A 57,671-nucleotide genomic window follows, 5' to 3' on the forward strand; every position below is an offset into this window, starting at 1 on the left:
CATGGCCGATCTCCTTTTGTGAGCCTCGAGCTCGTTTAAAGTCTGGGAGCTACTCTATAGCATCCCGCAAAGGAGATCGGCCTTCTCATACTATCTCGTAATCGTAATCGTAATCGTTTTCTCTCGTTACGAGGTTTCCACTTCGTAACGCACTCTTGAAAAGCTCCGCTTTGCCTCCCCCCCTTTCCCGGCGCCAAAAAAACATGAAAGCCGTCCGTGATCCATCGCGCATAACCGAATACCTTCGCTCTACGTCCCTTACGTCCCTTGCGTCCCTTCGGTCCTTTCTACCCAGCGCAACAGCAATCTCCAAGAGACTTCTGATTCCATTCGTTGTTGCCGCCCGCAATCGCACCCAGCCAACGCCTCGGCAGAATCTACCGTCAAATGGGTACAACTATGCTAACGGCCACGTCGCCCGCGCCGTCGAACGCAAATCTCCCGTCCGCCCGTTCTGAAAAAGCGAATGCGCGGCGGCGGCGATCATCGCGCCGTTATCGACACAAAGCGAAAACGGCGGCACAAACACCGGCACAGGAATGTCCACGGCAAGACGTTCGCGCAAGTGCTTGTTCGCGGCAACGCCGCCCGCAACCACGAGAGCAGGCAACCCCGTCCGCTCGAGGGCGGCGCGAGTCTTGCGAATCAGAATGTCGATAGCCGCGTATTGGAACGATGCCGCGACGTCTTCCATTTTGTGCCCATTCTCGCGCAACTTGTAGAGCACTGCCGTCTTGAGCCCGCTGTAACTGAATTCCAGCGAATCGCCCGACGCCATCGCGCGCGGAAATGCGATCGCCCGCGGGTCGCCGGTCTCCGCCGCGCGTTGAATCGACGGCCCGCCGGGATACGGCAGGTTCAGCAGACGCGCCACCTTGTCGAAACATTCGCCGACCGCGTCGTCGCGCGTCGTGCCGAGCATCGCATACTCATGGGGCCTATCGCAGCGAATGAGACACGTGTGCCCGCCGCTGACAATAAGCGTGAGAAACGGAAACACCGGCGCGGATTCCGCGAGAAACACGGAGAAGATGTGCCCCTCGATATGGTGCACCGGCACGTACGGCGCGCGCCACGAATACGCGAGGGCCTTCGCAAAATTCACGCCGACCAAGAGCGATCCCATCAGCCCGGGGCCGTGCGTCGCCGCGACGACGTCGGGCCTGCCCCCCGCCTTCTCGAGCACACGCTCCGTGAGTTGATAAATACACTCGGTGTGTTGGCGCGATGCAATCTCCGGCACGACACCGCCGAACGCAGCGTGCACATCGATCTGAGAGGCGACCTCGCTCGCAATGATGTGCCGCCCATCCTCGATAACGGCGACGCCGGTTTCGTCGCAGGACGTCTCGATTCCCATCACGCGCATCAGCGGACCAGCGTCGAGGCGTGGACGATCTCGATGCCTTCCTTCTCGAATTGCGGCATCATCGCTTTGAGGATCGGCACGGTATTCTTGCGGAAATGGCAAATCGCAATCGCCTGCCCGTGGCGTTTGACCATTTCGATCACTTGTTTGAATCGCGCGCGGATGTAGTCGGGGCCCGCGTGATGATCGAGAAACAAATCGTTCTCGGCTGACGGTATTTCCATCTCGTCGGCAACCTCGAAGGCGCATGCGTAGCGCGACGTGCGGCTGTCGATAAAAAAGTAGCCGCGCTCTTTGATGAGGTCCAGCCACGTACGCATCGCCTCCGCGTTCGACGTGAACTTCGATCCGGTATGGTTGTTGATCCCCACCGCGCCGGGCACGTCTGAAAGCGCCTGGTTCGTGAGGTCGAGCATCTCGTTCTCGTCCATGGTCACCGTAATCTCGCCCGGATACGTCGTCTTCCCCGAGACATTCTCCATCGGCATGTGAAGCATCACCTCGAAACCGAGTTCCGTCGCGCGTTGCGCCGTCTCGTAACTATACGGCGCGTGCGGAAGAATCGAAAGTGTTAGCGTGTTGGGCAGCGCCAGGATTTCTTCCGTGATCCAGCCGCCGTAGCCGCCGTCGTCCACGATGATAGCAAGGCGGAGCGGTCCGGTGTACGGCCGCGGCGGCGTCGACGACGGCGTCGGCGCGTCTATCTTGAAATCGGTCGAATCGAGCGGCAGCGATTCGGGATCGGGGAAGAACTCCTGGACGATGTCGTCCGGATTGAGGCCCGACCACTCGACCGCGAGCGCGGCGAGTTTGAATTCCGGTAATTCGGTCACGTCGGAGAACGCGCGCACCGTCGCACATTCGATTCCGTGGTACCGGACGGACAACCACGTCTGTCCCGAAGGTGCGCCCGTGATCGGTTCGATGCGTACCGAATCGTCCACGACCGCCATTGCCAGCCGGGGTGTCAGGTCGCTCGTCGCGAACGCGTTCGGAAACTGCGCGTGAAGTACCGTGTATTGCCACAGGGTGGTGTCGCTTTGGCGAAGCTCCGTGTGCGCCGCCCGCACATACACTGACCCGGCGCCGCGCAACGCGGTCTCGATGGTATCCGCGATTCTCGACGTCTTGGACGTAAGATCGTTGCGCTCCTCGTACCGCGCGAGCGTCAAGGACGGCGCATCGGTGTGTTGTTCGCCAGCGGCGTCCGCACGCGCGAAATCCGCCCCGTCTGTGCTGCCCACCGTGCTCTCGACGGTACCGGCGTACACCAGCCGCGTGTCGAGGTAGCGTTCCATCAGCCCGATCCCGATCGCGCTTGCGATGAGAATGAAGCACGCAAGCGCCAGCAGCGCGCCCCACGGGTTTGGCACGTCGTTGCTCGATTGCGTCTGAATGAATCGTTCGGTCCGTTCCGCTGCGCTCATCAGATGTCCACCCATTCCACGTCGGTAATCTCATCCGCCAAAAACCGTCTACCAACGCGCGCAAACGATTCCGGCGCGTCGGTGACTAGAAACGTTCGCGCTCCCTTCGACGCGCCGCTATTGTCGTCGTCATGGTGCGTCAGCACGTCGGCCACGCTCTCCGACGTCGCTTCCGCGCTATCGACCAGCGTGACGCCGGGCCCAACCGCCTTCGCGATAACGTCCTTCAACAACGGGTAGTGCGTGCACCCGAGGACGAGCGTGTCGATGCCTTGTTCGCACAGTTCAGTCAGGTATTCGTGAGCGACCTGCTCAGGCACCGGCCCCGAAACCCAGCCCTCTTCCGCGAGCGGAACGAACAGCGGGCACGGCTTCGTGGAAACCCGCGCGGCCGGCGCGTACTCGTGGATCGTTTCCTGGTATTTCTTGCTGTTGATCGTTCCCGCGGTGCCGATCACGCCGATGTGGTTGGCGCGCGTCGCCGCAACCGCGCGCTTCGCGCCCGGTTCGATAACGCCAATCACCGGGACCGGCAGGTCGCGGCGCAGCGAATCAAGCGCATACGCGGACGCCGTGTTGCACGCGACGATCAACATCTTGATGCCGCGATCCATCAACACGTCCGCGCAACTCCGCGCATAACGCGCGACCGTATCCGCCGATTTCGTGCCGTACGGCACGCGCGCCGTGTCGCCCAGATAGATGATGGACTCGGCGGGCATGCGCTCCGCAATCCGTCGAAAAACGGTTAGCCCACCCACTCCGCTGTCGAAGATCCCGAGCGGCGCACTGCGGTTTGCCATCGCGCTACTGCGCCGCCTCGGTTTTGGTGTTCCACTGCGCGTCCGGCGCTACGGGACGCGACAAGTCAAGGTGCGCGGGAAACGTCTCGCGCGGGACCGCGCCATCAATAAGAAATCGCACGGTCTTCACTGCATCGCTCTTCCCGCCCTTGAGTGACTGCTGCGTCAGCGTATTGACGACGCCGTACACCAGAATCGCCTCGGCGCCTGCGCTCCTCGGAACGCCAAGCTGCAACGATGTCGAAAAGTCGACAACGAGTTCGCCGCCGGACAAAAGGTACATCGCGTTGCATTCCGCGGACACAGGAAGCACCGGAAGATTAGTGCCGCCTTGGGTCGGCTTCTTGAGTTCATCGAGCGCCGCGCGGCAATTCTCGACTGTAAACTCGCCCAACGGTATGCTGCGAAGCTCGGGCACCAGCATCGCGCCATCGCCGCTCACCGCATAGATGTACGCGTTCCCAAGTTGCGACACCGCGACCGGTCCCGGTTCGTCGCCCCCTTGTTCTTCTTCGATCGCGCTGAGATCCAGCGGGTTCTTCCCGGACTTCAGCAACTCGTTGGCGAGCAGCAATACGCAAAACAGCAGAATCAGCGTGAACAGGGCCCACGCGGCCAGGCCCGCTTTGCGGAAAAATGTCGGTCTTTGCGGTTGGCCCATCCTACTGCGCCTTCGCACCGGCGTACGCGAGAATGCCGTTCGCGATGCCCTGCGCAAGCTTGTCCTGATGCCCGGGGTCCGCGAGCAGCGCTTCTTCCGTCGCGTTTGTGATGCACCCTACTTCGACCAACACCCCCGGGACCTGCAGGTTCGTGAATATGCGGCACGGCGCCTGCCGCACCCCGCGCGGCGCCAAACCGGTGGATTCTGCCATTGCGTTCGACATGCTCCGCGCAAGCCCAAGGCTGCGCGACGAAAGCGGATCGCCCGATCCCATCGGACAGAAAAACTCGAAACCGCTGGCCGTCTTCGATGCGCTTGCGCCAACGTGAATGCTGACCAGCAAATCGCCCTTCAATTCGACATTCGCCTTGCCGACGCGCTCGCTCGTCGGAATCTGCCGGTCTTCCGAGCGCGTGTACGAAGCGTCGCACCCGGACGCGATCAGCTTGCCAACTTTCTCCGCGATCGCGCGCGTGATTGTCTTCTCCGGCATGCCCAACTGGCCCGCGGCGCCGGCGTCCGTGCCGCCGTGCCCCGCGTCGAGGACTACGCGCAGCTTCCTTCCCGAGGGAACAGTCGGCGCTGCCGCCGGATCCGCGGTCGTCGTGGCTGCGCCCGTGCGAACATCCAGCTTGAATGCATAGGTGAGGAACGGCGCAACGTCCCCGGGATCGATATAGATGTCGTTTTCGTATACCCGCGGTGGGCGCTGTATCGTGAACCGGCTCGCTGCAATAACTTCGGTGTCGCCAAGCGTCAGCGTCGCGCTGGCGCTTTGCAGCGTTACTTGAACGCTGTTTCCCGAAACCTTGACCTGGCCGCCGAAATCCGCCACCAACCGCTTCACCGAAACGCTCGGCAGGTTATCGATTCGCACAACTTCCACAGTCGACGTGCGCAGTTCCTCTCCGACACGCGCCGAATACGTGGCCGTCTCCGCAAGCGCAACAGCCAAAAAACAGCTACAGAAAAGCGGCAGCGCGTAAACCGTTCGTCGCGCGGCGTGTCGATTCGCTGCATGGCAGTGGAAAATCGGATACATCTACTTGTTCTGGTTCTCGTTTCGGATGCGGACGCTTTGTTGAACGAAATAGTTATCTTCGAATCCAACCGCCGGTCCGGCGGGCTTCTGGGTCAGCACCAGCGTCACAATGAGCGCGACAAAGAGTCCAATCAGCACGACCGCGCCTACTATATCCCTGCGTGACATCGTCATGTTTCACTTCCGAGGGCGCATACGTTCCCACTCGCCGCCAGAGACCCTACCAAGTATAGGGATTCGCCGCTCGTAGCGCAAGGGGATTATCCGCTATATTGTGTTCTAGCATTATTCACCCCACCACCGCTTGCGATTTTGGCCCCGCGCCGGCCTCCCGCCTTGGGTTTCCGTCAAGAATTCCCTCACCTGCCAGTTCTCGTCCGTACCGACGCATGGAACGATCCGGTTCCCAAGCGTGTTTTCACGGGGGACTGTTCGCGAATCGCGCGTCGTTGCGCTCCCGTTTGCATCGTTCCGGGACTCGGCCTATACTGCTGCTTGAGTTCCGAGTGGTTCCCGAGACAACGCGTCCCCCGCGACGTGGAGGTATCTTCGCATGCTAGGTATGCCGGCAGGTTCCGAGCTGATCATCATATTGGTCGTTGTGCTCATCATTTTTGGGCCGACGAAACTGCCGCAACTCGGCCGTTCCATCGGCTCCGCCATCACCGAGTTCAAGGACGGGCTGAAGAAGAAGGACGACGGCGACGGCACCTCCGGCGACACGTCCAACAGCCCGAGCGCGTAGGTTCGCCGCGATGATTCCCAACGGCAGCGAACTGATCATTATTCTTGCGATTGTCGCGCTGCTTTTTGGCGCCAACCGATTGCCAATGCTTGCGCGCGCCGTCGGGCAGACTGTAACTGAATTCAAGCAGGCGGTGACACCGCGCGACCCCGCCGATCGCGGCAAGACTGCAAAGTAGTCTCAATTCACATCGATTTTCCGTTGGGCGATTGCCGAAGGGCGGTCGCCCAATTCGTTTGCGCAAATGTCGACGCGCCTACCCCGGATTTTTCACGCGAACCGCAAAAATCTGTGCTATCCGTTGCGTCACATGAAGTTCCATAGTTTCCCGTCTATACACGCTATTCGCGTGAAAAATCCTCTCGCCATGCGCTCAACGGCTTACTCGTGAGCATTTCTCACCGCACCAAAGGACTTTGCTTCCACTGCGGCATCGTGGGGCGGTGAGAAATGCGGGCTACTCACCGTCCGCGCGCTGATTCTCGATCGCTTCGTTCACGCGCAACGCACGCGCGTAAACGCGCAATACGTCGAGTTTCCCTACGCCCCCCGCCACGTCGATTGCCGCTCTCCCGTTTATATCCGCAATCGTCTCGCCGACGCGATACCACCCCTGCGCGCGCGCCTCTCCCCCATCGCTCAATCGCCCGTCGATCACGAACATCGCCACGCGCGGCCCGCCATCCACGATAATCGTGACGTTCTGGGTTGCGCCGGACTTCAATACCGGATCGCTCTCGTACACTTCGCTGGCCGCGCCATCGGCAAGCGCAAATGCGATCGCGCTGTTCGCAATCGAGACGACAATTCCCTTGCCCGCATCGTCGCGAGTATCGAGTATCGTCCCATTCGCGGGTCCCGATGGAAGCGTCAACCGCAACTCGATCGTGAATCCGCTTCCAGGCGCGATTGGCGGTAGCGCCGGCAACGACATCCCGGTAGTCATGTCTGCGTCGCCACGAACATCGACCGCTGAATCGCGCGGCACGCCCACGCGACTTTCCGCATGCGCCCACATCCCGTCCAACAAATCCACCGGAATCTCGTGTACACGCGCCACGGTCTTCTGCGTTTCCGTCACAAAGAACTTGCCGCCATCCTCGATGAAGTCCGGATAACTCATGCGGGTCTTGGGGTCGATGTCGTACAACAGAATCTCCGGTTGCGACCAATGGATCGCGCCATCCTTCTCGACGCCGCCGCTAATCCAAACCGGATTGCGCCCTTCGTACGTCTTGCCGCCGTGGTTGTGAAACCAGTACAGATACTTGCCGTTGCCGAACCGCCGCACAAAATTCGCCGCGCGCGGGTGCTTCACCAAACGCCCGCCGGGCGCGTAGGTCATGTACGCGGGCGGCGTCCACGTCTTTCCCCCGTCGCGGCTGTACGCGTGGCACGGATGCCCCTGCGTCGTTCGGTACGTGCAGAACAGCGCGCCATCGGAAAGAAACGTCACATTCTGCTCTTCCGCGATCGGCCCCTCCGGCGCGCGCAGCCCAACGTCTCCATCCGGCAACGTTTCCCACATAACCTTTGCGGGATCGGGTTCCGACAAGAGGTTCGCGCTGTGAAGGACGACGCCTTCCGATCGCTCGATGAACCCCTGGCCGAAATTGCCGACCTTCGACAACCCGATATAGACATCGTTCTCGAAGATGAGCGGCTTCGCAACGCTCCACATGAAACGCACGGAGCCGCCGTAAACGTTTTCGCGATCGATTGCGAACGCGCGCACGGGGATAGTGAATCGCTCCGCGCTCCACGTCAGCCCGCCGTCGTCTGAATACTTGAATACGAACTGCCCGAGCGTATCGACGCGCTTTGTCTCGCCCCCGTTCGACAGTTTCACGCTGCGCAGGTTGTCCGCGTTATACGTATAGAATGCATACACACGGCCGCTCGGCATCAACAGTGGGGTCACCCACGACGCCTCCGGCGGGCCCGGCGGCTCGATGTCGATCAGCGGCCCCCACGTCTTCCCCTGGTCCGGACTCCGCGTCGAAACGATATGCTGCTTTGTCGCGCCTTCCTCGCCCGCGCCCGTGGTCATCGTGCACAACCACGCGCCATCGCCCAACACCACGACGTACGGCTGGTCGCAATACCCCTCGTCCGGAATTACGTAACCGTTCCGCACGTCGCGCCAGTCCGCGGACGCACTCGCGACGGCAACGAGTACAATCGAAACGAATGGTGCAAATACGCAACGCATCGCAATCCCCCATTGTTTCGGCATGGGTTGGCGCTTGCAGAAAAAGTAAAGCGCCCCGAGCGGGAATCGAACCCACGTCTAGTCCTTAGGAGGGACTCGTTCTATCCACTGAACTATCAGGGCCTGTAGTAGGGAAAGCGTAGGGGAAACCGTGCGCGGTGATCAAACTGCGCGATGACGCCATCCGCCTTTTTTCGATCGGGTTAACGGCTGTGCCATAGTTGAATCTCCCGAGATCCGGGTCCGGTTGGCAGCGTTGGAATGCATCGAATGAGCGAGCGTACGCGTGATGAAGTGCGTTGCCGTAGTGCATCGTTGGAAGAAATCCTTTCGTTGCGCGAAGCGATCATCATTGCCGGAACGAACCGCCCGTCGGAGTTTCCCGGCGACCGCGACGCGGCCACGATTCATTTCGGCGCGTTTATCGGCGACGAAAACGTCTGTTGCGGGACGTTCATGCTCAACGAATGGTTCGACGAACCGGCCTATCAGTTGCGCGGGATGGCGACGAAGCCCGAACTTCGCGCGCGCGGCATCGGTGCGGCGATGCTGGCCGAGGCGGAGCGATACATCGCGGAACACACCGCCGTGCGCCAACTGTGGTGCAGCGCGCGAATCGGCGCGGTCCACTTCTATAAAGGCATCGGCTGGAGCGTCGCGTCCGACATCTACGACGTGCCAAACATCGGTCCCCACCGCAAAATGTGCAAACGAATCGAACTCGCCCTTCGCGATTAAACCATGTGCGCGGAATGGGTAAAGGCCCAGCCCGAGGCGCGTGAACCTATCCTCGACAAGATCCGACACCTCGCGGTCCATCGTTTCCGTGCCCGTACTCGTCATCCCATGCGCCGGGTCGGCCCCATCCGCCTCCCTGCCGTCATCCGCCGCAACACGGCAAACGTCCCCGCACCGGCAATCAACGCGACGACGGCAGCGGTCGATCCGGCGCGCGCCGCCGGCATCGGCGAGGCCGCCTCGGTGGGGTCCGTCCCGGCGAGGAATTCCTGAACGTTCGTCAGACCGTCGCCGTCGTAGTCATCCCCCGGCAGCACGTCCACAAGCGCAGCGATGCCGTCGCCGGCATTGTGGTCGATGATGGTCTGCTCGAAGTTGTCGCCAAGACCGTCTCCGTCCGCGTCCGCCCACTCGTCCGGACGAAACGGAAACGCATCGACGCTGTCCGGGTAACCGTCCCCGTCCGAATCCGGTCCCGCTGACACGACGGGAAGCGTAAGCGCCGATGGGCGCGCCGCGCTGAAGTGGAGCGTCACTTGCGCGCTGGTGGCCACGGCCCCGGCCTCGTCCGAAAGGTCCGACCCGTCCTGCATGTTCTTGTCGAAGCGGTCGTAGTTCGACGGACCGACCGAGACGCGCAACCGGTGTCCCGCGGGAATCGCGATCGACACCGGCGGAATCGTCACGGTGACTTCGTACACGGTCCCCGCGCTGAGCGGTTCGCGCGTCTCGAACCCGTTTCGCAACGACGCCCGCCGAATCCCGTCAACAACCAGCATGGACCGGCCATCGGGATATACCTGCATAAGCCGCACGGCAAAATCCGTGTCCACTGCGTCGCACTCGAAATACAGCCGCGCCGACGCCTGCCCCTCCAACACCAGCGGCGCGGTGAGGACGGGCGTGGTAAACGTCAGCACGTCCGCGCGCGCTTCCACCCCGCTCAGATCGCCCGGCCCCTGCTCGCCGAGCGTCGATCCAATTGTCGCGCCGAAGACCGTCGGGACCGGATCGTTCGGATCGGAAGTGTACGAAAGGCTACCCGGCGTCGCCGGCGCGCTGTTCGCCAACGAACCATCGGCGTGAAGATAGAAGGTCTGCGGGGCCGTGCCTGCGGGCGGCCACGAAGCTGCGTCGATCCAGACGTCGTCGTTCATCCGGAAATACTCGATATTCGGGCGGGCCTCCCAGCCATTGTCGATACCGCGCAGGTACCGGTCGAAAAACTCGATCGCGGCCTGAGACGAATAAAACTCCGCCGCGGGATACTCGAGTTCTCCCTGCGCCAGGGCGCCGATGCTGCTGTGCGCCCACGGGCCAATGACGAGTTTCTGCTTGCCCTGCGCGCCCGCGCCGCCGCTCGACTGAACGCCTTGCATCTCGCGAATCGTGATCGCCGTCTCGTGGTCGTACCAACCCGATACGTGCAGCATCGGCAAATCGATCGCGCTCCAGTCACCCGTCGTCGCCTCGACGAACTGCCACAGCGCGTTGTAGTGCGGATTGTTGCGCACAAGCGCGCCGCCGCCGAACGTACCTCCCACAAAATCGTTGCGGCTCTTCTGATACACCCCGCCGGGATAGTATTGGTCGTACGTTTCGCCGTAGTGATACACGATGGGCACGCAGCCCTTGAGCGACGGCGGGTGCTCCGCGGCGGTGTGCATCTGTACGTTGCCCAACGCGGACGCGCCCCATGTCCCCACATTGCCCGTGCACCACGGCTGGGCCGCGATCCATTCGACGGCGTCGTAGCCGTCCTCGCCCCGGCTTGGGCTTCCCGAATACGCCGCCCCCGCCGACCCGAAGTACCCGCGCCAATCGAGCACAACGAATGCGTAATCCGGACTTTCCAAAAGCGGGTCAGCCGAAAACTCGAACTCGAACACCGGCGCGAACAGGTTCTTGTTGTACGGCGTCTGGATCAGCACGACCGGCCAACTCCCGGCCGCCGCTGGCAAATAGACGTCCGCCGCCAAGGTGTGCGGCGTGTCCCGCATGGGAATGGCGGCCGGCTGCCGGATATGCTCGTGCGCCGCCGCGCTCACAAGCCCGGCCTGCCACAACACCACCGCGCACGCGCGTGAAATCGAATTCAATCGCACAATCCGGACTCCCTGCCATGCCACGGTGCCGACCGTTAATACACCGGCAAACGCCCGGAAGTTTCACACCTCCTGAAACGGTTTCTCGTGCCGTCTTCCAAATACTCCCACTTCGTAGCCCATCGCGTTGCACTCCCGGCGCGGTTCGTCTCGCGATCGCGATTTGCGAGACGAGGGGGTGTCTGCCTGACAGATTGGGGCGCAAACTGCCGCTTCGTGCGAAACGACCTCTGTTTGATTGACAAATATGCGGTAAAAATTAAGAAAAATACGACTCAACCACGGAGACACGGAGAGCACGGAGATTTCGCCCTGCACCCATAAATGACGTCGAGGGCGGGCCGCCGTCAGGGTGACGCGGCGTCGCTGGTGGGTCGGCGACATGGGTGGGGCGAAGTCTCAGGTGGGGCGGCGGGCTGGGTGGGGCGAGGCGAGGCCAGGGGCGAGGCGATGGGTGGGGCGAGGCTCCGTCCGAGCCGCAGGGGACAAGGCGCCAACCGAACCAGTCTATAAGTTGCCTGATCCAGCCCCGGCTCGGTCCGAGCCGTGTGGGACAAGGCACCAACCGAACCAGTCTATACGTTGCCTGATCCAGCCCCGGCTCGGACGGAGCCTCGCCCCACCCCCGGCACGCACGTAGTCCGGATCGCGTCCGTCCGCAGACTCCAAGCAGCTCATCGCACCGCGTTCGTTTCTCTCGTTTTCTCTCGTCTTCTCTCGTTACCGAATTTCCATTCGGTAACGCGCTCTTGAAAAGTTCCGCATTGGGATGTGCGTCATGCTTTACGCCGACGGCAGGGGGATCGAAGCAGAGCTTCTCGCTGAGACCGGCGACGGCCTTGCCGAGTGGGGCAGTGAACCATCCCGCGTGTAGCCGTGCGCCCGGCGACGACAACGACCCAGTGCGGGTGGACTGGTCCACGGTCGACGGCGATCGATTATCTCGTTCTCCTAAAAGTCCTGGTAATATCCTCCGGCGGCCCAGTCGAATTGGCCGGAGATACTACGCTGATAACCACCACCGATGGTGGACTGGTAACCCGACGCGACGTTATCGGCGCCGCCGCTGACGCTCGCGTCGCCCTGCGAGGCGGTGTTGTAATAGCCTCCGCTCACACTCGAATTCGAGCCCGAGGCGATATGCCCCCGGCCGCCGCTGACGCTCGAGTAGTCACCCGACGCGGTGCTGTAATAACCGGCCGTCACGCTGGCGTATGCCCCGGTGACGTTGTTGTCTTTTCCAAAGACTGCACCGGCAACGCTCGAATAGTTGTGCCCGGGGCCCACAACCAAATTATGCGAGCCGCCCCTGGCCGTGCTCGTAATGGAAGGTGTCTCGTTATACCCTACGACGAGATTGCCCAACCCCAGCGGAGTGCCTTCATCCTCGGTATCGCCGCTGCCGCTTCTGATGTGGACATTGCACGCCTCAAAGATAACGTGCGGCCCAGAAAGGCCGTTCAGTCCTCCGTCCTCCACGCGCATGTACTTCAGTTTCGCCTGCAGCTTACTGACTTGCTTCTGCAATTTGTCGACCTGGTTTTGCAGCGCCTTGCTCTCGTCCGCTGCACGAGTCGGTAAAGTTGAGACCAACACGGCAACAATCGCCCCAATCGACACCATAACAGCAGAACGGAAAAACGAATGCATAATCGATCTCCCTCTGTTTTGCGCCACGACACTTTCGTGGTGGTGGCTCATCCCGCGCCTCGCACGCGAAGATAGCCCCACCTTTGGACAGCCGCCTCGAAATCCCTGCAACACTCCATGATACACCACGGCCCGCCGCACGGGTTGCGACTGTAAAGGCGGTAGCCCTCGTACTCGCGGAACGGAGCTGGACTAGCGTCACCAGGCATTTTTCCCTCGTTACCGAATTTCCATTCGGTAACGCGCTCTTGAAAAGCTCCGCTTTGGGTTGTGCGTGATTCGTCACCTCGACGGCGCGCGAGGGATCGAAGCAGAGCTTCTCAAGAATGCATTCCCAAATGGAGATTTGGGAACGAGTAAGGTTAACGATGTCTCAGGTTGGACATAAAATTCGCCATGCACCCATAAATGGCGTCGAGGGTGGGCCGCCGTGAGAGTGGCGCGGCGTCACTGGTGGGTCGGCGCCTTCACGGGCGGGACGCTCGTGCTCTTTTCTCGATCCGCGTGATCGGGGCGCTATCCGAGCCTCGACATGGCTTTGTCCGGGTCTTGCCGGCAGTCGAGCACCGCCACGACCCGGGCGATATCTTCTACCGCCGTGTAGTAGATTGCATACGGGAAACGCTTCGCGAGGAGACGGTGGTAGCCGTAGGCCTATTGGTGAATCCCGGCGAAAAGACGGAGCGAATCGATGTCCGAAAAGAGGGCGTCGAGAAAATAGTCACCGAGACCGGGCGCTTGTCGCTCGTAAAACCGAAAGCCGTCGATGAGGTCGTTTCGCGCCTCGTCGAGGATTTCGACCTTCATCGGGTCTGCTTGCGAATCCAATCTTTGGCGTCGGTCCAGTCGCCGTAGTGCGATTGGCCCTCGCTGACGCGGTGTTCGCGAGCGCGCAGGACGTCCTCGTGCCAGGCGGGCGACGGCACATCGGCGGGGTTGCGTTGGAGGTCTTCCCATATCGATTCCATCGCCCGCAGTTTTTCCGCGACGGTCATTTTATCGAGCGGAATGACGACGTCCATGGGACAGCCTCCACGTTTCAGGATAATGGTATCCGATGTGTTGCGCTGCCGCAACGCAGGCACGCGCGCGGCGCCAGTGCAACGTCTTGGGCGATGAATTAGAGCGAGGTAGTGGTCGGGAGTCAGAAGTCGGGAGTCGGAAGTCGGGCGTCAGAAGTCAGGAGCCAGGAGTCAGAAGTCAGAAGTCAGAATGGGACGCAGTTCGTTGTTCTCTATCCGCGACGTCGCCGGCGCCTTCACGGGCGGGACGCTCGTGCTCCTTTCTCGATCCGCGCGATCCGCGCGATCCGTGGTGCACAGTATCTACATTCATCCGTGGACAAGAGAATTTCCGAAAGCCTTGGCGCGCCGTGTTTCAGCGCACCCCGGGGGTGTCGAGCCGGCTGCGACCGTGAAATAAGGACTTACGACGATTTTGGCCGAGCACCCCCCTTGAACCGTCAAAAGGCGTCGCGACACCCCCCCTCGTATCGTCAAAGAGCTTCACGTCAGCCCCCCCTTGTATCGCCGAAAAGTTTTCGCCGCCCCCCCTCCCGGGCTTGTCCGCCGTAGCCCGCAAGGGCGCACGAGGAACTTGTCCTCTGGAGCTTTAGGCGAAAAAGGGTGCAACGCGCTGGGCTATAGGGTAGGAACGAATCGGGCGCGCTTGTGCTATGCTGCAAACTGGATAGTTGTGCAGCCGAGGACAGAGCCATGACGCGATCGATTCTAATCCTACTAATGCTGTTGTCCGCCGTTGCGTGGGCGGACGACGCGCAACCCGTAATTGATTTCGGCAAGGACGTGAAACCGATTCTCGCCGAGCAGTGTTACGCGTGCCACAGACCGGAAAAGCAGAAGAACGGGCTGCGCCTTGACGTCCGCGAGGACGCAATGCGCGGCGGCGACAGCGGAAAAGCATTCGCCGCGGGCGACGTGGACAACAGTCTGCTCATCCGGCTGGTGTCCGGCCTGGACGAAAAACGCGTCATGCCGCCGCAGGGCGACCGTCTGACCGAGGCGCAGATCGCGACATTGAAGGCGTGGGTGGCGCAGGGCGCGGTATGGCCCGACGACCTTGCAGGCGATGCCGTTGTAAACGTGGACCACTGGGCGTTCAAGGCGCCCGCGCGGCCAGCGGCGCCGGCTGTGAACGATGTGGCGTGGGTGCGCAATCCGATTGACGCGTTCGTGCTCGCGCAGCTTGAAGGACTGAACATCAAGCCGTCCCCGGAAGCCGACCGCGAGACGCTGGTACGGCGTCTGCACTTCGATTTGATCGGAATTCCGCCGGCCCCCGGCGAGGTCGACGCGTTTGTGAACGATACGTCGCCGTACGCGTACGAAAGTCTCGTGAATCGGCTGCTCGCGTCGCCGCACTTCGGCGAGCGCTGGGGCCGCTACTGGCTGGACATGGCGCGCTACGCCGACAGCGACGGCTACGAAAAGGACACGGGGCGCCCCTACGCGTATCGCTATCGCGATTGGGTTATCGACGCGTTGAACCGCGACCTGCCCTACGACCAATTCGTGACCGAGCAGCTCGCGGGCGACCTCATGCCGAACGCGCCGGAAGGCGCGATCCTCGCGACGGGTTTCCATCGCAACACGTTGACGAACCGCGAAGGCGGCATCGACCCGGAAGAGGACCGGTGCAAACAGAACGTGGACCGCACCAACACCACGGCGACGATCTTCCTCGGGCTGACGATGGGGTGCGCGCAATGCCACTCGCACAAGTACGACCCGATCTCGCAGAACGAGTACTACCGGTTCTTCGGGTTCTTCAATACCGCGATGGAAAAGGACGTCCCGGCGCCGACGAGCGGCGAGTTGCTCGCGTATAGGGAAGCGAAGGCGCGCTTCGACGCGCAACGGGCGGAGTTGCAGAAGTCAGTCGATGCGTACCGCGCGCAACTGGCCGAGACGCTGCCGCAGTGGGAAGGCACCATCGACGTGCCCGAGCACGGATGGAACGTGCTCGCGCCGTTGAGTTTCGCATCCGCCGCCGGCAGCACCTTCAAACAACTCGAGGACCAATCCATCCTGCTGACGGGCGATGCGCCGCTCCACGATAAGTACACGTTTGTGACGCGCGTCAAGGACCTTGGCATCAAGTCGTTTCGCATCGAAACGATGACCGATCCTTCGCTGACAAAGACCGGTCCGGGCCGCGCGAACAACGGAAACTTCGTCGTAACGGAGGTAACCGTGTTCGCCGCGCCGTGGTCCGATCCGCTAAATCAAAAGCAAATCGGCCTGAAGAACGCGAAAGCGCAATTCGAACAGGCAGGCATGGAGGCCGCGCTCGCCATCGACGGCGATTCGAATACGGGCTGGGCCATCTTCCGCGATTCGGACACGAACCAGCCGAACGTGCTCACCTTTGAGACGACCGAAGACGTGGGCACGCCCGACGGCACGATTATCACCGTGGTGATCGAGCAAAAGTATGGCCGCAGCCACACAATCGGCCGGTTCCGCGTCTCCGCGTCGCAGTTGCCCGCGGACACGATCCAGTACTCCGACGCCGTGTACCAAGCGCTGAAAACGCCGGCGGACCAGCGCACCGACGCGCACAAGAACGCCATCCTCGATTACTACGCCAGCAAGGACGCGCGCATGAAAGAATTGCGCGCACCGCTCGAGGGATTGCTGAAAGCGGAACCAAAGCCGCCCGCGACCATGGCGCAGGCGATCGTGCAAAACCCCAATCCGCCGAATACGTATATCCACATACGCGGCGATTTCCTGCAAAAAGGCGACGAGGTCACGCTCGGTACGCCGGCGATCCTGAACCCGTTCCGGGCGCGCGGCAATAAACCTGACCGGCTCGATCTCGCGCGTTGGATTACGGACCCCGCGAACCCGCTCACCGCGCGCGTGCAGGCAAACCGGCTCTGGCAGTTCCTGTTCGGGCGCGGTCTCGTCGGCACGCCGGAGGACTTCGGCGTCCGCGGCGAAAAGCCCACGCATCCCGAGTTGCTCGATTGGCTCGCCACCGAGCTGATGGCGCGCGGCTGGAGCACGAAGGAAATGATCCGGCTCATCGTCGGTAGCGCGGCGTACCGCCAGGCGTCGATCGATCGGCCCGATCTGCGCGACCTCGATCCCGAAAATAAGCTGGTTGCGCGGCAGAACCGCTATCACGTGGAAGCGGAAATCGCGCGCGACGTGACGCTCGCCGCGAGCGGACTGCTCCACGCGCCGGTAGGCGGTCCGAGTATTCGCCCCAAGCAGGCGGAGGGGATCGCCGAGTTGGCGTATGCGGGTTCCGTCAAGTGGGTTGAAAGCCCGGCCCCCGAAAAATATCGCCGCGGACTCTACATCTTCTTCCAGCGCACCACGCCGTATCCGATGCTGATGACGTTCGATTGTCCGGACTCGAACGTTGCCGTCGCGCGGCGCGCGCGATCGAACACGCCGTTGCAGGCGCTCACGCTGTTGAACGATCCGGTGTTCTTCGAATGCGCGCAGGCGCTCGCGGCAAGGACCATCGCGCAAGGCCCGGCGGACGAACGCGAACGCGTGCGCTTTGCATTTCGCACCTGCATGGGGCGCCAACCGTCGGACGCGGAACTCGATCGGTTACAGAAATTTATGGCCGACCAGCGGGCCGCTTTCGCGGCAAGCCAGGACAGCGCGATTGCGTTCGCCGGAAACGCTCCGGTGCTCGATGACAAGACCGAGGCGGCAACCTACGTGGCGCTCGCGCGCGTGCTGATGAACTTGGACGAATTCACGACGCGGGAGTAACGGAAGGTAGCGCGGCGCAGTTACGCCTGCATATACGCCGACAGGTATTCCTTGACGCGATCGGCTTCGGCCTTTAGCGATTCGTACGCGGGCCGCGCCTCGCCGATGTTGCCGGTCTTTCCGAGTTCCTCGAGCTTGCGCGCGATTTCCTGGAGGCTGGTCGCGCCCATGTTGCCCGCCGACCCTTTAATCGCGTGCGCGGTGCGGCCGAGCGAGCTCGCGTCGCCCGACGCGATGCCGTTCGCGAGGTCGGAAATCCGCTGCGCCGTGTCCGCCAGGAACGTCACGATCAGTTCCGTCTCGAGATCGGGATCGCCCATTGTGATTTCGCTGAGCCGCTCGAGATTCACCGGGTTGCCGGTTGCCAAAACGGGTGGCGCGCTCGTCTCGACCGTCTTCCTTCGTATCGGCGGATTGTCGGACAAGAACGCGTCGAACGCCCGCCGCAACTTTTCCACCTGAATCGGCTTGGTCAGAACATCGTCCATACCCGCGTCCAGACACTGGTCGCGATCCGATTGCAGGGCCGACGCCGTCAGGGCGACGATCGGCGTGTATCGGCGCGTCCCCTCGTGCCCGCGAATCGCCTTGGTGGCTTCGTAGCCGTCCATTTCCGGCATCTGGCAGTCCATCAGGATCAGGTTGTATTCGGTCTTGCGCGCCGCCTCGAGGGCTTCCCGGCCATTGTTTGCGATCTCGCAGCGGTAGCCGAGCTTCTCGATGATTCGCGAGGCGACCTTTTGGTTGGTCACGTTGTCTTCAACCAATAGAATTCGGACGCGGCTGCGCGCGGCTTCGTTCAACGTATGCTGCGTCACAAGTTCTCCCTGGCTTCCCGGGCCGGTGGCGCCGCGGGCCGCCACCGCGGCAATGGCTTCCAGCAGGTGCGCGCGCTTCACCGGCTTGGTGAGATACGCTTCGTAGCCGTGCCGTGACATTTGCGCGGCGTCGCCGCGCTTGGGCCACGAGGTCACCAGCAGCAGGCGCGTGCGGGACAGCACGGGGTCGCCCTTCACTTTCTCGGCAAACTCCGCAGCGCCCAGCTTTGGTTGGTGGTGATCGACCAGCACAACGCCGTACGGCGTCGCGTGGCCCGTTGCTGAACGCATCGCGTCGTACGCCGCGTCCGCGTCCGCGACTTCCGACACCGACACGCCCCAATCCCGCAACAATTCGCGGTACACCTGCCGGCCGGAAACGCTTCCATCCACGACGAGCAGGCGCATTCCCGCAAGCGACGACAGGTCGGCGGGGGCGGCCGCTTCGGGCGGCGACGCAACCTCGAAACGCGCGGTAAAGTGGAACGTGCTGCCCTGCCCCGGCGTACTCCGGACGCCGATTTCCCCGCCCATCGCTTCGCACAACCGCTTCGAGATGGTCAGCCCCAGACCCGTCCCGCCGTACTTTCGCGTCGTCGACGTGTCGGCCTGCGTAAACGGCTGGAACAGCGCCTTTACGCGCTCTTGCGGAATCCCGATACCGGAATCGGTCACCTCGAACAGCACGACGGCCTCGGCGCCTCCGCTCGTGTGGAGCTGCGCCGAAACGACGATTTCGCCGCGTTCGGTGAATTTCATCGCGTTCCCCGCGAGGTTCAGCAGGATTTGCCGAACACGGCCCGGGTCGCCCTTGACGTATTCCGGGACATCGTGGTGGATGAGGATGGTGAACTGCAGGCCTTTCTCCTGCGCGCGCGGGGCAAGCATATCGCCAATTTGTTCGACCGCTGCGCGGAGATCGAACGGGATGGATTCGAGTTCCATCTTCCCGGCTTCGATCTTGGAAAAGTCGAGAATGTCGTTGACAACGCTGAGTAAGGCCTCGCCCGACGTGCGCACCGTCTCGGCGAAGTCCCGTTGTTCCTGGGTCAGATCGGTATCGAGCAGCAGGGTGGTCATGCCGATGACGCCGTTCAGCGGCGTTCGGATTTCGTGGCTCATGTTGGCGACGAAATCGCTCTTTGCGACGCTTGCGACCTGGGCTTCGAGCGCAAGCTGGTTGGCCTGGGCGATCGCGCTCTCCAACTGCGCGTTCGCCGCTTCCAGAGTCCGTGCGTTTTGTTCGAGTTGCTCCTCGACACGTTTGCGCTCGGTAATATCGCGGGCGGTTCCGATGGCGTGCCACGTACCGCTGAAACGGACCGCGGCGATAGTCAACTCGATCGGAAACTCCGAACCGTCCTTGCGCAGGCCTTGAATTTCGATCATGCGTCCCACCACCGCGCCCAGGCCCGTTTCGCGGAAGTGGCTGTGGCCCGTGCGGAATGCCGCGCGGTACCGTTCCGGAACGATGACTTCATGCAAGGGCCGCCCCAGCATTTCCATGCGGGAGTAGCCGAAGGTCCGTTCCGCGGCTTCGTTCCAGAATGTGGTAAGTCCGTCCTCGTCCATCATGATGATCGCTTCGGCGACGGCGGACGTGATGCTGCGGAGTTTGGCTTCGCTTTCCCGCAGTGCATCCTCGGCCGCTTTGCGTTCCGTGATGTCGCGGCCAACCGCCTGGAACTCGACGATATGGCCGTCGGCGTCGCGGACGGGCGTGTCGACCCACTCCTGCCAACGTTCTTCGCCCAAATCGGAGACGGACTTGTGCCGGCTGGTCACGGGGCCGCTGGCGTTTCGCAGTTCGAGCAAGGTCGCGTCCAGGGGTTCGTCGCTCGGCAACACTTCCCGAAAGCTCTTGCCCAACAGGTCCTCGCGCGACCTACCGAAGTACAGGCAATAGGCATCGTTCACGTACGTGAGTGTCGTATCCGGGCGGTACCGGCATACGAGTTCCACCTGCATCTCGATGATGCCGCGGTAGCGGCGCTCGTTGTCGCGCAGTTCGGCCTCCGCCCTGCGGATGTCGCTAATGTCCATCACGCTGCCGATGCAGGAGGTGAGTTGACCGCTATGGTCGTGCATCGGCACGACATTCACCATTACGTTGCGCACGACTCCGTCGGGGCGCTGGAAGCGGCACTCGAAATCGAACGGTTCGCCTTGCGCGACGCGTTCGGCGCCCATAGTACGCACCCACCCGCGGTCCTCGGGATGCACGGCATTGTGCCAACCGTCGCCCAGCGCCTGTTCGAGCGACATGCCTGCGATCTCGCACCAACGCCGATTGACGAAGGAGCACAAGCCGCCTGGAGCGCTTTCGTACATTCCCACGGACGCGTGCGTTGTAAGCATGCGGAATCGCCGGTCTTTCTCGTCCTCTTTCCGTATCGACTCCGACAGCGCCGCGATGAGCGTATTCACGTCCTTGGCAAGGCCTGACAATTCGTCGTGGCCTTTGACGGCGATTCGCGCACTCCAATCGCCGCCGGTGCGAATCTCCCGCACGCGCGTGCCGAGCGCGCGAAGGCGCGACACGATGATCAATTCCAGCACGACAATGAGGCCTGCCAGCATGAAGACGCCAATGGCGATAAAGGACAAGGCAAAGCCTTGTCTGGCGGTCTTTGCCTGCAAGTAGATATGACGCGGCGTTTCGATCTCGAGTACGAGCGCGGCGTTGCCGGCGATGTCCTTTAGCACGGCGTATCCTGCGATACGGTCCTCGCTCTTGCGCGAGACAATAGCGCCCGATTCGTCTTCCGTGCTGACCGCCGTCTGTTCGACAATCGGCGCGATGTCCGGTGGAAGTCCCGCCGCCGGAGAGTAGACCTTGCATTCCAGTCGAAGTTGATCGCCAAGCTCCTTAATTTGGTCGTCTGTCACGCGGCGGGCCATGATGAGGCTGCCGCGGACCGGCCCCTCGTAGCCACTAGTCAGAATCGGCCGCGAACCCACGCTATACACCGATTCTCCCACGGGTATCAGGCCCCATACGTAGGATTCTGGATACGGTTCGGCGTGTTGAAGGAAGACACTGCCGGGTTTCAATGCGTCCACGAGGTCGGGCGCGACCGGCTGTTCGGCGCTCGTGGCGGGATCGTACGAACGGGTGAAGACGACCTGGCTCGAGGCATCTACGAAAATCATGGTGTCGATGCGTACGTCGGCGAAGCTCTGTGGGCTGATGTTCGTGTCGACAAACTCCTCATTCAGGTTGTCGACGAACTCGTAGACGTCGTCCCAATAGGACCAGTCGCCGCGGCACAGTTCGGTAATCGCTTGCCGTCTGAAGGTAGCCACGGCGCTCGAAACGTGGCTGCTCATGTCCCGTGTTTCGATCTGCTCGTAGCCCGCCATCATCTGATAGCTGAGCACGAAGAAGACCAGCAGGGTTACCAGCACCACGGACGGCGCGACGATGAGGAAGACTCGAGTACGAAGGCTCATTGCAGCAGGGACCGTACGGAGCGATTAGCGGGTCGCACGTTGGCCCGGCTGCCCAACGGGCAGGTTATGGCTCCCCTGAACGTCATCGTCATGGTCGATTGCGCGCGGCCCGCCACCACGTCCGCGGGCCAACCCCCTGCTCCAACAAAGTTTAGTGAAGTGCGTGCGCCGCGTTTGCCGTGGCAACTGCGAAGCGTTGGAGTATAGCATACGTTCGCGCGACGCAAAAGACCGTTGCTGCATCGGCCCGTTTTTTCGAGAGTTTTTTCGAGAGCTGCGATTTCGGTCCAACATTCGGTACCATAGCGGGTTTGGTTTGACCGATGCAGGAGTAAAAGCATGTCCATTGACCTGACCCACCCGGAAGTCCAGTTCGCCGTGGAAACCGTGCGCCAGGCTTCGCTGTTGGTGCGCGACGTCGAGCGGGAACTCGTGAACCACGCGATCACCAAGAGCGATAAGTCGCCCGTAACCGTAGCGGACTTCGCGGCGCAGGCGTTGGTGGGCTGCCTGTTGGAGAGGGCGTTTCCGGGCGATCCGCTCGTGGCCGAAGAGGACTCCGCACATCTGCGGGAGCCGGAGGCGTCGGAAACGCTCCGGAAAGTCGCCCACTTTGTCGGGCGGTATATGGCGTACGCAACTCCCGAGACTGTCTGTGCTTGGATCGATCATGGGGGATCGGAACCCGATCGGCGCTTCTGGACGCTCGATCCCATCGACGGGACGAAGGGGTTTCTGCGCGGGGACCAGTACGCCGTCGCGTTGGCGTTGATTGTGGACGGCACAGTGCAACTCGGCGTTCTGGGCTGCCCGAATCTGGTGGATGGACGAACGCCGGAGCGGGCGGGTAGCGGTTCGCTTGTTATCGCGCGCCGCGGAGACGGTGCGTGGACCATACCGTTAACGGAAAACGGCGCGGCGCCGAAGCAACTGCACGTGTCCGAAATCTTCTCGAGTGAGGAAGCGCGCGTGCTGCGGTCGGTGGACGCGGGCCACACCAACGTGGGGCGCGTGGCGCAATTGATGGAGACGCTGGGCGTGAGGGCCGAACCGGTGCTGATGGACAGCCAGGCGAAGTATGCGGTGATGGCCGCGGGCGATGGCGATTTGTTGTATCGGCTTCTAACCAAAGCGCAGCCGGATTACCGGGAGAAGATTTGGGACCACGCGGCGGGTTCGTTGATCATCGAAGAGGCGGGCGGCCGCGTGTCAGATCTGACGGGTCAGCCGTTGGACTTCACGCAGGGTCGGTCGCTCGTGAATAACGTTGGAATCGTCGCGACGAACGGGCATCTGCATGACACGGCGCTTGCCGCAATCCGGACGGTATTTCAGGACCTGGCCGTGTAGCGGACGCCCATGCGAGGCCAGGCAACAGTATTCGTCCTCGTGCTCGTTTCGTTATCGTGTCCCGGCCCGCCGCCAGGAGCGTGGCGCAGTGCGGTCTACCCCGAAAACTGGACGCCCGCATTTACTGACAGCCAGGGCCGATTCCTTCACGATTTCTCGTACGCGGGCTACCGCAACGGCGCCGAAATGCCCAAGATCGATACCAAAGCAAAATTTGACGTAGTCGATTTCGGGGCCGATAACACTGGCGGCGCCGATTCTACGGCGGCAATTCAGACGGCCATTGACGCGGCCAAGAACGCCGGCGGCGGCGTTGTGCTCATTCCGGAGGGTTTGTACCGATGCGACGGTGCGTTGCTGGTCGACGCTTCGAACATCGTGTTGCGCGGCAAAGGGCCGGACAGGAGCCGCGTGTATTTCACGTCATACGACGGCATGGCGTACAAGGGGCACATCGTTTTCAAGGGCGTTACGCAGTACGGCGCGGAAATCCCTCTGACCATGGACGGCGTCAACCGCTCGATCGATGTCGAGTGCGCGATCGCATCGTCTCCGGATATTGGCGATGACGTCAGCATAGGTTGGGTGATCAGCGATGCGTTTATTGCCGAGCATGGCATGACGGGTACGTGGACGGCATTCAATGGTACGTGGCAGAGCTTCTTCCGCAGGCGGGTCGCCGGACTTGGCGAGGGGACGGTGACACACAAGGTTGTGCTGGACGTGCCGCTTCGCTATCCGGCGAAAGTGAGCGACGGAGCAAGCCTTCGCATCGAGACCGGCTACATCGAGGAGTGCGGCATCGAAGACCTCGGCATCGCCAACGCGGTCGCATGGGAGGACGCATGGTCACAGCTACAGGTGCACGCGATAGAATTCGAGGACGTCAAGGACTGCTGGATGCGCAACGTGCATTCGTTCCCTTCGCCGCATCCCGGCGCGGACGGGTATCATTTGCAGAATGGCGGCGTACGCGTGTTGACGTCCAAGCGCGTGACGGTTGCCGATTGCGTGCTGCAAAAGGCGCAAAACCGAGGCGGCGGCGGCTGTGGTTATCTGTACGAGATTTCGCAGAGCAACGAAGTGTTGATTCGCGATTGCGTTGGGCGCGATGGACGACACAATTTCATTCAGAACTGGGGATTCGGCACGACGGGCTGTGTGTTCCTCCGTTGCGAAAGTTCGGGCAGCACGAATGTGCTTTCGCGCGATTTCCCGATTGGTCTGCCGGCGTACTGCGAGTATCACCACTCGCTCGCGATGGCTTGTCTTGTGGATTCGTGCATTCTCGATGACGGCTGGTACGGCGGTAATCGGGGCGACGAGAGCACCGGAGCGGGGCACACCACGACGCAAAACGTGTACTGGAACACGAGCGGCAACGGTCTGATCCGAAGCTTCGCGTTTGGTAACGGTTACATTGTCGGCACGCGCGGTGTCACGGTCCAGACCGGCCTCGCCGATCCCCGCGCCAGCGGCACTGCTCCCGAAGACCACGTCGAAGGGAAAAACACCGGCGCTGCATTGGAACCCTCGTCACTCTACGAAGACCAATTGCAGCGCCGACTCGGCAGATAATCAGCGCCGGCACGCAGTGCGTTGGCGCTGCTACGCACGAGTGCGTCGCGCGGCTATTCGATGTTATTTGGCCGCGCTCGACGCCTTTCGCATGGCAATCAATTCCTCGCAGGCCTTACTGTCACGCGGGGCGTATACGTCGTATCCGATCATGGCCCATCTCGGATCGTCGGGATCGAGGCCAAGCCATTCGATGTACCCGCGCTCGGCGATGAACCATTTGCCGTGCGCGGTGAGCAAGTACCCGCCGTTCGCTTCGAGATAGGTGCGCGCTTCCTCGTGGGTCTTGCACCAGTTGTGCCAGAACGCGCTCGTGTTCGGAGGGCACCACAATACGTCCGCCGCGTCTTTCAGGTTTTTCCACGCGACGAATCCGCGCTCGCGCGCGATGACCGCCAGCGCGTGCTTGTGCTGGATGTTTTCGCGATCTCGATGGACCTCCTCCGCACTCATTTCTTTGAACGGCGCTATCCGGCGGAAGCGATCGACCGCGCGCAGGCTGACGCCGCGGTTGTCCGAGCGGACGTCTTTCAACAGGAAATCGGCGTCGCGTTTGCAGTCGTCAAGGGACGGAATTGTGCGGGGCATGACAGTTGTCCTTTGCGTTGTAGTGGACCTGATCCGCTTCAGTCCTCAAAGGAAAACCGTTAGACCTCAGAATTGTTCGGGAGTGAAACCTTCTTTCGCGGCGCGGCGTCTCCCGGAGCCGTCGGCATGTTAATCAAACGGCGGCGGTTTCTCAATTACGCTCCCGGCGAGCAAACTTTACCGAAGAAACCAAAGCAGCGTCTGCGCGCGGCCGCACTCCATGTAAGCTTCCTGCGAGAGCGAGCAAAAAAAGGGCGGAGGGCACTGGAACAAGCCCTCCGCCGCAGAATAATAGAAAAGGTTACGCTTGCGCGCCGGCGTTTTCTTTGGTCGAGCGCTCTTTCGCGCGGACGCGGGCGGCTTTGCCGGAGCGGTCGCGGAGGTAGTAGAGCTTCGCGCGGCGGGTGCTGCCTTCGCGGGTGACTTCGACTTTTTCGATGCGGGGCGAGTGGAGCGGGAAGACGCGTTCCACACCTTCGCCGAAGGCGACGCGGCGCACGGTGAAGCGGGCTTCTGCGCTTTCGCCGCCTTTGCGTCCGATGACGACGCCTTCGTACACCTGTACACGTTCTTTTTCACCTTCCACGATGCGGAAGTGCACGCGGACGGTATCGCCGATTTGAAATTTCGGCAGCTTGTCGGCCGGTTTGAGTTGGGCCTTTTTCAGTTCGTCAAGGGCGGTCATGGCGAATATCCTCTCTGTCTATTGCAGTGCGTTGCGGTAAATATTTTCTGTCGTGCTCGTGCTCGTCATCGTACTCGTAGTTCGCGAATCGATTTTCGAGCATCGATTACGATGACGAGCAGGAGCACGAGCACGAAAACTCAGTATTCGTTTTCGATATCTTTTAGTAGTTTCCGGTCTTCGTCCTTCACGTTTACCAACAAATCCGGCCGTCTTTTTTTCGTCGCGCGCAGCGCCTCGATTCTGCGCCACCGGCGGATTGCCGCGTGGTTGCCCTCGCGCAATACCGCCGGCACCTCCATGCCGCGAAACTCGGGGGGCCGCGTGTACTGCGGCGCGCCGAGTATTCCGTCGTAAAACGAATCGGTCTCGACGGACTCGAAATCGCCGACCACGCCGGGGACCATCCGGCTGACGGCTTCGATGATCGTCAATGCCGGCAGTTCGCCGCCGCTCAGGACGTAGTCACCGATCGATATCTCGTCGGTACACAGCGCCTGGCTGACGCGCTCGTCCACGCCCTCGTAACGCGCGCAGACCAGGACGAGGTCCGGCTGCTGCGCCAACTCGCGCACGATGTCCTGCGTGAGGCGGCGTCCTCGCGGCGACAGCAAGATCACGCGTTCGCACGAATTTGTCCCGCGCAGGCTTTCGACGGCCGCGAACAGCGGTTCGCACTTCATCACCATGCCGGGCCCGCCGCCGAAGGGCGCGTCGTCGACGGTGCGGTGCTTGTCCGTCGCGAAATCGCGAGGGTTCGTACACTGCACGGTCAGCAGGCCCTTCTCGACGGCTTTGCCGAGCAGGCTCGCGCGAAGCGGCGCCTCGAACAGTTCCGGGAACAGCGTGATGACGTCAATGCGCATCGCTGATCACGTGCGGCGCGATGTCACCTACCGTGACTGTGCGCGTCTCCAGGTCAATCGATTCAACTGTCTGCTCAATCGCCGGCAGCAGCACCTGCCGCCCGTCCGGCGTCTCAATTTCCAGAATGTCGTGCGCGGGACTTTCAATGCATCCGGTAATCACTCCGATGCGCGCACGGTCCGCGCCCACTACATTCAACCCTATCCAGTCCGCCGCGTCCAATTCCGCGGGAGCGACGGACTCGGTCCGTCGTCTTTCGGTATCAACCGTTGCGCCTTTCATGTTGGCCACAGCGTCGCGCGAAACGCCTGAGCCGAGCGTGACAATCCATCCGTCGCCGTTGGACTTCGCGGCATCTACCGTGCATACCATTGTTTCGCCGCCGCAGACGGCGACACGCACTCTTTTCAACTGTTCCGCGCGGTTTGCAGACGCGCGGGCCGGGTCAATCCTCAATTCGCGTTTGGCCGGGTTCACCGATCGGACGACGCCGATACGGCTCCATGCGCCGGCCATTGCGCCTCACTCGACGATCTGCAGCACCGCGCGCATGTTCGCTTTCGTCGACGCGGACATTAGCAGCGAGCGGATTGCCTTTGCGGTTTTGCCGCCGCGGCCAATCACCTTGCCCATATCTTCGGGGTTCACGCGCAGTTCGATCGTTTGGCCTTCGTCGTTTTCGATCACGCGGACGTTGACGTCCTCGGGATGATCGACGAGTTTTTTTGCGACGAACTCGACGAGTTCTTTCGGTTGTGCTGACATTTAGTTTCGTAATCCTTCCGGTCGAAATCGATACTTCGACGAGTCGATTACGATTACGAGCACGATTACGAGCACGAGCACGAATGCCTGGCCCGAGAATACGTGCACAGCGCAATCGCGATCGTTACGACTTCTTCGCCCCGGCGGCCTGTTTCATGAGGCCCTTCTTCGCGAGGACGGCGCGCACGGTTTCCGACGGTTTCGCGCCTTTGCTCAGCCAGGCCAGCGCCCTCTCGGAATCGATCTCCGACACCGGTTCCGGGCGCGCGCAGGGGTGATACGTGCCGATCTGTTCGACAATCGACCCGCGCGTACGGTTGCGCGAATCCATCACCACTACGCGGTAGTACGGCGCGTGCGTGCGCCCGCCCCGCTGCAAACGAATTACTGTTGCCACCTCTTGTCTCCTGTCGTTATTCGGGTATGGGGTATTGGGTATGGGGTATCGCGCTCGCATGTGCCAACGGCTATACCCTATACCCTATGCCCTATACCCTGTTTTGTTTACCCAAACATTGACGGTGGGCGCATGCCACGCATCGCCGCGAAGCGGCCTTTCGGCCCCTTCATCATCTGCTGCATCATTTTCTTCATCTTCTCGAAATCTTTGAGAAGGCGGTTCACGTCCTGCACGGTTGTGCCGCTGCCGTCCGCGATGCGGAGGCGCCGGCTGCCGTTAATGATCTTGGGATTGCGCCGCTCTTTGCGCGTCATCGAGCGGATGATCGCTTCCGTGTATTTCAGTTCGTCTTCGGGCAGTTCGGCGTCATCGGGCAGCAGCTTCGACATGCCCGGGATCTTCTTCACGAGGTCGCCGATGCTGCCCATCTTCTTGACCTGCTGCATTTGTTCGAGAAACATCTCGAGGTCAAGCTCGCCCTTCTTTGCCTTTTGCTGAAACTTGATTGCCTGTTCTTTGTCGACGACCTGCTGCGCTTTCTCGACGAGCGAGACGATGTCGCCCATGCCGAGAATCTGATCCGCCATGCGGCCCGGGTGGAACGGCTCGAGCGCATCGAGTTTTTCGCCGGTGCCGACAAACTTAATCGGGCAGCCGGTGACATGGATCAGGCTAATTGCCGCGCCACCGCGCGCGTCGCCGTCCATTTGCGTCAAAACGACGCCGGTGAGCGGCAGGTTTTCGTGGAACTGCTTCGCGGAGTTTACGGCGTCCTGACCGGTCATGGCATTGGCAACGAACAGGATTTCGTGCGGCTTCATCTGCGCGGAGATTCGCCGGACTTCCGCCATCATCTCGTCGTCTACGTGCAGGCGCCCCGCTGTATCGAGGATGATGATGTCGCAGTTGCGCATTTGCGCCTCGCCCCGCGCCATGACGCAAATGTCGACGGGGTCGGCCTGCGCGCCGAGGCTGAAAAACTCCGCGCCGGCGGTCTGTGCGACCACTTCCAACTGCTTGATGGCCGCGGGCCGGTATACGTCCGCGCCGACCAGGAGCGGGTGGCGGCCCTGCTTCTTCAGGTGGAGCGCCAGCTTGCCCGCCGAGGTCGTTTTGCCCTGCCCCTGGAGTCCGACCATCATGATGACTGTCGGGGGTGTTTGCGCCAATTTCAACGGCGCGTTGGCGCCGCCCATGATGTTTACGAGTTCGTCGTGGACAATTTTTACGATCAACTGTCCCGGCTGAAGGCTGTCGAGCACCTCCTGCCCCAGGGCGCGATCCTGCACGTCCGCGATGAACTGCTTGACGACCTTGTAGTTAACGTCGGCTTCGAGCAGCGCCACGCGGATTTCCTGGAGGCTGTCCTTCATGTTCTTCTCGGTCAGTTTTCCCTGACCGCGAATGTTCTTGAAGACGCGTTCCAGCTTTTTGTTTAACGAGTCAAACATGCCCTGAACAACCCACACCCGCGTCGGCCCAGACGGCTCCCGGCAGGCAGATCACTCCCGTTGACAGAACGAATAGGTTAGCACACGGAAGCGGACTCGTTCAATACGTTTGGCGTGGAATTGCGGGCCCTTGCGTAGAGGCTCGCGTTCAGAAGCAGGAGCGGCGCTTGTGCGGTGTATTACGGCGCGTTGCGTCGATAGTCTGCTTCAAGCGGGTCAGGGCCTGCTCGATGTCCGGGTGGCGAGAGAGGCGCGTGGGGCGCACGACATATCGTCGGGGCCGCTTAGAGTAGGCATCGACATCGAATAGGAAGTTGGAGTTCATGGTTCGATCACTCCGGGGTATTAATACTGTCTATTTATTCAGTATTATATGCGCACGCGCCGGTAAAGTCAAGTAAATTATTGACTAATTCTGCGCACTTGGGGGTCGTGTAATGTTGACAGCCCCCAGCAGGTACTATATACTGGTGTTATGAGTTTATCTGCCACTAAATATAGTACACATATACCTTTTGACTTCGTTCACGAGCCTGAGAGGGACGCTGAACCGAACGCGGCCCGGAAGTCCATGCGGATGGGCGAACTGCTGGTAGACTCCGGCGCCATCACGCGGAAGCAGTTGGACGATGCCTTGGCCGCGCAGGTGCGCCATGGGGGGAAGATCGCGAAGACCCTCATCGCCTTGGGGTACCTGGACCTTCAAACGTTCATACGCCTCGTCGCGCGCGAGGCCGGGGTTGGGATTATTGATCTACTGAACTATGACGTCAAGGAAGAATGCATCAACCTCGTTCCACGGGAGATGGTCGTCGAGCACGAGTTGTTGCCCGTCGAGCGGCTTGGCCCCGTGCTCACGGTGGCGATGGTGTGTCCGCTGAACACCAAGGCCCTCTACGAGGTCGAGAACCACACGGGTCTCAAGGCGCGGCCGGTGATGTGTACGCCGGAGGCGCTGTGGTACAGCATCAAGCGCCACTATCCCAACGGGCAGTATGCGGAAGCGATCGAAACCGCGCCAACGGAAGACGACAATTTGTTGTGGCTCGAGCGCCAGTTCCTTGCAGCGAGCGTGGTTGGACTGGTGCGGCGGACGGAGTCGCTCGGGCGCATGCCACGGACGACCGAGTCGTTGCGAGACGCCCTTCGCGATCCGCACGCGACGCCGCGGACCTTGGTTGACGTTATTGGACAGGATCCGTCGCTTGCGGCAAAGATTATCGGCACGGCGAACGGGGACACGTTTGGGTTCAAGGGCCGCGTCGATACACTTGACCTAGCCGTTCGGCTGTTGGGTCCGCGCGAGGTGTTCCGAATCGCGGAATCATCGGATGTGTGGTTCGACGACGCCGGCGGCGGCCTGAACGTCGAGGCATACCGTATGGACGCGGTCTTCACCGCGCGCGCGACGGAGCGGATCATGGAGGCGATGGGCCATGGCCACGTTGCAGCGAGCGGCGTCGCGGGACTTCTGTGCGACATCGGCCGGCTCGCGCTTGCGATGGTCGCGCCGAACCACTACAAGAAGATCGATCCGGAGTTGAAGGGCATCGACCTGATCGCGGCGGAGCAGCGCTATCTGGGCATCAGCCATCCCGAGGCGGGGTACATGCTGGCGGAGCGGTGGGGCCTTCCGGCGGACATTACGGAAACGATTCTATTTCACCATGAGCCGAAGCGCGCCACGCGCGCGAAAGAACTTGCCGCCGCGGTAGGCGCCGCGCATCGGCTCGCCGATTTGGCGGGTTCGACGATTGACGATGGCCGCGCCACGTTTCGCGATTGCCTCGAGCTGCTTCAGCGCGCGGGCCTCGAATTCAGCGCCTGCGTGCGTGTGATTACGGAACTGAGCCATCTGCGCGGCGGCGGTGCAAGCGCAGCCTAGAACTGCCGCAAAACCCGCCCAAAATTTGACTTTCCGGCGATTCGCCTGCTAGCCTTCCATGTTTAGTACGCACTGACAGGATCGCGACTAACGGGTCGTTTCCAGCCACGGGTTTTGGGGGGCTTTCCTCGCCTTTCACGCGGTCCTCGGAAGGAATGAAGTCATGCCACGCATACTTGCACTCGATGGCGTTAGCGAAGAGGGGATAACCATCCTTCGCGGCGCCGGTTTTGACGTAGACGTTAAGCCCGCCCAGAAGCCGGCCGAGTTATCGGCGATTCTCGGCGAATACGACGGCCTCATAGTCCGCAGCGCCACGAAGGTGACTGCGGAAGCGATTGAGAAGGCGGGCAGGTTGAAGGTGATCGGGCGCGCGGGCGCGGGCACGGACAACGTGGACAAGGAAGCCGCGACGAAGCGCGGCATCGTGGTCATGAACGTGCCCGGCGGCAACACGATCTCGACGTGCGAGCATACGTTCGCGCTGCTGTTTGCGCTGTGCCGCAACGTGCCGGCGGCGCACCAATCGATGATGGAGGGCCGGTGGGACCGGAAGAAGTTCAACGGCACGGAACTCGCCGGAAAGACATTGGGGATCGTTGGCGCGGGCCGCATTGGCGGGGCGGTCGCGAAGCGCGCGCAGGCCTTCGAGATGAAGGTGCTCGTGTTCGACCCGATACTTACCAAACTCAAGGCCGAGGCGCTTGGCGTCGAACTGGTGACGCTCGACGAGATCATCGAGCGGTCCGATTTCATCACGATTCACGCGCCGAAATCGGAGAAGACGAACAACCTGATCCGCGCGGAACAGATTGCGCGGATGAAGCCGACCTGCCGCATCATTAATTGCGCGCGCGGCGGCATTGTGAACGAACAGGACCTGGCAAGCGCGCTGCGCGAGAAAAGAATTGCCGGCGCGGCGCTCGACGTATACACCAGCGAGCCTCTCGAGAACAATCCGTTCCTTGGGATCGACAACGTCGTGACGACGCCGCACCTCGCCGCGTCGACAGACGAGGCGCAGTTGACCGTATCCGTCGATATCGCAAAGCAGATCGTGGATTACTTGACAACCGGGGCGGTTGTAAACGCGGTGAACGTGCCGAGCATGGACGCCGAAACGGCGAAGCAACTCCAGCCGTCACTGGTGTTGGCGGAGCGTCTCGGCAAGTTCGTATCGCAATACATGGAAGGGCGGCCGACGGCGCTGCAAATTGCGTATGACGGCGAATTGGTTGTTACGGATACGTACCCGATTACCGCGGCGATTCTAACGGGGTTCCTCGCGCCGCTGGTCGAGACTGTGAACGCGGTGAGCGCGCCGCATTTGCTGAAAGAGTACGGCATCGAGTTCAGCGAGACACGCAGCGCGGCGCACCCGAACTACGCGTTTCAGATTCGCGTGAAGGCCGTAACGGACAAGGAATCGCATGAGATTGCGGGCACGCTGTTCAATGGCAAAGAACCGCGCATCTGCGGTATCGACGGCACGCGCCTGGACGTCGAGCTTGTCTCCGGCATGGTCGTGTGCACCAACGAAGACAAGCCGATGGTGTTGGGTCGAATTGCGCTGACGCTCGGCGAAGCGGGCGTGAACATCGCGAATCTCGCGCTCGGGCGTCAGTCCGCGGGCGGCCATGCGACAACCGTCATCAACATCGATGGAACGATGGACCGGTCCGTTCTCGATACGTTGCGGAAGGTGCCGCACGTAGTCGAAGCGCGGCTTGTTACGGTATAGACTGTCCGACGATTACGACGTATGCAGTGGAACGGCGCGAGTCGCCGTGTAAGAGGGAGACCATGTCCAACTACAAGTTCATAAAAGTGCCCGCGGGCGAGCGCATCTCGATGAATTCGCATGGCAAGCTCAAGGCCCCGGACAAGCCGATTGTCGCGTTTATCGAGGGCGACGGTACCGGCCCGGACATCTGGCGCGCATCGCAGGCGGTGTTTGACGCGGCCGTAAAGTTCTGCTACGGCGGAAAGCGTTCTGTCGCGTGGATGGAGATTTACGCGGGCGAGAAGGCACAGAACGTTTGCGATACATACTTGCCCGAGGAAACGCTCGAGGCGATCGAACACTTCAACGTTGCCATCAAGGGCCCGCTCACCACGCCGATTGGCGGCGGGTTCCGCAGCCTGAACGTGACGCTGCGCCAGAAGCTTGACCTGTTTGCGTGCGTGCGGCCGGTGCGTTACTTCGACGGCGTGCCCAGCCCCGTGCGCGAACCGCACCGCGTGGACATGGTGATATTCCGCGAGAACACCGAGGACGTCTACGCGGGGTACGAGCTCGAATCCGGCGGCGAAGGTGCGCTTAAGCTGATCGCATTCCTGGAGAAAGAATACGGGTGGAACATTCGCTCCGATTCCGGTATTGGAATCAAGCCGGTCAGCGTACACGGTTCGAAGCGACTTATTCGCGCCGCACTGAACTACGCCGTCGAGCACAAGCGCAAGAGCGTCACCCTTGTGCACAAGGGCAATATCATGAAGTACACGGAGGGCGCGTTCCGGAAGTGGGGTTACGACCTCGTGCGCGAAGAGTTCTCGGACGTTGCCGTCGGCTGGGACGATTGCGGCGGAAAACCGGGCGACAAAATCCTCGTGAAGGACACGATCGCGGACATCTTCCTCCAGCAGGTGTTGACACGGCCAACAGAGTTCGACGTCGTCGCCACGATGAACCTCAACGGCGACTACATGAGCGACGCGCTCGCCGCGCAGGTCGGGGGCATCGGAATCGCCCCGGGCGCGAATATCAACTACGAGACGGGCGTTGCGATTTTCGAGGCGACACACGGCACCGCGCCGAAGTACGCCAACCTCGACAAGGTCAACCCGAGCAGTGTAATTCTCTCCGGCGTGATGATGTTCGAGCACATGGGTTGGAGCGAAGTTTCCGACGCGATCACGAACGCCATGGTGAAGACCATCGGCCAAAAGAAGGTTACGTACGACTTTGCGCGACTTATGGAGCACGCGACGGAACTGAAATGCAGCGAGTTTGGCCAGGCGTTGATCGGCAACCTGAGCGCGTCGTAGTGGTTGCGGCGAAATCCTGCGAATGAGCGGCCGGATTGACTTAACCTCGGACGACGCGCGCGAGCGTTTGCAGCGCGTATTTCGTCACGCGCAGGTCGGCCGCAGCGTCAGCAGCGTCACCCACGACCTCAACAACTATCTCGGCGCGATCATGGCGTACGCCGAGCTTGCCGGCATGGACGCGGGCGTTACGCCGGACACCAAACGAATGCTGGGCGAAGTGGTGAACGCCGTGCGCAAGTCCAGCGCGCTTGTTGCGAGCCTAACGGACGTGGCGCGCAAAGAGAAACCGGACGTGCGCATCATGGACCCGGCGCAGTTGGCGGAGCGGGTGCTTGATTTGCGCCGCTACGATTTGCGGGTCGCGAACGTCGCACTGGAGACCCGCTACGACGCAAGCCTGCCCCTGATTTCAATCAACCTGCCGCGCCTCCAGCTTGCGACGATGTATTTGGTATCGAACGCGATCGAAGCGCTCGATGGGCGCGAACGCAAGAAATTGGCCGTGTCGGTTTGCAGAAAGGACGGGGGCGTCGAAATCGTCTTTGCGGACAGCGCCGGGCCGATTGACGAGAACGTGCGCGCGGCCATGTTCGACGCGTTTTACACCACGAAGGGCATCGACCATCTCGGCCTGGGCCTCGCGCTGGCACGCGCCACCATTGAAGAGCACGGCGGCACACTTGCGTATTCGCCCGAGACGGGGTTCGTTATTTCGTTACCGACCAAAACTGCGTACGCGACGTAGTTTGAATCTATTGCGGGAAAATCTCGACCCGCGCGAATTCAGCGTCGGCGTTGCGAGTACCAATAGCGACGGACCCCGACGCGAAATCGCCGCACGACACAGTGGCCTCGGCGATTGCCTTCCGGAACGTTGCGTCGTACGTGCGAAATGCGAGGGCGTAGCCCGCGCACAGAATCTCGCAGGCAATCCACGCATCTTTTGGCGAAGCAACCTTTGTTGAAGCGAGCGCATCAACTTCTGACGCGATGAGAATCTTCTCCGCATCGATTTCGAAGCGATAGCCGCGCGCGCCGCCGCGTTTGTCCTGGAGCGCGGGACGGCGTACATACACGCAGGCTGCACCGGCCTCGCGCACGTCGCGCATTCGCACCCAGAACCGGATTCGGCCGTCGGCGAACGTATGCGCAATCTCCGCGGCGTCAGCCATTTCCTTCGACTTCGAGTGGAACGATGCTTTTGCGACGAGCAATTCCGCGCCGGGTTCGGGGACCGTGGCGAGCATCGCGAGCAGCATCGGTTGCGGATCGAGCTTGTCGCGGCCGGTCTGCGACACGATGACGAAGGGCAAGCCGTTTTCGTCTCGATTGAAGTTGAACGTACCGGGCCACAAGTTCGAACAATCGAAGTCTTCGCCCGTGCTTACGAGGCGCCAGTCCGTGAGGCCGTCGGGGCTTTCATATATTTTCGTGCGAAACGGGACCGGTCCCGGGGTGTACGAAGGTCCGCACCCCATCAGAATCCAACGGCCGCCGTATGGAAAGATGGCGAGGCCCTCGATGTCGCTGTCCAGGATTGGGTCCTCCGATATCCTGCGCCAATCGGCGAGATCGTCCGAAACGGCGCAACCTTGCGCGCGCGTCGTATCGAACACGTTTCGCGGAGACGTATAGTAGTGCCGCCACCGTGAGCCGTCGTGGACCACCCGGGTATCGATCAGATAATTGTCGTCGAAGCGGCCTTTCGCGCCGGTCCCGAGCGCGACGCCGCGCGGCGTCCATTCGCTGTCGAGGTCCCGTGTCTCCGCGTACCGAATCAAAGCGGGTGTGGCGCCGATGTAACCGAGGACGGAATCGTGAAAGATTTTCCACGCCGCATTGTGCTTGATAACGCAAACATTGGAGAGGCTCTTGACGCCATTCGCTTCGAGTTCGGTCAAGCGCCGCACGGTCTTGTACGGGCCGAAGGCGTTGTCCGATTTCGCGTATCCCACGAGATACCAGACGGGGTCCTGGGCCAGATTGCGGCCCGTGAAGAACAGGTAGTGATCGGGCGATCCTTTCTCGTGGACGTAATACCCATTCTCGACGCTGACGTCGAAGTCGGCCGCATTGCCCGTCCCTCGAAATATCTCGCCCAGATACACGAAGGGCGATTTGCCGTTGACGCTGCGAAAGTCCGCGATTGATTCGTCATGCGCAAATGCAGCCCGCATCGCGCATACGGCAAGAAGTATCGCCCTTTTCGCGATCATGCGAACTGAAATCCGTATAGCGACGCGCGGTCGAGATAGAATTTCAGACGAACGGGCCCGCCGCGGAGCGAAGATAGCGTTGCGCCCGAGTTCCATCGGACCGGGACCGATATACCGTCCGTCGTTACGGGTATGCAGTCGCTCTCGGAGAGTCCGTGCAACGGCCTATCTTCGGCGTCACACACGGCCACACGCACGGACCCTCGGGGGGACGCGTTCAACACGAGGTTGGCCCCGTCAAACGTTAGCGGCACCGTCGAAACGATGCCTTGGTCTTCGGCGTTGAAGCTGATATAGCCGTTGTGGCGAAGTACGGCGAGCGCGGTGCGGCTCGTGCGCATTCGGTCCTTGTAGTAGGTCGTGCCGTCGGCGTTGAATACAAGGTGGTCGCCGTCCCAACACGCGTAGTAGAACCACTGTTCATCGCCCACACGCGTGGGGCAGCGCGCGAAGACGAGGCGGTCGTAACCGTTTTCCTCGACATGATGCGGAAGCCAGACCTGTTTTTCGCCAACGCGCTGCCACGACTTGCCTGCGTCGCGGCTCATCATCAGGCGGCATTCGGTCAACCCTTTGCGCCAGACCTTCAGGTTCGTAGGCATTCGATATTGGTCGTTGGTGCGGTCCGAATGGAAAACACACAGCAGCCCCAGCCAGAAACCGGTTTTGGGGCCGCCGACGCGATAGGCCGACATATCCATATACTCGACCCAATCGGCCGGCTCGCGCGGCTCATCGTCTGGAACTGCGAGGACGCGATCGGGGCCGGTCCACTGCTTTAAGTCGGGCGAGGCGTACCGGCCGATTTCGCGGCCGCCGCGGCCCACCCAATTGCCGAGCGAATCTTGCGCGACCATAAACCATTCGCCGGCATCGTGGCCGGTGATGACGCGGAACCCGCGGGGAGAAAGGGTAGCGTCGGGAATGGGCGTGAGTTTCGATAACCAGCCCGGATCGTTCGCGAAGTCCGGCCAATCGCTTGCGTAGTACATGTGGGACTCGAGTTCTTTCGCGAAAGGGTGCGTGTCCGCCCGTTTGGCTACGCGCAGCAGGAACCGCCGCGCCGGGTCGGCGACGTTGCCGTGGGCGTTCAAGTCCGTGATGAAGTCAATGGGGCACCCGAGATTGTTTGCGCGCGACATGCCGGTGGGTTGCTCGAACGGAAACGCGTCGATGCGGCTGAATCCGTCCGGTCCGTCCAGCAGACCCAATTCCGGCTTATGCCAGTGGATTCCGTCGTCGCTGCGGGCGTACGCGACACATTCGCGGAACCAATGGGCGCGATCAACGCCGATGTTGGGGTCGAGATCGCGTACGCTCGGGTCCCACCACCAATAGCGATAGGTCATATGGAACTTGCCCGCGTTGTCGCGGCACACGATGTTGCCGTGGTACACGTCTCCGCGCTCCCAATCGCGGCCGTCTTCCTCCTTCAGGAGTCCACGTTTATCGGGCGAATGGAGCGTGCGGCGAACGCCGTCAACGGATTCGATAAGCCAGTCGTCGAGAAAAAGCTGCGGTTCGCTGCCTATGTCGCGTACCCGGCGCGGAACGGCGGCGAGAGCCGGAGCGCCAATGATCACGGCGGCGCTGGATCGGAGAAACGTACGCCGATCTATTGCGGCGCGGCATGAACGTTTCCCGCTCATGCGCGTGTAACAGCCCGCGACGCGTCCGTACGCGCGTCGCGCACGTACTGTGCAACCGCGGCGATTGTATCCACCCAGACCGCGTCGTTTCCGCCCAGATATTGACAAATCCGCGACAGCACTTCGGGGTCCACGCCCTGCCAGTCGTTCGCACAGATGTTATGACCGACGAGAATGAGCCAGCCTGCTTCGTTGATTGTGCGTTCGATCAATTTCTTCGTCTGGTCGAACGTGAGCGCGTCAAAACTACACCCGAGCAAGTGCGCGAGATCGCAGAGGCCCGGCGCATTCGGATACGGCTCCCAGTATCCGCGGCCCGCGAGAAACCGTTTCGCGACAAGCGGGACGTAGCTGGCGGCCTGTTCGCCGCGCCCGAGAAAGGTCCCGCCGCAGGGATACGCAAATGTGGTTGGCGTCACCCCGACCAACTCTGCAATGACCGCGTTTGCCCGGGCGAGTTCCGCGTCCATGCGTTCGAGCGTGTAGTCTTCGATCGGGTTTTCGCGCGTGAACTCAAGGTTACCCGTACACGGGTGCGTCATGGTGTGGTTGCCGATCTCGTGGCCGGACTGCGCCACATCGCGCCACTCGCTCGCACGCTGATCCATCCACGGCGGAGTAAGATAGAAGGTCGCCGGTACGCCGTGCGCGTCGAGGATTGCGACGCCCCGATCGAGTTGCGTTGGCCTGCCGTCATCGAAGCTCAGGCTAACCGCGCACTGTTTTCCGTGAGGCCACGCGAACGAACTGGAAGGCGGTACGGTGGGCACGTCAGCCGGTCTTTTCCATGAGGATCGGCGTGAGTATCGACGTCCAGATTTTGTAGCCTTCCTCGTTGAGGTGCAGACCGTCGGATTTCAGCAGGTCGGCGCGTGGCTTGCCGTCTGCGCCCAATAAGGGCGACGCAACGTCTACGAACAGGAGGTTCTTGTTCGCATTGGCAAATTCCTCGATTAGTGCGTTGGTCTTCTTTTGCTCGCCGAACTGCTCCCACCGCTTGATGCTCGGCTTGATCGAAAGCACGACGATCTTTGTGTCCGGAAGTGCGCCGTGGATCTTGGCGACAAACGCCTTGAAATCCGCGAACACCTCGTCCGAGGTCAGCCCAATATCCAAATCATTGTCGCCTTCGTAGACGACGACCGACTTAGGCTTGTATGGAATCACGATGCGATCGGCGTACTGCGCGGCTTCGCGAAAGATCGAGCCGCCAAAGCCCCGCTTGATCAGGGTGAGTTCGGGAAAGGACTCTTGTACGTCCCAGAGTGCGATGCTCGAGCTCCCGACGAACACGGTTGCGTTTTGCGGCGGGGCTTGCTGCTTGTCCGCTTCTTCGAACTTCTTGATTGTCGCTTCCCAGCGGTCCGGCGCCGGGAGTTTCGCGGCTGCGCCGAAGAGGATGAGCAACAGGATCGCGAGGAACGCGGGCAAATAGCGCAGAACCATAAAGCGGACGAATTGATCGATCGAATGCGCCGCAGACGGCATGGCACACCGCTCCTTCGAACTACCCCGCGAATCGCACCGTACCTGGAAAGGCGCACCGCACATGCGCCTCTGGAGCATCATACTACCCGAAGAACGCGGCAAAAATCTAAGTTGTTAAGACCGCGATTGAGAACGGATGCCGCTACGACGCCACCGTTGGGGTTGCCAGCAATTGCGGCGTGACGCGGATTGGGTTTGTATACGCCCACGGTGTCCATTCGCCGACGATGGACAATTCCGCTTCGACGCGGTAGTTGCCCGGCTCCGTCACCGCGAATTCGTACGTGCGCCCCTCCTTTTGTTCGACCGTATTTCCGTTGTGGACCAGGGTAAAGCGACAGGGCACGGGCGACGCCGCGCGCAGCGTGAGACCGTTTGCGACCGGTATCTCTTCGCCCATGACGGCCTTCGCGCCGCTACTTTCCGCGAGGAACGTGAACCCGCGCGCATCGGCGAGCATGTCGAACGCGATGAAGACGCGGCCCGCGCGCAACGCGTCGAGCACGCCGGCCTCCGTCAGTTCATTCGCGAGGATGTGCGTGTTCACGAAGCGCAGGCTGCGGTCGTACTTGTCCATTTCGATGCGGAACAGGCGCCGTCCGGGTTCGAGCGGGCCGAAAAACAGGCGCAATAGTCCCCGCGTAAAAAAGTTCAGCGAAATCCCGCCGCCTTGTCCCTTGTCAGGGCCCGTGTCGCGAATTTGCAGTTTCCCGTCCTCGGTATAGAACCCTTGAATTCCCGAGTTCTGGTGCGCGTCGCTCGCGGCGATGCCGACGATTTTGCGCTTGGCGTTGAGATCGTCCCAATGTTTCAAGATGTCCGTTTGCCGGTCGAAGAGCAGGCGAAAGGTCTGGTCGGGGTACTTGTTCAACGAGAGGAGAAGGTCGGGCGCGATAGTCTTCAAGAACCGATCCACCTCGCCTTCGTCCTTTACATCCGTATGGAGGTTGTAAATCTCCATACCGGTCAGTTGTGGCAACTCCCATTCGCGTTCTTCTTCCGAGTGCGCGAAGAACAACACGCCGCCCTTCGCGGCGATCTCCTCCGCCATGGAAAACAGGTCCGCGTCCGTCGAGAATACGGTGTCGTCGGGAAGTCCCCACGGCATAAAGCCGTGGCCCAACTCGAACCCGCGCACAAACAACACGTTCTCGTGAAGGCCCTTCCAACCCCATGAGTAATCTGCCTTGCCCTCGCGCGCGTGGTCAGTCATGCAGATGAAGCTGATATCCGCAATTTTCGCCGCGCGCAGGATGTCGGGAAACTTCATCTCGCTGTCGTGGGACAATTCCGAGTGGCTGTGACACACGCCGCGGTATTCCGTCCAGCCATCGTCGAGTATCACCTCTTGCCGCGCGGCGCGGATTGCTTCCCATGCGGCGGCCTGCTTCGGGAACACGACAAAGCGGTTGTAGAGCGCGCCCCTGCACACAATCGCAAGCACGATGGCGCCCAGCACAACAACGACAGCTACAAATTGAATGGCCCACCGCAGGATGAGTCGAAGCCAGGAAGTTTTCTTGTTCTCCACTGTTTCCACCACGGTTCACTACTCCTTCGTCGCGTGCGGATTCCCCCGGGCACGCCAAAACCGGCATTCTAGCGCATAGGGAAACGCAAAGGCACACAGGCGGATTTCCAAGGATGAGAACGGGCGTGCCGCGGAGAATACGTTGCGCTAGCGATTTGGGTAGCATGATCTAGACACCCAGTATGGCTCAAGGTATAGCAATCGTATGTTAAATATTTCGTCCGACATCGAACGGGAGATCGAGCGATGGGTCGCCAGCGGCGAGTATAGTTCGCCGGATGAACTGCTTCGTCCTGCGATTCGGGCCTTGGATGACTCCAATGAAGTTGCTCAAGAGTTGCTGGAAAGCGAGTTGCTTAAGGGCCTCGAAGGCGATGACGTCGAATTGACACAAGGCGAGTGGTCGGCTATTCGGCGCGAGGCCGAACATGCGGCGGGGATCAATCGAAGTTCGTGATGGCGCGAATTGTTCGTCGCACCCGAGCTCGACACGACATAGACCGGCATTTCCAATACATCACGCTTTGACGCACTGTTCGGTTATTGAGGTGGATTAGGCACACAATGTTTCGTAGAGCCTCTAACATTAATGCCGAAACCCCTTCAGGGTACATTCCCTAATGCGGGTGGTTGGTTCCCAGGGTAGCCCCGCCTACGTCGAAGCGACTTCGGCGGGCCAACCCTGGGCTGCGCGCCGAAACCCCTTCGGGGTAAACGCAAAGACGTTATTATTGTACTCGGTGCGTTCGCGCCTGAATCACACCTTCGGCGGAACCGGCGGAGGCACGGCGCCGAACAAGTTCGATACTTCCGCAACATCGGTGGCCGGCGTCCATTGCGCCATGCCTTCCTTCCAGACGAGAGATTCCCGCGTGAGGCGTCCGGACTTTATCTGTTGTTTCAGCGCCTCGGAATCGAAGGGTCCCGTCTGTTGTCCGTCCACGGCGACGAAAATGGTTGCGCCCGGAATTGGCGGTGGGGACGCCATCGATCCCGCGGCGACGCCACCGACCTGGTTGGCCATCATCATGCCGACGCCCATGCCCATTGCGCCGCCCGCTCCGGGGTTTTTCGCGGCGTCGGTCATGGCGGTCGCGGCTTGGAATTGCGTATACGCGTTGAGGTTGCCGATCACGCCCATGCTCGTGCGCTTGTCGAGCGCGGCCTCGACCTCCGGCGGCAGCGAGATGTTTTCGACAAGCAGCTTCGTCACCTGGATGCCGTATTGATCGAAATCGTTCGCGATGCGGTCGCTGATGAACTTGCCGAGTTCGTCGTAGTTCGCCGCCATGTCGAGCACGGGCATCTTGCTCTCGCCGATGATGTCCGCGAACCGTGAGACTATCAGATTGCGCAATTGCTCCGTCACGTCGTCTGTCGTGAAGGTACCGTCGGTCCCCACGATTTCACGGATGAAATTCTCGGGGCCGGTGACGCGGATGCAATACGTCCCGAACGCGCGCAGCCGCACGGGGCCGAACTCGGGATCGCGCGCGATAATCGGGTTTTTCGTCCCCCACTTGAGATCGGTGAACTGGCGCGTGCTGATGAAATAGACTTCGCACTTGAACGGGCTCTCGAACCCGTACTTCCAGCCCTGAATCGTGGAGAGAATTGGCAGGTTCTCCGTGTCGAGCGTGTACATGCCCGGTTTGAACACGTCGGCCAACTGCCCGCGGTCGATGAACACGGCACATTGTCCCTCGCGCACGACGAGTTGCGCGCCGTTCTTAATCTCGTTGTTCATCCGGTCGAACCGGTGAACCATCGTGTCGTTCGAGGCGTCGAGCCATTCGACGATGTCGATCAGTTCGCCGCGCAGTTTATCGAACAAGCCCATCGCGAGACCCTCCTGAAGAACCGCAGTTACCCGGAATTGTACACGAAAGCGGGGTGTCTTGATCGGCCGCGCCGCACACGGCCATACTATGCGCCGGAGTAATAACGCCATGTACGTCAACGGCAAGGTCGTCTACATCACGGGCGGCTTGTTCTTCATTGCGATCCTGATCGTGACTACGCTCTGGTTTGTCGTCGGCACGCGGTAGGACGCTGACGGGGCTACGGACGCTGCAACCACCTACAAGACGGCTGGCTCGACAGGACTTCAGGAATCTGATCGAAATTCATCGCGCACGCCATTTTTTCGTCAATGCCGTCAACGTACGAGGGATACGCCATGCGACCCTTTCTCCGCGTGTCAGGAATAGTGTTGGGCGCAATCCTGGCTGGAGCGGTGGTTTACCTTGGCGCCCGTACGAACCCGCGCGTGAGCGTACCGCAAACGCCGGAGTTTGCGGCGCCCGTATCGGAATCGTCCGCGCCCAAGCAAGCGTCGGCGCGGACCGTCCCGGCTAGACAATCGCGCGTGCAACCGGTCCCATCAAGCCCTCAACCCGTGCCAGTGGCAACAGAGTCCTCGCGCCCTAACCTTACCGGCACTTGGGAACTGTATCTGGAAAGGGAGGAAGGCGAGGTCCACGCCGTGGGTCGATTCACCTTGAAGCAAGACAATGACGGTATCTCCGCCAAGTCATCTCACCACGGCAATGCATGCAGTGTTCTCCTGGAAGGTATGCAGTTTGAACTTTTCGAGGCCATTCAAGGTATCCGCACGCGTACGTTCGTAGGATCGTTGAATCACTCGAATACCGAGGTTGAGGGCGAGTATGAAGGGCAAGCAGCGCGGCTTGTGCGGCTCCCGGAGGATTTCCTGGCGAGGGAAAAACAGGAACTACAACTACGGAAGAGGCGGTATGCAGACGGCAGGATCGTCTACGATGCCATAAAGCGGTTTGCAGACCGGAACGGCGGCAAAATGCCGACATCGCTTTCGCAACTTACACCGGAGGATTTGGCGGACCAGTCACTTTTGGCAAGTTCTTCCGAACGCAGAATCACGTATAACGGGGGAGACATGGCCCAAACTAGTCGCGCTGCCGATCTTGCCCGCCAATTCAAGGAACAGGAAATATCGACGGAGGGGCTGCTGGAACACGAGCGCAAGCTACGGGAAATATGGGGGAGCGACGTCCCAATATCGTCTCCGGTAATTCGCATCGAATACGACAACCCTTCGTTGACCCTCGACGTTTCCATGTTCGGTTTGTTAAGTGCGGTCGAACCCGTTGCACGACCAAGCGAGGAGACTGCCGCCGTCACCGATGCGTTACGCGATCTTGAATTCAGTAACCTGAAACAACTCGGTCTTGCCTGCAAGATGTTCGCGAACGAGAACACGGGCCACCTTCCCGGCGGATGGCTCACGGTCTATCCGGAGTATCTGAAGGACGTCGCAGTTCTAAGGTCGCCGTGGGCGATCGAGGGGGCCGTCTCGTACGAGCTTCTGTTTCCGGGCCAGGCCGAACAGGACATGGAACGAATGGCGCGCCAGCTTATCCAAGACGGTTTGCTTGTGGTTGCAAACGCTTCAAACTATGAATCCGATTATGCAGGCTCGGGCGCTTTGATGCAGAGTATTGTCCCGATCGTCATATCGCGCGACAACCTGCCGGCCGATACGGAATACAAGCCCGCGCGGGCCGTGCTGTTTCTGGACGGGCACGTTGAGGCCGTGCCCCTTAGTGAATGGGACGCGCGGATCGCACCATTCGCTGAGCGCTAACCAAGGTTAATGCCTTCGCCCTTGTCCTCGCTTGGGGCCTTCCGGCCAACTATTGCAGACAATGTCTTAAACGCTTCCGTCAACTCGATGGGATAGAGCACAACGGTGTTCGACGCCGTCGGCCCGAGGCCGTCGATGGTTTGGAGCGTCCGCAGTTGCATGGCGCCGGGGCTGCTACGCATGGTTTCCGCGGCCTGGGCGAGGTTCAGCGCGGCGAGCTTGTCGCCTTCGGCCTTCGTGATCGTGGCGCGCTTTTCGCGCTCGGCGGAGGCCTGGCGCGACATCATGCGCTTCAAGTCTTCCGGTAATTCAATATCCAGCAGGCGAATCGAGTCGACGTGCAATCCCCAGTTCGACACGTGTTCCTGCACGATCTCCGCAATATGCTGCTGGATGCGCTCGCGTTCGGTGAGCAGTTCGTCGAGTGACAGTCCGCCCACGACGTCACGCAACGCCGCTTGGGCGTACTGCGCCATGGCGAATTGGTAATCCTGGACTTTGACTATGGCGCGCTCCGGGTCCGACACGAGGAAGAACAGCGCGCCGTCGATCTCCGCAGGGACGTTGTCCTTCGTGATGACCTTTTGTTTTGGCACGTTGAGCACCAACGTGCGGGTATCGATAAACCGGACCCATTCGATAATAGGGATGATATAAAAGATTCCCGGACCCCTAACCGCATGAAATTCTCCCAACCGAAGCACGATGGCACGTTCCCATTGCGCGGCCACGCGTATGCCGCTGATCAAAATTCGAAGCACGATTGCCACGACGATCAGTATCACAATGTTGGGCGGGGTCTGGACGGCCGGAGTTACAACGAAGTAAACCACAGGCGGGCCGAGGAGAACGAACAAGATAAGCGCCCGCAATGATAAGCCGAGCGACACGTGGCCGCGCGCAGGCTCCGCAAAATGCTTTCGGGGGGTACCCGACTGCATTTGCGACAGTTTTTCGAGGGCTTCACCAATATCCATAGCAATTCCCCCCCTTCACCGACTGCGGTGTTATCTTGTATTTCCGATGGCGCTTCGCGCGTCTCCCAATCTCAGTCCAATGCGTTGATCGTCTACCTTTTCCGTTCGAGAATCCACTCGATAACGGTTTCGTCGCCGTAGGTTTTGTCCCACGAATTGTGGTCCACTTCGGGGTATTCCGTGTACTCGATGTCGCCGCCGGCCTTCTTTACGGCATCGACCATCGCACGCGATGCGGTCGGGTTTACGATGCTGTCCGAGCCGCCGTGAAACACGCGGATGGGGACCTTTGCCAGGGCGGGCGCGTCCGTCGTCATTCCGCCGCCACAGATGGGGAGCAGCGCCGCGAACAGTTCGGGGTGCGCCGCTCCGTAGGACCATGTGCCGTAGCCGCCCATCGAGAGGCCGGTCAAGCAGACGCGCGACTTATCGATGGAATACTCCGCGAAGCCGCGCGCGATTGTCTCGTCGATGATGTCGTGCCGCGCGTTCCAACCGCTGTCGGCAGGGCATTGCGGCATGGCGACGAGGCACGGGAAGCGTTCCGGGTTTTTGCGAATCGCGCGGCCGATCCCGACATCCGTCTGTAAGAGGCCGTCGCTGCCGCGCTCCCCGCGCCCGTGAAGAAATACGATGAGCGGCCATTTCCGCGACGGGTCGTATTGGCGCGGGACATAGACGTTGTAGGCCAGTTGCTTGCCGCCCACGGTCATCGTTTTGTTTATGAACCCGGTCGGCGGCCCCATGTTGGTGATTCTCTCTTCCTGTATTGTCACACAACCTCCCAAGAGCGCAACCGCAACGAGCGCCATCGCCGGTACAATTCGATCCATGTAACACCCTTTCCAGTCTTATCGCTACGTCAACCGCGCCAGAACCTCATCGGCTGCGCGTTCGCCGGAGCGCACGGCGCCGTCCATGTATCCGCACCACTCGTCGCTGGTTTCCGTGCCCGCCCAATGAATTCGTCCGACGGGCGCGCGCAACGCTTTGCCGTAGGACGTCATCACGCCCGGCCCCATATACGCTTCGTAGCAGCCACCGGACCATTCCTCTTCGAGCCAGTTTTTCTCGATGTATTCCTTCGGTTGGGCGGCCCTGTCTCCATAGCACTCGACAAACTGCTTCAGAATCGCGTCGCGCCGTTCGGCGGGCGATTTTTCCGTCCACGCGCGCGCGGCATCGCCTGCGATGAAACCGATGAGCGAGCCCTCCGCGCTTCCCTCCGGCGTATCGTCAAACGCTGCGCACAGCGGCCCGTCGTCCGAGGCGATCTCCCCCGAGAATCCGTCGCCGCGCCAAAAGGGTTTGTCGTAGACCATGATGCACTTGATGATCGAACCCATTGGCATGCGCTGGGTAAGTTGCGAACGCAATGCAGGCAGCGACGGGTCGTACGCGATGCGCCCTGCGAGGAACGGCGGCACGGCAACAATTGTGTATGCGCCGTTGTATTCGCCGGAGTCCGCAATCACCTTCACGCCGTCGCCGCCGTGCCGAATTGCGCGGACAGGGCTGTTCAGCCGCAGCCCATCGCCGAGTTGCGCGGCAAGCCGATCCGAGATTTGTTGTGTGCCGCCATGCACGCGCGTTTCCTGCGCACCGCCGGTGATTCCGATCAGCTTCTCCAGCGACCCGCCCGATCGCAGATAGTAGAGGAAAAACAAGAACGAGATATCGCCGGCCTCCGCGCCAAACACGGATTGCGCGACGATGTCGAGCAGCGCTTGCGCCTTCGACGTGCGCAGGTACTGCCGCTTCCATGTCTCGAGCGTGACATTGTCCCACGCTTGCGCGCGTTCCGCAGCGTACGGGGCGTCCAGCGGTATCGTCTTGGCAAACTTGTCCAACTGCGAAAACATCCGCGCAAGGTCGAGTTTTGCCAGAAGGGGCAGTGCCGGAATGTCGCCTTCGTACGTCCGCAGTTTGCCCTCGATTTTCAGAATCTTCGTGCCCGCGTGGGGCTGCTGATACGTCCGCAAACCAAATTCATTTACCAAGGCCAGCATGCGGTCTTGGCCCGGCCCGATCCATTGCCCGCCTACGTCGAGCATCTCGCCGCTCTGCGTCGCCTGCGCGAGCGTGCGGCCGCCAACGCGGTCGCGCGCTTCGAGCACAATGACGGATTTCCCTTTTCGGGCCAGCTCGCGTGCGGCGGTCAGCCCCGCGAGCCCTGCGCCGACGACGATGACATCCGCGTGCGTGCGCGGTGCGCCTTGCGCGTGCGCCGATCGGCTGCCCGCCGCAATTCCCAACGCGGCGGCATTGCCCAAGAATTGTCGTCGTGATTGTGGCATTTGACTCGTGTTCCCCCGGGTTCCCCGACAGACTCGCGTTGGCTAACACAGCCCGCGCCGCGCTAGTATACCGGGCTTCACCGCTCGCAATACACGCACAAACATGCCACCACAACCCACAGCCGCGATTTTGACCGCACTCGACGTAACCAAGAGCTTTGGCGCGCAACCTGTCTTGGATCGCGTGTCGCTTACGGTCCACGAGGGCGATCGCATTGGTTTGATAGGCCGAAATGGCTGCGGCAAATCGACATTTCTCTCCATCATCGCCGGGTCCGAGTCGGCGACCGATGGCAAGATCACGCGGCAGGATGGGCTGCGTGTCGTCATGCTGGGGCAACTGCCGTCTTCGTCGGCATCCGACTCGGTTGGGGACGTGCTTTCGCGCGCGGCTGAAGACGTGCGCGCACTGCTTGCGAGGTATCACGCCACGATGGACCGCCTCGCGGCGACGCCTCACGATTCGCCCGAGCATGCGAAGCTGGGACGGCAGGCCGCGTTGCTGCAGCACGAAGTCGAGATGGCCGACGCGTGGAACCTCGATGAGGACATCAAACGCGTCACGGTTGCGCTCGATTTGCCCGCCACCGATCGTTCTGTCGCGACACTCTCCGGCGGGGAGCGCCGGCGCGTCGACCTTGCAGCGGCGCTTGTGCGGCACCCGGACCTGCTGCTGCTCGATGAACCGACGAACCATCTCGACGTCACCAGCGTGCAGTGGATAGAGGATTTCCTCGCGGCATATACGGGAAGTTGCATCCTTGTGACACACGACCGCTACTTTCTCGATCGGGTTGTGAACCGCATTGTCGAATTGGAGCACGGCCGCGTTACGGGCTATCCGGGCAATTACGAGCGGTTTCTCGAATTGAAGGCGGAGCGCGAGGCGCACGACGCGCGCACTGAAGCGAACCGCCGTTCGCTGTTGCGCCGCGAACTGCAGTGGCTCGTCCGCCAACCCAAGGCGCGTGGCACGAAGGCAAAGTACCGGGTCGATCGCTATTACGAAATCGAGGCGCAAGGGCCCGTCGAACGCGACCGGGAGTTTTCGTTTGATATCCCGCAAACGCAGCGGCTAGGCAAGACGGTAATCGAGGCGAAGAAAATCTCGCGCATTGCCGGGGGCGAAACGCTTTTCCGCGATTTTTCGCTCATATTGCAGCGCGGGATGCGAGTCGGCGTGATGGGGCCGAACGGATGCGGCAAGACGTCGCTCGTGCGTGTGTTGATGGGCATCGACGCACCGGACAAGGGCGAAATCGTCCACGGGGAGACGGTCGAGTTTCTCTATGTCGATCAGTCGCATGACGAAGTTCCGCCGGATCAAACGATACTCGATTTTGTGTCGAACGGCGTTACCGACATCGAGATCGGGGGTAAGCGCATGCACGTGCCTGCGTACCTCGAACGGTTCCTGTTCGATCGCGCGGCGTTGCGAATGCCGATGGATCGCCTCTCGGGCGGCGAGCGCAACCGGCTCGATATCGCGAAGAAATTGCTGCGCGGGGGAAACGTGCTCGTGCTTGACGAGCCGACGAACGATCTCGATTTGCAGACCCTGCGCGTGCTCGAGGACGCGGTGATCGCGTTCGACGGTTGCGCGATACTCGTGAGCCATGATCGTTACTTTCTCAACCGTTTGTGCACGCACCTCGTCGTGTTCGAACGCGGGCGCGGTCTCGTGCAGATCGCGGGCAACTACAACGATTACCTCCGGTGGAAGGAAGAGCAGGCACCGGTCGAAGCGCCGGCGGAAAAGGAACGCAACAAACCGCCGAGAGTGTCGGCCGAACCCGGCAAGCGTAAGCTTTCGTACCGCGAGCAAAAAGAACTCGAGGGAATGGAAGCGGCTATCCACCAGGCGGAGGCCACCGTCGCGCGTTTGGAGGCGCTGGCCAACGATCCCGCGACGTACCAGCAAGGCCGCGATCACGCTGGAAAAATTGCCGCCGACCTCGCGGCTGCCCGCGCGGACGTCGAGCGCCTCTTTGCCCGGTGGGCGGAGTTGGAGTCCGTGCTACACTAGCGTTGCGCTGCGGCGATGCGCATACTTTTACTGAAAAGCGAGGAGACCCACTCCGTTGGACGCACCTGCGACGGTATCGGACCCGGCGGCGCCAGCGCGCTTGGCGCGCCCCATTTGCCCGGACTGTAATGCCGAGTTGCGCGGAAAGCACATGGGCAGGATCGCGCTGCATTTTTGTCCTGCGGGCCACGGCGCCGCGATTGACGGCGCAACCCTTGAAGCGCACGAGCACCGCCATACGCGGCAGTGCGGAATGCACGAGGCTGTCCACAGCGCACCCGCTGCCGGTGCGCACTGCAAGTCGCGCATGTCGCCGTGGTATCCCGGACGCATGATGGAGCTTCGCCAGGTCGAAGGCGTGACCATCGACTACTGCGCCGTCGAACGTGGCGTATGGCTCGATGCGCCCGAGATTCTCGCAATTATCAATGTGATGCGCCGTCGTGAGAGTGCGCGCGTGCGCAGCAACTTGACCTACGACGGGCCGGGAGATGTTCTAAGCGAGGTTGCCGCCGAGATCGCGATTCATACCTCTGACGCATGGGGTCCGGCGGCTGTCGATGTCGTCGTGAACGTCGCCAAGGGCGTGGGCGAGGCGTCATATTACATCGTCGAAGCGGCGGGCAGCGGCGTCGAAATCGCCGGGGAAGTCGCCGGTGGCATCATCGAATTCATCGCGGACGCCCTCGGATAAAGGTAGGGGGCGCCGCGTAACCCTTAGTCGCGCGACTGGATTCGACGATGGCGTGAAAAGATAATGAACTTGCGAGTAGGCCAGCGCTTAAAGAGCTTGTTCTGGGACAATGAGTACGACATCAATGTTTACGAACAAGTAAAGTTCGTCGAGGCATACAAAGACTACACGCCGCCGTTTCCGCTGATTCCCGAGCTGCGTTCGTCGTTGCGCGTCATTCCTCCAAAATTCCTCATGGGCCTGAATCGTATTGTGCTAACAAACACCGGAGCGCTTCCCCGCCGGCGTAGACGAGCCAAGACGTATAGCCGAAAACGTACGGTGAGAATTCCGGATGCCATTGGCCTATACCACCCCGCGTGGAATGGTGAGGCCCCATACATCGAAATCTTCGTAAACAAGGCCGTAATTATGGGTGCAACTCGATACTACTCGCAGCATCTCACCATTCTTGCACTCTCCAGCGTACTCTTCCATGAAATCGGCCATCACATTCACTTCACAAAATATCCGGAACAGGGCGAATGGGAGAGAATCGCGGAGAAGCACCAGAAGAAATATACAAAGCGCCTTTTGTGGCGGCAATCATTCCGACATCCTGTTGCCTTGGCCAGCTTTCTCACTGACGTTGATCTATTCTCTCGATTGTGGAAGCGGCGAAACGAACTGGCCTACTCCCTTGTGGAGTTTCGGAAGGTGCTAAAGAAGAAGCGTCTGTCGAAGCGAAAACGGCGTTAGGCCGCATGGCAGCTTTTCTTGCCTGCTTCGCAAACGCCCAGTAAACTAGGTGCCGTAACATTCGTCGGTAATCTCGTGTCTTCCTTGAGTCGCGTTTCGAAGGGGTGCATTTCATGGGCTATTTCATTACGGGGGCGACGGGCTTCATCGGCGGTGAGTTGGTGGGCCTGCTGGCTAAGCGCAAGGGTACGATCTATGCGCTGGTGCGGCCCGAATCCGAGCATAAGCTGGACGCGCTGCGGAAGAAGCTGGGCTTGAAGGCGGACCGTCTTGCCGCCGTGCGCGGCGACCTGACCAAACCCCACCTTGGCGTGCGCAAGGACGTAATGACCAAGCTTGAAGGGAAGGTCAAACACTTCTTCCACGTTGCGGCGCACTACGACATGATGAGCGACGACGAGGAGCTTCAAATCCATGTGAACGTCGAGGGCACGCGCGAGGCGATCACGCTTGCCGAGGCAATCAAAGCAAAATGTTTTCACCACATGAGCAGCGTTGCCGTGGCGGGCCTGTTCCAAGGTTATTGGCAAGAGGACATGTTCGAGGAGGCGGAGGAGTTCGACCAGCCGTACTTCAAATCGAAACGCCTTGCGGAAGGCGTTGTGCGCGCGGAGTGCAAGATTCCGTATCGCATCTACCGCCCCGGCATTGTCGTCGGCAACTCGAAGACCGGCGAAATACCGAAGGCCGATGGGCCGTATTACCTGTTCAAGTTCCTGCAGCGCGTGCGCAATGCGCTGCCGTCATGGGTGCCGCTGGTCGGTCTCGAAGGCGGGCGCATTAACATCGTGCCGGTTGATTACGTTGTCGCCGCTACGGACTACCTTGCGCACAAGGGCGGGCTGAACGGCCGCACATTTCATCTCACCGATCCGCAGCCGTACCGTTCCGGCGAGGCGCTGAACATTTTTGCGAAAGCGTCGCGCGCGCCGCAGTTCGCCATGCGCATCGACGCGCGCATGCTCGACATCATTCCGAAGAACATGCGCGATTTGATTCTGCAGTTGCCGCCGGTGAAACGCCTCATCGAGTCGATTCTGCGCGACCTCGGCGTGCCCAAGGAAACACTTCAGTACATCAACTATCCGACGCGATTCGATTGCCGTGATACGCAACGCGCGCTCGAGGGTTCGGGCATTGCCTGCCCGCGGCTGGACACGTACGCGCCGGCCATTTGGGATTATTGGGAGCGCAACCTCGATCCGGACGCCAACCGGGACCGCACGCTCGCGGGCGCTGTACACGGAAAGGTCGTCGTGATCACCGGCGCATCCAGCGGGATCGGCAAGGCCACGGCGCTGAAGGTTGGCGCAGCCGGAGGTATCGTTTGCCTTGTTGCGCGCCGCGAAGACATGCTCAAGGAAGTACAAAGCGAGATTAAGGCGGCGGGCGGCGAAGCGCACGTGTATCCCGTCGACTTGTCCGTGTTAAAGCACTGCGACGAGGTACTCGAGAAGGTGATGGCGGACCATGGGCGCGTCGATATCCTTATCAATAATGCGGGCAAATCGATTCGCCGTTCGATCAAGCAGTCGTACGAGCGATTCCATGATTTCGAGCGTCTGATGCAGATCAATTACTTCGCCGCGGTGCGCCTCATTATGGGCGTGCTGCCGCATATGTCGGAACGCAGGCAGGGCCACATCATCAACGTGTCCACACTCGGCGTCCTTGCAAACTCGCCGCGCTTCTCCGGCTATATCGCGTCGAAGGCCGCTCTCGACGCCTTCGCGCGCTGCGTGCAGGCCGAGTTCCTCGACAAGGACGTGAAGTTCACGACGATCAACATGCCGCTCGTGCGCACGCCGATGATCGATCCCACGCGCCTGTACGAACATGTGCCCGCGCTTACGGAGGCGGAAGCCGCGGACATGCTGGTCGAAGCCATCATCTATCGTCCGAAACGCATTGCCACGCGGTTGGGCGTGTTTGCGCAGGTCATGACGACGCTGCTGCCCGGCCTCTCGGACGTGGTGCTGAACACCGCGTACAAGCTGTTCCCGGATTCCGCGAAGGCGAAGGACGAAGCGGAGCCGAAGGACGACGCCGTTTCGCCCGAGGCGATGGTGTTTGCCGCGTTGATGCGCGGGATACATTGGTAGGAACGCGAAGCGGAGCTTCGCGTTAATTGCGTTCCCAAGCCGGAGCTTGGGAACGAGAACTCAAACGAGAACTCAACGAGAACGTTGGGAGTTGATTGTGGACAAGCCAACACCGTCGGCGCGGGAGCAATTCAGGGCGCTCGATAAGACAATACCGTTCTCCGGCCCGGAAGCAATCGACGCGGCATGCCTCGAATGCTTCGAGTACGAATACGCCGACAAGCCGGTCGCGCAGCGCGTCGATATCGTGACCACCACCGACGAGTTTACGTCGGTGTGCCCTTTCTCCGGTCTACCTGATTTTGCCACGGTGACTATTACGTACACCCCCAACCGCCACTGCATCGAACTGCGCTCGCTGAAGTATTATTTGATGTCCTACCGAAACGTTGGTATCTGGTACGAGCACCTCGTCAATCGAATGCTTGACGACCTCGTGAAAGCGTGCAAACCGAAATGCATGAAGATCGAGATCGCGTGCAAACCCCGCGGCGGCCTGTCGTCTACCGTCAGCGCGAACTGGAGCGAAACATAGCCGCCGTCCTACTCTTGCTTTCCGACCCCTAACGTCCTCGCTTCGCGACTTCGCTACTGGCTGTCCCAATCCGCGAATCGCCTCCGCACGAGAAGGTATAGGAAGAAGGGCGCGCCGACGATTGACGTGATGATACCAATCGGCGTTTCGCCGGTCATTGCTTTGCGTGCGATGATGTCGCACAAACATAAGAATGCGCCGCCCGCGACCATGCTCATGGGCATGAGCACGCGATGGCGCGAGCCGGTGATTGTCCGCACGGCGTGCGGTACCACGAGGCCGACAAACCCGATGGGTCCGACTTTCGACACGATGACGCCGGTCATGATCGAGCAGACGAGAAACGTTGTCACTTGCAGCCGGCGCACGTCCACGCCGCGGCCCGCGGCAAGATCCTCGCCGAACCCCAATTGATCGAAGCGGGCCGCCTGCGCGAGGAGGACTAGCGCGCACGGGACGATGCCAATGAGCAGCGTCCACACCGGCTCATACCCGATGAGGTCGACGCCGCCCATGAGCCAGCGGTCCATGTTGATGAGTTGCTCCGGTTTCGCAAGATAGCGCAGGAACAAGATTCCGGAGTTTGCGAGCAATCCCAGCGTCACTCCCGCGAGCAGTAGCACCAGCGGCGACATGCGCCGCGCGCGGGTGGCCATCGCGTATATGATCAAGACGTCGAGTGTCGCCGCGGCGAACGCGGCAACCTGCACTAACGAGTAGCCAAGCACATTCATCGCCGTGCCCGCGCCGAGCACGGTTGCCGTGTATGCGCCAAGCGCGGCGAAGCTATCAATGCCCAGCGTATACGGCGTCGCGAGCGGATTGCGCAACAGCGCCTGAAACGCGCACCCGGCCAGGGCAAGCCCTGCGCCTGCCAGCAAAGCGAGCAGGGTGCGCGGCAGGCGCAGTGTCAGGACGATATTAAGTTCGCGCGCGCCGGCAAGGTCTGCACCGGATCGCCATTGGGTGAACGCGTCGCGCAGGTCGATGGATTCCGTGCCGATCGCAATACTCGCGAGCACGAGCGCCGCGCACACGATTGCGCATAGTAGAATCGCTACCGCGCGCGACTTCATTGCCGGGGCTCCGCGAGCGCATCGACGGTCACCAGCGGCGTACCCGTCAGCGGGTGCGCGCACACACGAATTGCCGCGCCGTACGCTCGGGACAGCAGCGGCTCGGTAACGACCTCGCCGGCGCAGCCCGAAGCCAGGATGCCGCGCGACGCGCAGCCCAACAGCAGGATGCGATCGCAGAACCGCGCGGCGAGGTTGATGTCGTGCGTCACCACGGCGATGCCGCGGTGGTCGTTCCGGATCCGCCGCAACAGGGCGAAAATTTCGATCTGGTGGTGAATGTCGAGCGACGAGGTGGGCTCGTCCAGCAACAGCGCGCGCGGCTCTTGAGCGAGCACACTTGCGAGCAGCACGCGTTGGCGCTCGCCGCCGGATAACGATAGAAAGTCCCGATCGCGCAGCGTCGCCGTCTCCGTCTCGGTCAGGCAGCGGTCCGTCACGGCGCGGTCGTGCGCGCTCAAGGTCCCAAACGCGCCGACGTGCGGAAACCGCCCCAGACCCACGGCCTCGCTCACGCGCATCGAGAAGATAGGGTTCACCGATTGCGGCAGAAACGCGACGATACGCGCCCGTTGCATAGGCCTGAGCGCGTTCGACGCGAGGCCACCGATTCGGACGGTACCGGTCACGGGTCGCAGTGCGCCCGACATCAACTTCAACAGCGTACTCTTGCCGCAGCCGTTTGGGCCGACAATGCCGACAAGTTCGCCATCGCCCAGTGACGCCGTCACGTTCTCGAGCACAGACTTTCCCGATTCGTACGCAAACGAGATCGAGGACATTTCGATGAGCGGCGTCACAGCTCTTTCTCACCGGCTGCGGGATGGAGCATCTCCGAGAGTTGTTTCGCGATAAGCCCCACACGTGGCCCGGGCCGAAGCCCATACGATTCGAGGAAGAGGTGCACGCGCCCGTTCTGAACCGCGGGCACGGTGCTTAGCTCGTCCCAGTCCGCAATGTAGCGGGCCTGCTCCTCGGGCGAAAGATTCTCGCCCGCGTGAAACTCGACGATCACATCCGGCGCGCGCGCCACGACACTCTCCTTCGACGCCTCGAAATACGGGTTATCGGCGTCGTTGAAGATATTGTCGCCTCCGGCGATGTCCGTCAACTCGGACATGAACGACAGGCGCCCCACGGTAAACAGATTGTTGAGGTCGTGGCTCTGGCGCGTGTTGATCAGGAGCACCTTCGGCCGGGGTTTTCCCCGCGTGGACTTGCGCACCGCGTCGAGATCGGCGTCGATTCTTGCGCACAGTGCTTCCGCCTGCTGCGCGCAATCGAGCGCGTCGCCGATCGCGCGGACACTTTCATGGATCGACTTCACGTCATCCATGTGCGCGTTCAGAATACGATACCCATTCTGCTGCGCGAGGGCCGCCAACTTTTCCATCTTTCCCGGAAGGATGATCAATTCCGGTGCAAGCGCGGTAATTGTCTCGAGGTCGGGGTCGAGATACCCGCCGACACGTTGAATCGATTTGGCCTCCGGTGGGTAATCGCAAAAATCCGTGACGCCGACGATGCGATCGCCCTGCCCAAGGGCGAAGACGGTCTCCGTGATGTTAGGACCAAACGTGATGATTCCCTTACGGGCAGACGCCCGACTGCTTCCTGAGGAATCGCAACCCAGCGACGCGACGGCCTGCAGCAGGAAGAGCGCCAGCCAGAACCCGATTTTTTTGCGTGTGCGGCCTGTTTGCGCTGGCATACGCGGTTGCGCGGCTAGCCGCGCAACTGCCCGATGCGCACGGCCACATCGGTTGCGAAGCGGCGGATGAGTTCCTGCGCGAAATCGGCCACGTCCATGTCATCGTCGGTAATGAGCGGTGTGAGGTCCATGCCGAAGGTAATGCCGGTCGTCTTGTCGGTCGCATGGGACGCATGATAGGTCGCATGCGCGCGGCGGCGGCCCATTGTGGCAAGGTCGTAGCGTTTGCCGCCGGCGATCTGCGAATCGAACACGCCGAGCAGCGCCATCTGAAGGTTCTCGTGTGCCGAGCAATCGAACGCGACTTTGTCGCTGTCCACCATCCAATCGAGATCGCGCCACACCTCGCAGCCGTACAGCGCCTTTGGGCGGTCCTTCTTTGGCAGCGAGCGGATAGCCTCGATGACCTTCAGCGTGACGCCGATATGGGTCTCGTGTTTGTCCGTGAGGTTGTGCGTATAAACGACTTCCGGTTTTGCGAGCTTCAGGATTTTTGCGAGGTCTTCGACGGGCCGCTTGTCGCCACCGTCTTTCACGGCCTTGCTGGGATAGTCGAGCAGAATTTGCGACCCGTACTCACCGACGACAGCCGCCTTCTTCTGT

General features: G+C 61.1%; 48 protein-coding genes, 1 tRNA gene and 1 pseudogene (1 of these 50 running past the window's edge). 17 read left to right on the forward strand and 33 right to left on the reverse strand.

Going from position 1 to position 57,671, the window contains the following annotated elements:
• Positions 1-397 precede the first annotated feature (397 nt).
• The 6 genes from tsaD to HUU46_21390 form a co-directional block, all read right to left on the reverse strand.
• The gene (gene tsaD / locus HUU46_21365) at positions 398-1,369 is read right to left on the reverse strand and encodes a tRNA (adenosine(37)-N6)-threonylcarbamoyltransferase complex transferase subunit TsaD (GenBank protein ID NUM56198.1); all 972 of its coding nucleotides are present in this window, start codon (positions 1,367-1,369) and stop codon (positions 398-400) included.
• On the reverse strand, positions 1,369-2,796 hold the full coding sequence (locus tag HUU46_21370) for a divergent polysaccharide deacetylase family protein (protein ID NUM56199.1): 1,428 nt from the start codon (positions 2,794-2,796) through the stop codon (positions 1,369-1,371). The genes tsaD and HUU46_21370 overlap by 1 nt, the downstream gene beginning before the upstream one ends.
• The gene (locus tag HUU46_21375; protein NUM56200.1) at positions 2,796-3,599 is read right to left on the reverse strand and encodes a glutamate racemase; all 804 of its coding nucleotides are present in this window, start codon (positions 3,597-3,599) and stop codon (positions 2,796-2,798) included. Before HUU46_21375 ends, HUU46_21370 begins: the two co-directional genes overlap by 1 nt.
• A 4-nt stretch (positions 3,600-3,603) precedes the next feature.
• Positions 3,604-4,260, reverse strand: a complete 657-nt coding sequence (locus HUU46_21380; protein NUM56201.1) for a GerMN domain-containing protein — start codon at positions 4,258-4,260, stop codon at positions 3,604-3,606.
• A gap of 1 nt (position 4,261) precedes the next feature.
• On the reverse strand, positions 4,262-5,218 hold the full coding sequence (locus HUU46_21385; GenBank protein ID NUM56202.1) for an N-acetylmuramoyl-L-alanine amidase: 957 nt from the start codon (positions 5,216-5,218) through the stop codon (positions 4,262-4,264).
• A gap of 87 nt (positions 5,219-5,305) precedes the next feature.
• Entirely contained in the window at positions 5,306-5,479 is a 174-nt protein-coding gene (locus HUU46_21390) for a hypothetical protein (protein NUM56203.1), read from the reverse strand.
• Between the two features lie 388 nt (positions 5,480-5,867).
• Here HUU46_21390 and HUU46_21395 point away from each other — a divergent pair, with 388 nt between their 5' ends.
• Together HUU46_21395 and HUU46_21400 are read left to right on the forward strand one after the other, a co-directional pair.
• A complete protein-coding gene (locus HUU46_21395; GenBank protein NUM56204.1) occupies positions 5,868-6,050 on the forward strand; it encodes a twin-arginine translocase TatA/TatE family subunit in 183 nt (60 codons plus the stop codon).
• 10 nt (positions 6,051-6,060) lie between these two features.
• Entirely contained in the window at positions 6,061-6,228 is a 168-nt protein-coding gene (locus HUU46_21400; protein NUM56205.1) for a twin-arginine translocase TatA/TatE family subunit, read from the forward strand.
• A 279-nt stretch (positions 6,229-6,507) separates the two neighbouring features.
• Here HUU46_21400 and HUU46_21405 read toward each other — a convergent pair whose 3' ends face one another.
• Together HUU46_21405 and HUU46_21410 are read right to left on the reverse strand one after the other, a co-directional pair.
• Positions 6,508-8,262: an exo-alpha-sialidase gene (locus HUU46_21405; GenBank protein NUM56206.1), complete on the reverse strand. Its 1,755-nt coding sequence runs from the start codon at positions 8,260-8,262 to the stop codon at positions 6,508-6,510.
• 51 nt (positions 8,263-8,313) lie between these two features.
• Positions 8,314-8,385: transfer RNA gene (locus HUU46_21410), tRNA-Arg, on the reverse strand.
• Between the two features lie 147 nt (positions 8,386-8,532).
• Here HUU46_21410 and HUU46_21415 point away from each other — a divergent pair.
• Positions 8,533-9,000 (forward strand): GNAT family N-acetyltransferase, encoded by a 468-nt coding sequence (locus HUU46_21415; GenBank protein ID NUM56207.1) that lies wholly within the window; start codon positions 8,533-8,535, stop codon positions 8,998-9,000.
• Between the two features lie 101 nt (positions 9,001-9,101).
• Here the strand turns inward: HUU46_21415 and HUU46_21420 are convergent, their stop codons facing one another.
• From HUU46_21420 to HUU46_21435, 4 genes and pseudogenes are all read right to left on the reverse strand, one after another.
• Entirely contained in the window at positions 9,102-11,105 is a 2,004-nt protein-coding gene (locus HUU46_21420) for a CocE/NonD family hydrolase (GenBank protein ID NUM56208.1), read from the reverse strand.
• Between the two features lie 951 nt (positions 11,106-12,056).
• Positions 12,057-12,755 (reverse strand): hypothetical protein, encoded by a 699-nt coding sequence (locus HUU46_21425; GenBank protein ID NUM56209.1) that lies wholly within the window; start codon positions 12,753-12,755, stop codon positions 12,057-12,059.
• Positions 12,756-13,271: 516 nt separating this feature from the next.
• Positions 13,272-13,562: pseudogene (locus HUU46_21430) on the reverse strand (type II toxin-antitoxin system RelE/ParE family toxin).
• On the reverse strand, positions 13,559-13,750 hold the full coding sequence (locus HUU46_21435; GenBank protein NUM56210.1) for an addiction module protein: 192 nt from the start codon (positions 13,748-13,750) through the stop codon (positions 13,559-13,561). The pseudogene HUU46_21430 and the gene HUU46_21435 overlap by 4 nt, the downstream one beginning before the upstream one ends.
• A gap of 720 nt (positions 13,751-14,470) precedes the next feature.
• Between HUU46_21435 and HUU46_21440 the strand changes: the two genes are divergently transcribed.
• Complete coding sequence (locus HUU46_21440) at positions 14,471-17,512, forward strand: DUF1553 domain-containing protein (protein NUM56211.1); 3,042 nt, start codon at positions 14,471-14,473, stop codon at positions 17,510-17,512.
• 20 nt (positions 17,513-17,532) lie between these two features.
• On the opposite strand, the gene HUU46_21445 is transcribed toward HUU46_21440, so the two are convergent.
• A complete protein-coding gene (locus HUU46_21445) occupies positions 17,533-21,783 on the reverse strand; it encodes a PAS domain S-box protein (GenBank protein ID NUM56212.1) in 4,251 nt (1,416 codons plus the stop codon).
• A 339-nt stretch (positions 21,784-22,122) separates the two neighbouring features.
• On the opposite strand from HUU46_21445, the gene HUU46_21450 reads away from it, so the two are divergent.
• Together HUU46_21450 and HUU46_21455 are read left to right on the forward strand one after the other, a co-directional pair.
• Positions 22,123-23,133, forward strand: a complete 1,011-nt coding sequence (locus HUU46_21450; protein NUM56213.1) for a 3'(2'),5'-bisphosphate nucleotidase — start codon at positions 22,123-22,125, stop codon at positions 23,131-23,133.
• Between the two features lie 9 nt (positions 23,134-23,142).
• Positions 23,143-24,711: a hypothetical protein gene (locus tag HUU46_21455; GenBank protein ID NUM56214.1), complete on the forward strand. Its 1,569-nt coding sequence runs from the start codon at positions 23,143-23,145 to the stop codon at positions 24,709-24,711.
• Between the two features lie 63 nt (positions 24,712-24,774).
• On the opposite strand, the gene HUU46_21460 is transcribed toward HUU46_21455, so the two are convergent.
• The 7 genes from HUU46_21460 to ffh all read right to left on the reverse strand — a co-directional run bounded on the left by HUU46_21460 (position 24,775) and on the right by ffh (position 29,467).
• Positions 24,775-25,299, reverse strand: coding sequence for a hypothetical protein (locus tag HUU46_21460; protein ID NUM56215.1), 525 nt, complete (start codon positions 25,297-25,299; stop codon positions 24,775-24,777).
• Positions 25,300-25,600: 301 nt separating this feature from the next.
• Positions 25,601-25,984, reverse strand: a complete 384-nt coding sequence (gene rplS, locus HUU46_21465) for a 50S ribosomal protein L19 (GenBank protein ID NUM56216.1) — start codon at positions 25,982-25,984, stop codon at positions 25,601-25,603.
• Between the two features lie 140 nt (positions 25,985-26,124).
• On the reverse strand, positions 26,125-26,850 hold the full coding sequence (gene trmD, locus HUU46_21470) for a tRNA (guanosine(37)-N1)-methyltransferase TrmD (protein ID NUM56217.1): 726 nt from the start codon (positions 26,848-26,850) through the stop codon (positions 26,125-26,127).
• A complete protein-coding gene (locus tag HUU46_21475) occupies positions 26,840-27,367 on the reverse strand; it encodes a hypothetical protein (GenBank protein NUM56218.1) in 528 nt (175 codons plus the stop codon). Before HUU46_21475 ends, trmD begins: the two co-directional genes overlap by 11 nt.
• Positions 27,368-27,373: 6 nt before the next feature.
• Positions 27,374-27,616, reverse strand: a complete 243-nt coding sequence (locus HUU46_21480) for a KH domain-containing protein (GenBank protein NUM56219.1) — start codon at positions 27,614-27,616, stop codon at positions 27,374-27,376.
• A gap of 124 nt (positions 27,617-27,740) precedes the next feature.
• Entirely contained in the window at positions 27,741-28,013 is a 273-nt protein-coding gene (gene rpsP, locus HUU46_21485) for a 30S ribosomal protein S16 (GenBank protein NUM56220.1), read from the reverse strand.
• Between the two features lie 107 nt (positions 28,014-28,120).
• A complete protein-coding gene (gene ffh / locus HUU46_21490) occupies positions 28,121-29,467 on the reverse strand; it encodes a signal recognition particle protein (GenBank protein NUM56221.1) in 1,347 nt (448 codons plus the stop codon).
• A gap of 577 nt (positions 29,468-30,044) precedes the next feature.
• On the opposite strand from ffh, the gene HUU46_21495 reads away from it, so the two are divergent.
• From HUU46_21495 to HUU46_21510, 4 genes are all read left to right on the forward strand, one after another.
• Positions 30,045-31,352: an HDOD domain-containing protein gene (locus HUU46_21495; GenBank protein NUM56222.1), complete on the forward strand. Its 1,308-nt coding sequence runs from the start codon at positions 30,045-30,047 to the stop codon at positions 31,350-31,352.
• Between the two features lie 163 nt (positions 31,353-31,515).
• The gene (locus tag HUU46_21500) at positions 31,516-33,093 is read left to right on the forward strand and encodes a phosphoglycerate dehydrogenase (protein NUM56223.1); all 1,578 of its coding nucleotides are present in this window, start codon (positions 31,516-31,518) and stop codon (positions 33,091-33,093) included.
• A 62-nt stretch (positions 33,094-33,155) separates the two neighbouring features.
• Positions 33,156-34,400 (forward strand): NADP-dependent isocitrate dehydrogenase, encoded by a 1,245-nt coding sequence (gene icd / locus HUU46_21505; protein NUM56224.1) that lies wholly within the window; start codon positions 33,156-33,158, stop codon positions 34,398-34,400.
• A 22-nt stretch (positions 34,401-34,422) separates the two neighbouring features.
• Entirely contained in the window at positions 34,423-35,148 is a 726-nt protein-coding gene (locus tag HUU46_21510) for a HAMP domain-containing histidine kinase (GenBank protein NUM56225.1), read from the forward strand.
• Between the two features lie 7 nt (positions 35,149-35,155).
• Here the strand turns inward: HUU46_21510 and HUU46_21515 are convergent, their stop codons facing one another.
• The 5 genes from HUU46_21515 to HUU46_21535 all read right to left on the reverse strand — a co-directional run bounded on the left by HUU46_21515 (position 35,156) and on the right by HUU46_21535 (position 41,299).
• Entirely contained in the window at positions 35,156-36,619 is a 1,464-nt protein-coding gene (locus HUU46_21515) for a hypothetical protein (protein ID NUM56226.1), read from the reverse strand.
• Positions 36,616-38,268, reverse strand: a complete 1,653-nt coding sequence (locus HUU46_21520; GenBank protein ID NUM56227.1) for a hypothetical protein — start codon at positions 38,266-38,268, stop codon at positions 36,616-36,618. The genes HUU46_21515 and HUU46_21520 overlap by 4 nt, the downstream gene beginning before the upstream one ends.
• On the reverse strand, positions 38,265-39,038 hold the full coding sequence (locus HUU46_21525) for a polysaccharide deacetylase family protein (protein NUM56228.1): 774 nt from the start codon (positions 39,036-39,038) through the stop codon (positions 38,265-38,267). The genes HUU46_21520 and HUU46_21525 overlap by 4 nt, the downstream gene beginning before the upstream one ends.
• A gap of 1 nt (position 39,039) precedes the next feature.
• Positions 39,040-39,756 carry a hypothetical protein gene (locus HUU46_21530; protein NUM56229.1) on the reverse strand — a complete coding sequence of 239 codons (717 nt, stop codon included), beginning with the start codon at positions 39,754-39,756 and terminating at the stop codon, positions 39,040-39,042.
• Between the two features lie 142 nt (positions 39,757-39,898).
• On the reverse strand, positions 39,899-41,299 hold the full coding sequence (locus tag HUU46_21535; GenBank protein NUM56230.1) for a PHP domain-containing protein: 1,401 nt from the start codon (positions 41,297-41,299) through the stop codon (positions 39,899-39,901).
• A gap of 193 nt (positions 41,300-41,492) precedes the next feature.
• Here HUU46_21535 and HUU46_21540 point away from each other — a divergent pair, with 193 nt between their 5' ends.
• The gene (locus tag HUU46_21540; protein NUM56231.1) at positions 41,493-41,744 is read left to right on the forward strand and encodes a hypothetical protein; all 252 of its coding nucleotides are present in this window, start codon (positions 41,493-41,495) and stop codon (positions 41,742-41,744) included.
• A gap of 300 nt (positions 41,745-42,044) precedes the next feature.
• Here HUU46_21540 and HUU46_21545 read toward each other — a convergent pair whose 3' ends face one another.
• The gene (locus HUU46_21545) at positions 42,045-43,127 is read right to left on the reverse strand and encodes an SPFH domain-containing protein (protein NUM56232.1); all 1,083 of its coding nucleotides are present in this window, start codon (positions 43,125-43,127) and stop codon (positions 42,045-42,047) included.
• 1,077 nt (positions 43,128-44,204) lie between these two features.
• On the opposite strand from HUU46_21545, the gene HUU46_21550 reads away from it, so the two are divergent.
• Entirely contained in the window at positions 44,205-44,912 is a 708-nt protein-coding gene (locus tag HUU46_21550) for a hypothetical protein (GenBank protein NUM56233.1), read from the forward strand.
• On the opposite strand, the gene HUU46_21555 is transcribed toward HUU46_21550, so the two are convergent.
• The 3 genes from HUU46_21555 to HUU46_21565 all read right to left on the reverse strand — a co-directional run bounded on the left by HUU46_21555 (position 44,909) and on the right by HUU46_21565 (position 48,186).
• Positions 44,909-45,853 (reverse strand): slipin family protein, encoded by a 945-nt coding sequence (locus tag HUU46_21555; GenBank protein NUM56234.1) that lies wholly within the window; start codon positions 45,851-45,853, stop codon positions 44,909-44,911. The two genes, HUU46_21550 and HUU46_21555, sit on opposite strands and share 4 nt — an antisense overlap.
• 128 nt (positions 45,854-45,981) lie before the next feature.
• Complete coding sequence (locus HUU46_21560; GenBank protein NUM56235.1) at positions 45,982-46,722, reverse strand: dienelactone hydrolase family protein; 741 nt, start codon at positions 46,720-46,722, stop codon at positions 45,982-45,984.
• A 24-nt stretch (positions 46,723-46,746) separates the two neighbouring features.
• Positions 46,747-48,186 carry a flavin monoamine oxidase family protein gene (locus HUU46_21565; protein NUM56236.1) on the reverse strand — a complete coding sequence of 480 codons (1,440 nt, stop codon included), beginning with the start codon at positions 48,184-48,186 and terminating at the stop codon, positions 46,747-46,749.
• 103 nt (positions 48,187-48,289) lie between these two features.
• Between HUU46_21565 and HUU46_21570 the strand changes: the two genes are divergently transcribed.
• The 5 genes from HUU46_21570 (at position 48,290) to queF (ending at position 54,281) form a co-directional block, all read left to right on the forward strand.
• Positions 48,290-50,212: an ABC-F family ATP-binding cassette domain-containing protein gene (locus HUU46_21570; protein NUM56237.1), complete on the forward strand. Its 1,923-nt coding sequence runs from the start codon at positions 48,290-48,292 to the stop codon at positions 50,210-50,212.
• A gap of 55 nt (positions 50,213-50,267) precedes the next feature.
• Positions 50,268-50,906 carry a hypothetical protein gene (locus HUU46_21575; protein NUM56238.1) on the forward strand — a complete coding sequence of 213 codons (639 nt, stop codon included), beginning with the start codon at positions 50,268-50,270 and terminating at the stop codon, positions 50,904-50,906.
• A gap of 63 nt (positions 50,907-50,969) precedes the next feature.
• Complete coding sequence (locus HUU46_21580; protein NUM56239.1) at positions 50,970-51,644, forward strand: hypothetical protein; 675 nt, start codon at positions 50,970-50,972, stop codon at positions 51,642-51,644.
• A 113-nt stretch (positions 51,645-51,757) separates the two neighbouring features.
• Positions 51,758-53,746: an SDR family oxidoreductase gene (locus HUU46_21585; GenBank protein NUM56240.1), complete on the forward strand. Its 1,989-nt coding sequence runs from the start codon at positions 51,758-51,760 to the stop codon at positions 53,744-53,746.
• Between the two features lie 151 nt (positions 53,747-53,897).
• Positions 53,898-54,281 (forward strand): NADPH-dependent 7-cyano-7-deazaguanine reductase QueF, encoded by a 384-nt coding sequence (gene queF / locus HUU46_21590; GenBank protein NUM56241.1) that lies wholly within the window; start codon positions 53,898-53,900, stop codon positions 54,279-54,281.
• A 53-nt stretch (positions 54,282-54,334) separates the two neighbouring features.
• Here the strand turns inward: queF and HUU46_21595 are convergent, their stop codons facing one another.
• The 4 genes in view from HUU46_21595 to HUU46_21610 are tightly spaced (at most 14 nt apart) and all read right to left on the reverse strand, a layout consistent with a single transcriptional unit that may run on beyond the window.
• Positions 54,335-55,357 (reverse strand): iron ABC transporter permease, encoded by a 1,023-nt coding sequence (locus tag HUU46_21595; protein ID NUM56242.1) that lies wholly within the window; start codon positions 55,355-55,357, stop codon positions 54,335-54,337.
• Positions 55,354-56,157 (reverse strand): ABC transporter ATP-binding protein, encoded by an 804-nt coding sequence (locus tag HUU46_21600; GenBank protein NUM56243.1) that lies wholly within the window; start codon positions 56,155-56,157, stop codon positions 55,354-55,356. Before HUU46_21600 ends, HUU46_21595 begins: the two co-directional genes overlap by 4 nt.
• Positions 56,154-57,068, reverse strand: a complete 915-nt coding sequence (locus tag HUU46_21605) for an ABC transporter substrate-binding protein (GenBank protein NUM56244.1) — start codon at positions 57,066-57,068, stop codon at positions 56,154-56,156. The genes HUU46_21600 and HUU46_21605 overlap by 4 nt, the downstream gene beginning before the upstream one ends.
• Positions 57,069-57,082: 14 nt before the next feature.
• Positions 57,083-57,671: the 3' portion of a PIG-L family deacetylase gene (locus HUU46_21610; protein NUM56245.1), read on the reverse strand. The gene runs 263 nt beyond the window's last position; 589 of the gene's 852 nt are visible here — the last part of the coding sequence; its start codon lies beyond the right edge, outside the window; its stop codon occupies positions 57,083-57,085.

Source organism: Candidatus Hydrogenedentota bacterium, from assembly GCA_013359265.1.
In the GTDB taxonomy this organism is placed as follows: Bacteria; Hydrogenedentota; Hydrogenedentia; order Hydrogenedentales; family SLHB01; genus JABWCD01.

Bases quoted from the DNA above. Each gene is read 5' to 3' on its own strand.
- HUU46_21520 (NUM56227.1), bottom strand. From the start codon at position 38,268: ATGAGCGGGAAACGTTCATGCCGCGCCGCAATAGATCGGCGTACGTTT.
- HUU46_21380 (NUM56201.1), bottom strand. From the start codon at position 4,260: ATGGGCCAACCGCAAAGACCGACATTTTTCCGCAAAGCGGGCCTGGCC.
- HUU46_21570 (NUM56237.1), top strand. From the start codon at position 48,290: ATGCCACCACAACCCACAGCCGCGATTTTGACCGCACTCGACGTAACC.
- HUU46_21405 (NUM56206.1), bottom strand. From the start codon at position 8,262: ATGCGTTGCGTATTTGCACCATTCGTTTCGATTGTACTCGTTGCCGTC.
- HUU46_21530 (NUM56229.1), bottom strand. From the start codon at position 39,756: ATGCCGTCTGCGGCGCATTCGATCGATCAATTCGTCCGCTTTATGGTT.
- HUU46_21605 (NUM56244.1), bottom strand. From the start codon at position 57,068: ATGCCAGCGCAAACAGGCCGCACACGCAAAAAAATCGGGTTCTGGCTG.
- HUU46_21495 (NUM56222.1), top strand. From the start codon at position 30,045: ATGGGCGAACTGCTGGTAGACTCCGGCGCCATCACGCGGAAGCAGTTG.
- HUU46_21555 (NUM56234.1), bottom strand. From the start codon at position 45,853: ATGCAGTCGGGTACCCCCCGAAAGCATTTTGCGGAGCCTGCGCGCGGC.
- HUU46_21440 (NUM56211.1), top strand. From the start codon at position 14,471: ATGACGCGATCGATTCTAATCCTACTAATGCTGTTGTCCGCCGTTGCG.
- HUU46_21370 (NUM56199.1), bottom strand. From the start codon at position 2,796: ATGAGCGCAGCGGAACGGACCGAACGATTCATTCAGACGCAATCGAGC.
- tsaD (NUM56198.1), bottom strand. From the start codon at position 1,369: ATGCGCGTGATGGGAATCGAGACGTCCTGCGACGAAACCGGCGTCGCC.
- HUU46_21400 (NUM56205.1), top strand. From the start codon at position 6,061: ATGATTCCCAACGGCAGCGAACTGATCATTATTCTTGCGATTGTCGCG.
- HUU46_21515 (NUM56226.1), bottom strand. From the start codon at position 36,619: ATGATCGCGAAAAGGGCGATACTTCTTGCCGTATGCGCGATGCGGGCT.
- HUU46_21475 (NUM56218.1), bottom strand. From the start codon at position 27,367: ATGGCCGGCGCATGGAGCCGTATCGGCGTCGTCCGATCGGTGAACCCG.
- HUU46_21500 (NUM56223.1), top strand. From the start codon at position 31,516: ATGCCACGCATACTTGCACTCGATGGCGTTAGCGAAGAGGGGATAACC.
- icd (NUM56224.1), top strand. From the start codon at position 33,156: ATGTCCAACTACAAGTTCATAAAAGTGCCCGCGGGCGAGCGCATCTCG.
- HUU46_21545 (NUM56232.1), bottom strand. From the start codon at position 43,127: ATGGGCTTGTTCGATAAACTGCGCGGCGAACTGATCGACATCGTCGAA.
- HUU46_21460 (NUM56215.1), bottom strand. From the start codon at position 25,299: ATGCCCCGCACAATTCCGTCCCTTGACGACTGCAAACGCGACGCCGAT.
- HUU46_21580 (NUM56239.1), top strand. From the start codon at position 50,970: ATGAACTTGCGAGTAGGCCAGCGCTTAAAGAGCTTGTTCTGGGACAAT.
- HUU46_21455 (NUM56214.1), top strand. From the start codon at position 23,143: ATGCGAGGCCAGGCAACAGTATTCGTCCTCGTGCTCGTTTCGTTATCG.
- HUU46_21560 (NUM56235.1), bottom strand. From the start codon at position 46,722: ATGGATCGAATTGTACCGGCGATGGCGCTCGTTGCGGTTGCGCTCTTG.
- HUU46_21550 (NUM56233.1), top strand. From the start codon at position 44,205: ATGGCCCAAACTAGTCGCGCTGCCGATCTTGCCCGCCAATTCAAGGAA.
- HUU46_21435 (NUM56210.1), bottom strand. From the start codon at position 13,750: ATGACCGTCGCGGAAAAACTGCGGGCGATGGAATCGATATGGGAAGAC.
- HUU46_21510 (NUM56225.1), top strand. From the start codon at position 34,423: ATGAGCGGCCGGATTGACTTAACCTCGGACGACGCGCGCGAGCGTTTG.
- trmD (NUM56217.1), bottom strand. From the start codon at position 26,850: ATGCGCATTGACGTCATCACGCTGTTCCCGGAACTGTTCGAGGCGCCG.
- HUU46_21390 (NUM56203.1), bottom strand. From the start codon at position 5,479: ATGACGATGTCACGCAGGGATATAGTAGGCGCGGTCGTGCTGATTGGA.
- HUU46_21450 (NUM56213.1), top strand. From the start codon at position 22,123: ATGTCCATTGACCTGACCCACCCGGAAGTCCAGTTCGCCGTGGAAACC.
- HUU46_21565 (NUM56236.1), bottom strand. From the start codon at position 48,186: ATGCCACAATCACGACGACAATTCTTGGGCAATGCCGCCGCGTTGGGA.
- HUU46_21585 (NUM56240.1), top strand. From the start codon at position 51,758: ATGGGCTATTTCATTACGGGGGCGACGGGCTTCATCGGCGGTGAGTTG.
- HUU46_21595 (NUM56242.1), bottom strand. From the start codon at position 55,357: ATGAAGTCGCGCGCGGTAGCGATTCTACTATGCGCAATCGTGTGCGCG.
- HUU46_21480 (NUM56219.1), bottom strand. From the start codon at position 27,616: ATGTCAGCACAACCGAAAGAACTCGTCGAGTTCGTCGCAAAAAAACTC.
- ffh (NUM56221.1), bottom strand. From the start codon at position 29,467: ATGTTTGACTCGTTAAACAAAAAGCTGGAACGCGTCTTCAAGAACATT.
- rplS (NUM56216.1), bottom strand. From the start codon at position 25,984: ATGACCGCCCTTGACGAACTGAAAAAGGCCCAACTCAAACCGGCCGAC.
- HUU46_21375 (NUM56200.1), bottom strand. From the start codon at position 3,599: ATGGCAAACCGCAGTGCGCCGCTCGGGATCTTCGACAGCGGAGTGGGT.
- HUU46_21395 (NUM56204.1), top strand. From the start codon at position 5,868: ATGCCGGCAGGTTCCGAGCTGATCATCATATTGGTCGTTGTGCTCATC.
- HUU46_21540 (NUM56231.1), top strand. From the start codon at position 41,493: ATGTTAAATATTTCGTCCGACATCGAACGGGAGATCGAGCGATGGGTC.
- HUU46_21445 (NUM56212.1), bottom strand. From the start codon at position 21,783: ATGAGCCTTCGTACTCGAGTCTTCCTCATCGTCGCGCCGTCCGTGGTG.
- HUU46_21415 (NUM56207.1), top strand. From the start codon at position 8,533: ATGAGCGAGCGTACGCGTGATGAAGTGCGTTGCCGTAGTGCATCGTTG.
- HUU46_21425 (NUM56209.1), bottom strand. From the start codon at position 12,755: ATGCATTCGTTTTTCCGTTCTGCTGTTATGGTGTCGATTGGGGCGATT.